This is a genomic window from Streptomyces sp. NPDC085931 (genome assembly GCF_044540565.1).
Taxonomy (GTDB): Bacteria; Actinomycetota; Actinomycetes; order Streptomycetales; family Streptomycetaceae; genus Streptomyces.
Genome location: NZ_JBITSK010000012.1, coordinates 227,883 through 273,174 on the forward strand (window position 1 = coordinate 227,883; position 45,292 = coordinate 273,174).

Consider the following 45,292-nt stretch of genomic DNA (forward strand, 5'->3'; position numbering starts at 1 on the left):
GAGAACACTGCTCAGGAGGCGAAGAACATGGCGGGGAACGGGGCGCTCAGCGGTGCGGTGATCGCGGTGGCCGGTGCGGGCGGGCCCGCGGGCCGGGCGGCGCTGCTCAGGCTGGCCGAGGCGGGAGCGACCGTCATCGGCTCGGACAACGACCCGGAGCGGCTGGCGGAGGCGGTGGACGCGGCGAGCTACGCGACCGGCGGCGCCACCGTCACCGGCGACACGGTCGACCTGCTCGACCTGCAGGCCACCCGTGACTGGGCCGACCGCATCGAGAAGGACTTCGGCCGCGTCGACGGCCTGGTCCACCTCGTCGGCGGCTGGCGCGGCAGCGAGACGTTCACCAGGACCAGCCTGGACGACTGGGACTTCCTGGAGATGCTGCTCGTGCGCACGGTGCAGCACACCTCCCTCGCCTTCCACGAGGCGCTGCAGCGCAGCGACCGCGGCCGGTACGTGCTGATCAGCGCCGCCGGCGCCACCAAGCCCACCGCGGGCAACGCCGCCTACGCGGCGGGCAAGGCGGCGGCCGAGGCGTGGACGCTGGCCATGGCCGATTACTTCCGCAAGGCCGGGGGCCCCGAGGGCCCCACCTCGGCGGCTGCGATCCTGGTGGTGAAGGCACTGGTGCACGACGCGATGCGCGCCGACCGCCCCAACGCGAAGTTCGCGGGCTTCACCGACGTCAAGGACCTGGCCGAGGCCATCACCGAAGTCTGGGAGAAGCCCGCCGCCGAAGTGAACGGAAACCGTCTGTGGCTCACCGAGAAGCCGTGAACCCGCCGAAGACCGACGCCCGCCGCCATCACGACCCCGACGTCCGCGGTTTCGCCAGCGACAACTACGCCGGCGCCCACCCGGAGGTGCTCGCCGCCCTGGCCCTGGCCAACGGCGGGCACCAGGTCGCCTATGGCGAGGACGCCTACACCGAGAACCTGCAGAGCGTCGTCCGCAGCCACTTCGGTGCCTCGGCCGAGGCGTTCCCGGTCTTCAACGGCACCGGCGCCAACGTCGTCGCGCTTCAGGCGGTCACCGACCGCTGGGGCGCGGTGATCTGCGCCGAGAGCGCGCACATCAACGTCGACGAGTGCGGCGCGCCCGAGCGGGTCGGCGGGCTGAAGCTGCTCACCGTCCCGACGCCCGACGGCAAGCTCACGCCCGAGCTGATCGACCGGCAGGCGTACGGCTGGGACGACGAGCACCGGGCGATGCCGCAGGTCGTGTCGATCACCCAGGCCACGGAGCTGGGCACGGTGTACACACCGGACGAGATACGCGCCCTGTGCGAGCACGCCCACGCGCACGGCATGAAGGTGCACCTGGACGGTTCCCGGCTGGCCAACGCCGCCGCGACCCTGAACGTCCCGATGCGCACGCTCACCGACGTCGCCGGCGTCGACATCCTGTCCCTGGGCGGCACGAAGAACGGCGCCCTCTTCGGCGAGGCTGTCGTCGTCCTCAACCAGGACGCCGTCAGCCACATGAAGCATCTGCGCAAGCTGTCCATGCAGCTCGCCTCCAAGATGCGGTTCGTGTCGGTGCAGTTGGAGGCCTTGCTCGCCCGGGACCTGTGGCTGCGCAACGCCCGGCACGCCAACGAGATGGCCCAGCGCCTGGCCGAGGGCGTGCGGTCCGTGCACGGCGTGGAGATCCTCTACCCGGTGCAGGCCAACGCGGTCTTCGCCCGCCTGCCCCACGACGTGAGCGAGCGCCTGCAGAAGCGGTTCCGCTTCTACTTCTGGGACGAGGCCGCGGGCGACGTCCGCTGGATGTGCGCGTTCGACACGACCGAGGAGGACGTGGACGCGTTCCTCGCGGCGCTGAAGGAGGAGATGGCCCGGTAGGGCCTCCCACCGGCGGGGACGCCCGCGCTGTGCACGGAGTCATCCGGTCGTGCGCGCCACGGCCGCAATAAGCCGGGCGTCGACGCGCGGTTCTCCCTCGACGGTGAGCGGCTCGCCTTCGTGGTGGATCCGTCGTCCAATGAAGTGGACTATCCAGTCCTGTATGCTGCACCGAACCCGGCCGTGCTGGACGCCTTGCGCGCATCACCCGACCGGTCGCACCTGTGGCAGACGCTCCCCACCGCACTCTGAGGCCCGACCATGACGCTCACGCTCACCGTCTCCGACGACGTCCGCGCTCTCGCGCCCGGTTTCACCCATGTCGCGATCGAGGCGCACGGCCTGGTCAACGGGCCGAGCACGGACGCCGGCGCCCAACTGCTGGACGACGCCGCCCGCCGCCTCGCGGCCCGGCTGGACGGCCGCGCCCCGCACGAGGACCCGCACATGGCGGCCTGGCGCGCGGTCTACACGGCCTTCGGCGCCAAGCCGTCGCGCACCCGCAACTCCGCGGAGGCCCTGGCCAAGCGGGCTCTGACGGACGCCGGGCTGCCCCGCATCAACCTGCTCGTCGACCTCTACAACGCCGTCAGCGTCGCCCATCTGATCCCGGTCGGCGGCGAGGATCTCGACCTGATCCAGGGCGGCATGCGCCTGGTGCGGGCCACGGGCGCGGAGGACTTCGTGACCGTCGCGGGCGGCGAGGAGACCCTGGAGCACCCCGACGCGGGTGAAGTGGTGTGGTGCGACGACGCGGGCGTGACCTGCCGCCGCTGGAACTGGCGCCAGGGCCCGCGCACCCGGCTCACCGAGCGGACGACCTCGGGCGTCTTCCTGCTGGAGGCCATGGCCCCGATGCGGGTCGAGGACGTGACGGCGGCCGCGGCGGAACTCGCCGAACTGCTGGAGAAGTTCAGTCCGGGCGCGGACATCGAGATCCGCGCTCCGTGGTCCGCCGAGCGCGCCGCCTGAGCTGCTCGCGCTGCACGAGCGACTCGCGCCGCCCGAGCCGCCGCAGCGACCGCGTCGCCTGAGCTGCTCGCGCCCCCGCAACCGCCTCAGTCACTCACCCCGCCGGAGCCGCGGACGTCCCGGCGTCAGTGCGCCTCGGCCGCCCGCACCTGCTCCGGCGTCGGGGCCGTACCGCCGAGGTGGGCCGGCATCCACCAGGTGTCGTCCGGGTCCTTCGGGCGCACGGGGTAGGCGCGCTGGGCGGCCTCCAGGAGTTCCTGGACCCGGTCGCGCAGCTGTCGCGTGATCGCGCCGGCGTACTTGTCGCGGGAGGCCTCGATCGCCTCACCCACCCGGATGGTGATGGGGATGTGGCTGCGCTTGAAGTTGCGCGGGTGCCCCTTGGTCCACAGCCGCTGCGTGCCCCACACCGCCATCGGGATCAGCGGGACTCCGGCCTCCTGAGCCAGGCGCGCGGCGCCCGACTTGAAGCTCTTGAGCGTGAAGGACGGCGAGATCGTCGCCTCCGGGAAGACCCCGACGATCTCGCCCGACCGCAGCGAGTCCAGGGCGTGCGCGTAGGCCGCCTCACCCTGCTTGCGGTCCACGGGGATGTGCTTCATGCCGCGCATCAGCGGACCGGAGATCCGGTGCCGGAAGACCGACTCCTTCGCCATGAAACGCACGAGCCGCTTCTGCGGCAGCGCCGCCAGGCCGTTGAAGACGAAGTCCAGGTAGCTGATGTGGTTGCTCACCAGCACGGCGCCGCCCGAGCGCGGGATGTTCTCCGAACCCTGGCAGTCGATCTTGAGATCCCACACCTTGAACAGCGTGCGGGCGAAACCGACGACGGGACGGTAGACGAGCTCTGCCATGGGCGGTTCGGACCCTTCCTGCTCTGCCTGGGAAGGGATTCCCAGCGGACAAGTTACGCAGCCGTAGGTTTACGGCTTGTCGCAGATGGTGCCCCAAGAACGGCCGGGTAGCCAGTCCTCGTGCCCGCGGCCGGAGAGATTCTCGTCACGTCGCCGCCGATCCCCACCTCGTGCTTTTACGTCCGCATTACTCCGCGCGCACCGTCGCCCGCCGCACGAGCAGGTACAACTCGCAGCCCAGGCAGTACCCGAACGCCGCATTCAGAAAAGCGGCGGCGAGCGCCGCGCCGGTCGCCGCGAGTCCCAGCCACTCGGGGCCCAGGGTGAAGCCCACGAGGCCGAGCCCGGCGAAGAGCAGCCCCACCGCCTGGGCGAAACGCGGCGGTTCGGGGGCCTCGAAGGCGGTGGGCGGCCCGAGCCGGGGCCGCACGGCACGGGCGAACAGCCATCCGTACGGCGACCGGCGCACCCCGCCCGCCGCGCCCAGCAGGAACGCCAGCGTCTGCCACGCCAGCAGCCACACGCTCCCCGTGACCAGCACCACCGCCAGCACGACGGTCGTGACGACCGCGCCGAAACGCGGCCCTCTTGCATCGATGTCCATGGGAACCAAGCATTCCGCAGCAACGCGCGGTTGCGGTGGCGGGAATCTTTGCGGTCTCGTGAACGCTTGCAGCAGATGATGACCGGACTGGTGGTGTGCGTGGCGGTGCTCGCGGCGGCGAGCGCCTTCGGAGTGCTGCACAAGCGGCGGAGCGGGAGAGTGCGGGTGCGCGGGCGGGACGAGGACAGGCGGCTGGGCGCGGCGGACCTGGGCGCGCAGCTCGGCGAGCGGGCCACGCTCGTGCAGTTCTCCAGCGCGTTCTGCGCGCCCTGCCGGGCCACCCGGCGGGTCCTCGGCGAGGTCGCCGGCCTGGTGCCGGGCGTGGCCCACGTCGAGATCGACGCCGAGGCGCACCTGGACCTCGTGCGGCGGCTGGACATCCTGAAGACCCCGACCGTGCTGGTGCTGGACGCCGACGGCAGGGTGGTGCGGCGGGCCGTGGGGCAGCCGCGCAAGGCCGACGTGATCGCCGCGCTGGGGGAGGCGGTGTGAGGGACGCGACGTCGCCGGTGGGTCATCTCCCGGATCACGGAACGCACTTGACTGCGCCGACCATTTATCGTCAGTCTGACCCCATGCCAGCGGACCTCCTGACCACGACGACCGACCTCCTGCGCTCGGTCTTCCGGCGGCACGCGGCGGGCGTCGCCGTCATCACCGCCCGTGGCGAAGCCGGTCCGGTGGGCTTCACGGCCACGTCCCTCACCTCCGTCTCCGCCGAGCCGCCCCTGCTCTCCTTCGGCATCGGCACCAACGCCTCCAGCTGGCCCGCGATGGCGGAGGCCGGCCACGTCGGCGTCCACCTCCTCGGCGAACACCAGCAGGAGCTGGCCGCCACCTTCGCCCGCAGCGGAGCCGACCGCTTCGGCGCGCCCACCGCCTGGCGGGAGGGGCCCGAGGGCGTCCCCGTGCTGGACGGCGTGCTCGCCTGGCTGGTCGGCCGGGTGGTGGCGCGCGTGCCGGCCGGGGACCACCGCATCGTGATCGCCGAGGTCGTGCACGGCGACCCCACCGGCACCGGCCGCCCCCTCCTCTACCACCAGGGACGTTTCCGGCGCCTGGGCGACTGAATCCGGGCGTTCCGCCGGGCTGCGTGACCGTCGAGTTCCGGTTACGCTGCGTTGCGAAGGTCACAGTTCAAAGCGCTTGCTTAGCGGGAACGAACTCTGTGTACTGACGAGTAATATTTCGCTCGGAGCGTGGGTCGCCCCGACCGGGATCGGCCGCTTGAGGCGCCTATGCTGCCTGCAAGAGGCAGCCGAGAAATGACGATGCAGTAGGAGAGCCGGCGTGAGCTTGAGGATCGTTGTCACTGTGAAGTACGTGCCCGACGCCACTGGCGACCGGCACTTCGCCGATGACCTGACCGTCGACCGGGACGACGTGGACGGTCTGCTCTCCGAGCTCGACGAGTACGCGGTCGAGCAGGCGCTGCAGATCTCCGAGAACTCCGACGACGTGGAGATCACCGTCCTGACGGTGGGTCCCGAGGACGCCAAGGACGCCCTGCGCAAGGCGCTGTCCATGGGCGCCGACAAGGCGATCCACGTCGAGGACGACGACATCCACGGCACCGACGCCATCGGCACCTCCCTGATCCTGGCCAAGGCGATCGAGAAGGCCGGCTACGACCTGGTCATCTCCGGCATGGCCTCCACCGACGGCACCATGGGCGTCGTCCCCGCGCTGCTCGCCGAGCGTCTGGGCGTCCCGCAGGTCACCCTGCTCTCCGAGGTCTCGGTCGAGGACGGCACGGTCAAGGGCCGCCGCGACGGCGACGCCGCCTCCGAGACCCTGGAGGCCTCCCTGCCGGCGGTCGTGTCCGTGACCGACCAGTCGGGCGAGGCGCGCTACCCGTCCTTCAAGGGCATCATGGCGGCCAAGAAGAAGCCGGTGGAGTCCTGGGACCTGTCCGACCTCGACATCGAGGCGGAGGAGGTCGGTCTGGAGGGCGCCTACACGGTGGTCGACGGCGCGGCCGAGCGTCCGGCCCGTACCGCGGGCACGATCGTCAAGGACGAGGGCGAGGGCGGCAAGCAGCTCGCTGAGTTCCTCGCGGGCCAGAAGTTCATCTGAGCCCCGCATTCGCTGACCGCCCCTCATCTTTCGCAAGCAGGAGAGAAGAAGTCCCATGGCTGAAGTTCTCGTCTACGTCGACCACGTGGACGGCGCCGTCCGCAAGCCCACCCTGGAGCTGCTGACCCTGGCCCGCCGCATCGGCGAGCCGGTCGCCGTCGCGCTGGGCAACGGCGCCGGTGACACCGCCGCCGCGCTCGCCGAGCACGGCGCGGTCAAGGTCCTCACGCACGAGGCCGCCGAGTACGCCGACTACCTGGTCGTGCCGAAGGTGGACGCCCTCCAGGCCGCCCACGAGGCCGTCTCCCCGGCCGCCGTGCTGGTGCCGTCCTCCGCCGAGGGCAAGGAGATCGCCGCCCGCCTGGCGCTGCGCCTGGGTTCCGGCATCATCACCGACGCCGTCGACCTGGAGGCCGGCGACGAGGGCCCGGTGGCCACCCAGTCGGTGTTCGCCGCGTCCTTCACCACCAAGTCCCGTGTCTCCAAGGGCACCCCGGTCATCACGGTGAAGCCCAACAGCGCCGCCGTGGAGGCCGCCCCGGCCGCCGGCGCGGTCGAGGCGCTGAACGTGTCCTTCTCCGCCCAGGCCACCGGCACCAAGGTCACCGGCCGCACGCCGCGTGAGTCCACGGGCCGCCCGGAGCTGACCGAGGCCGCGATCGTCGTCTCCGGCGGCCGTGGCGTCAACGGCGCGGAGAACTTCGCGATCATCGAGGCCCTCGCCGACTCCCTCGGCGCGGCCGTCGGCGCCTCGCGCGCCGCGGTGGACGCCGGCTGGTACCCGCACACCAACCAGGTCGGCCAGACCGGCAAGAGCGTGTCGCCGCAGCTGTACATCGCCTCCGGCATCTCCGGCGCGATCCAGCACCGCGCCGGCATGCAGACCTCGAAGACGATCGTGGCGATCAACAAGGACGCCGAGGCCCCGATCTTCGACCTCGTCGACTACGGCGTCGTCGGCGACCTCTTCGACGTCGTCCCCGCCCTGACCGAGGAGATCAAGGCCCGCAAGGGCTGATCGGCACCGGCCGCAGGAGGCCCCCGTGACCGGCGAACGGTCGCGGGGGCCTCGTGTCATCCCAGCGTCATCGAGGCCTGCACCGGCAGATGGTCGCTCGGGTACGTCCCGTTACTGCTGAAGGTGTTCATCCGGGCCCAGTGCGTGGTCACCCCGGGCGTGGTGAGGATCCAGTCGATGCGCCGCCCGCCGGGCCGGGGCCGCCGGTAGCCGTGGTGCGTCCCGTACGCCGGGCCGCGCGAGGCCGCCGCGTCCCAGGCGTCCACCAGCCCGATGCCGAGCATGAGGTCGTACACCCGGTTGTCGTGGGCGGCCGCGTTGAAGTCGCCGGTGACCACGACCGGCAACGACCGGTCCCACCCGGCGATCGTCTCGCCGATGAGTTCCGCCGACCGTTCCCGGGCGTACTGGCTGACGCTGTCCAGGTGGGTGTTGAGGACGTAGAACTCCCGTCCCCCGCGGGCGAGATCGGCGAAGCGGACCCAGGTCACCATGCGCAGCCAGTCCGCGCCCCAGGTGTTCGAGGCGATCACGTACGGGGTGTCGGACAGCCAGAAGTGATCGAACTCGACCGGGGCGAGTCTGCGCGTGTCGTAGAAGACCGCCATGAACTCATCCTTGCTGCCGCCGCCGCGTCCGACGCCGATCCAGTCGTAGGGCTCGCCCAGATCCGTGCGGATCGCGCGCACCTGCCCGTAGAGCCCTTCCTGGGTGCCGATGACGTGCGGTCGCTCGCGGCGCAGCAGCTCCCGCATCACCGGGCGGCGCTCGGACCAGCGCGGTGTGTCGTCGACGACGGTCCCGAAGCGCACGTTGAACGTCATGACGTCCAGGGCGCCCGCGTGCTCGCCGGCGGTGGCGGGCCGCGCGGGGCCCGCGGTGGTGAGCAGCGGTCCGGCGACGGCGGCGGCCGCCGCCGCCTTGAGTCCGCGGCGGCGCGTCACTCCGACCTCGTTCGGCACATGATCTCCCTCCCCTTGCACGGCAGGATGAAGCCTGCCCGGTGAATACGGAAGAGGAGGCGGAGTCCGCGGGGCACGCGCGCGAAGAGGGGGAACTCCACGGCACGACATGGTTGACCAGCCCGAAGGTCGGCCGATAACTTCGCTCTACGGATTGTTGATTCCGTACAGCGGAAAACAGGAGGGTCTGGGAATGGGTCACGGCCAGCAGGAGAAGGTGGCGACGAGCCTCGCGGGCGCCGTCAGCAAGGAGATCAGCGCCTCCCTCGCCCCGGTCGACGCCGAACTGGAACGCCGCTACCCCGGAGACCCCGGCACCCGCCAGCCCGTCCACACCGTCTACGTGCCCGGCGACGTCTTCGCCGCCGACACCGTCCGCTCCTGGGGCGACCGGGCCCTGGCCGCCCTGGACGAACACGCCCCGGACGCCGCCTCCTTCGCCGCGGTCCTCGGCCTGGCCGAGGAACTCGCCGAACCCGTGCACGCGCGCGTGCGGGCCAAGCTGGAGCGCGAGCCGGTCGAGGACCTGCGCGTCGACTTCGAGGACGGCTACGGCAACCGCCCCGACGCCGAGGAGGACGAGGCCGCCGCCCGCGCCGCCCGGATCATCACCGAGGCGTACGCCGACGGCACCGCCGCCCCCTGCATGGGCATCCGCATGAAGTGCATGGAAGCGCCCGTGCGCGCCCGGGGCATCCGCACCCTCGACATCTTCCTCACCGGTCTGATGGAGGCCGGCGGCCTGCCCCCGGGGCTGGTCCTCACCCTGCCCAAGGTGACCTACGCCGAGCAGGTCACCGCCATGGCCCGGCTGCTGGACGCCTTCGAGCAGACCCACGGCCTCGAACCCGGCCGGATCGGCTTCGAGATCCAGATCGAGACCAGCCAGTCCATCCTCGCCGCCGACGGCACCGCCACCGTCGCCCGCATGATCCAGGCCGCCGAGGGCCGCGCCACCGGACTGCACTACGGCACCTTCGACTACAGCGCCTGCCTCGGCGTCTCCGCCGCCCACCAGGCCAGCGACCACCCCGCCGCCGACCACGCCAAGGCCGTCATGCAGGTCGCCGCCGCAGGCACGGGCGTCCGGGTCTGCGACGGCTCCACCAACGTCCTGCCCGTCGGACCCACGGAGAAGGTCCACGCCGCCTGGCGCCTGCACTACGGCCTCACCCGCCGCGCCCTGGCCCGCGCCTACTACCAGGGCTGGGACATGCACCCCGGACACCTCCCCACCCGGTACGCGGCCGTCTTCGCCTTCTACCGGGAGGGTTTCGAACAGGCCGCCGCCCGCCTCGCCCGCTACGCCGGCCGCACCGCCGGCGACGTCATGGACGAACCCGCCACCGCCAAGGCCCTCAGCGGCTACCTGCTGCGCGGCCTGGACTGCGGCGCCCTCGACATCGGCGAGGTCGCCCGGCTCACCGGCCTGACCCGGAGCGGCCTGGAGAGCTTCGCGATGCCCCGGCGAGGAGACCTCACCGCGTCCGCCTGAGGACCCCGCCGGCCGGCACGTACCGGCCCGGTCACAGCCCTCGGCACAACGCCGCCGCCGTCACCGCGGGCCCGTAGTCTGTACGCCACATACGGACGGGCCACCGGAATCCGGTGGGTTCGAGGGAACGGGGCAGCGGTGTCGACGGGGGAGTACGGGCAGGCGGACGGGACCGGCCGGCTGCTGGCGGGCAGGTACCGCGTCACTGCCCGGCTGGGACGCGGCGGCATGGGCGTCGTCTGGAAGGCCGTGGACGAGGTCCTCGGCCGTGAGGTCGCCGTCAAGGAACTGCGCACCTACACCGACGCGGCCGGACCCGAACTGGCCGGTCTGCAGCTGCGGATGCAGCGCGAGGCGCGTGCCGCGGCCCGGGTCCGCCATCCCGGTGTCATCGCCGTGCACGACATCGCCGAGGTCGACGGACGCCCGATCATCGTCATGGAGCTGGTCGACGGACCGTCCCTGGACGACGTCCTGCGCGACCGCGGCCCACTGGACCCGCACGAGGCCGCCGGGATCGGCGCGAAGGTCATGGAGGCGCTGGCCGCCGCCCACCGGGTGGGCGTCCTGCACCGGGACGTCAAGCCCGGCAACATCCTGCTCGACCGCTCCGGCCGGGTCGTCCTCACGGACTTCGGCATCGCCACCATGGACGACCCGGGCGACGGTTCGGCCACGCACCTGACCCGCAGCGGCGAACTCGTCGGCTCCCTCGACTACCTGGCCCCCGAGCGGGCCCAGGGCGCCGAACCGGGCCCCGCCTCCGACATCTGGGCCCTGGGCGCCACGCTGTACGCGGCCGTCGAGGGCGCCTCGCCCTTCCGCCGCACCTCCACGTTCTCCACGCTCACCGCGATCGTGAGCGAGCCGCTGCCCGACCCCCGCCGCGCCGGCCCGCTCGGCCCGGTGCTGCGGCGCCTGATGGACAAGCGCCCCGAGGCCCGCCCCGAGGCCGACCAGGCCCGCGACCTGCTCCGGGCGGTGGCGGAGCCGGGCGGCGCGGACACGCCCACCTCGACCCTGCGCGGCCCGGTGGCCCCGAACCCGCGCCAGGAGACCGAGCGCAGCGTGCCGGCGGTGCCGCCGGGATTCGGACCTCCGCTCCAGGGCGCCGCCGCGCCGCAGCAGAGTCCGGGCACGCCCGGATGCGGCCCGGCCGCGGCCTTCGGAACGCCAGGCTCCGGCGCCACGCCAGGCAGGGACGCCCCCGGCAGCGCCCCACAGACAGCCGACGCCGGCTTTCCGGGCGTCTCCGGTACCGGCGCGCAGCCGTCGGGTCCGCACGGCCCGCAGGGTCCGCACGGCCCGGGTGCGGGCACGCAGGGCTTCGGTCCGGGCGAGGTGAGCGGCACCGCGCCCACCGGCCCGGTGAGTCCTCACCCCACCGCCCGCCGCAAGAAGACGCGCACGCTCCTCGCCGCCGCGGCCGTGCTCGTCGTCCTCGCGGCCGCCGGCACCACCGTCGCCCTGCTCGGGAAGGGGGACGGCTCGGCACCGGACGCCCGGCCCGGCGTCGCCGGAGCCGCGGCCTCCGAACCCGGTCGCACCGACGACGGCTCGAACGCCCCGAGGCCCACCCGGCAGGGGGACGAACGGGGCGGCAAGGGGGACGGCAAAGGCGAGGACCCGTCCGCGAAGCCCGGGGAGGACAAGCCCGGGCCCTCCGGCCGGCCCTCCACCTCGGCCCCCGCCACGTCCTCCGGGGGCGCCACGACCGGCGGCGGGAACGGGGGTACCGACGGCGGTTCGACCGGCGGCGGCGCCACGACCGGCGGCACCAGCACCGTGGCCCCGGCCTGCCACGCCATCGGCGGCGGCAAGTACAACTGCCAGGTCTGGAGGACCGCCGACTCCTACACGGCCTCCGGCACCAAGGTCGGCATCCTCAACGCGGGCACCAACTACTTCTACTGCCAGCAGAACCTGGGCCGCCGCGAGACGTACGGGGAGTGGACCAACGTGTGGTGGGCGAAGACCGACGACGACAGCGGCAACACCGACGTCTGGGTCAGCGACGTCTACGTCAAGGGCGGTGACAACGACGGGCCCGTCCCCGGGCTCCCGCTCTGCTGACGGCGCACCGCGGCCGCCACGTACCGCTCCAGCCCGGACGCCGTCACCAGCTTCTCCTCGACGAACAGCCGCGTGCCCCGCTCGCACAGCCGCCGGTCGGCGCGGGCCCGTGCGCAGAACTCCTCGGGCACCACGCCGAACAGCTCCCGCAGCCGCGGCAGCGCCACGAGCAACTCGGTGAGCAGCTCGCGCTGACCGGGGTGGGTGCGCGGCACGCCCGTGCCGTCGTGCAGGACGCCGTGCCGGTTGACGTAGGCGTACACGCCGGGCAGCCGCGTGCCGTCCGCGAGGTCGACCCGTACGGCGGGCGCGGGCAGCCAGGCCCGGTCGAAGTTGCCGCCCGGCACCGGCACACCCTCGCTCGCGTCGATCACCGCGAGCTGCTCGGCGTCCGGCCAGAGCACGAACAACGCGCGCACGGTGTCCGGGGCGCCGACCGGTGACGCCGACACGTATCCCATGCGGCTCACATGCGCGGAGACCCCGGCGTCGACGCCGGTCACCCGGGCCTTCACCATCGGCAGCGGCGTGCTGATCCCGAACTCCCGCATCTTGTGCCGCAACTGGCCGGGGGAGCCGTTGGAGCCGATGGCGAGGACGGGCGTGCGGTCGGCGTACACCAGCCGCTCGGGCGGCAGGAAGCGGTCTCCGTCGAGGATCCCCGAGTCGGCGGGCCAGGCGCCCGGATACAGCAGGGGATGCTCGCGCGGCGCGTCGGCGAGGCCGAGGGCTCGCAGCGTCCGTTCCACGGGGCGGGGCATGGGCCGCTCAGTCCGCCGGGGGGATCTCACCCGAGCCGCGGGTGATCAGACGGGTCGGCAGTTCGATGCGCTCGGGGGAGAGCAGGCTGCCGTCCAACTGCCGGAAGAGACGTTCCGCAGCGGTGCGGCCGATGTCCGCCGCGTCCTGGGCGACGACCGTGACCCCCGGCTGCAGCAGGTCGGCCAGCTCGATGTCGTCGAAGCCGACGAGGGCGACCGGTCGGGTCTGCTCGGCGAGCACCCGGATCACCGTGACCGTCACCCGGTTGTTGCCCGCGAAGATCGCGGTGACCGGGTCCGGGCCCGACAGCATCTCCTCGGCGGCCCTGCGCACCCGCTCGGGGTCGGTGACCCCGAGGGACATCCAGGAGTCCGCCACCGGTATGCCCGCGTCCTCCATCGCGGTCCGGTAGCCGCGCAGCCGCTCGGCGGCGGTGTGGATACGGGGCATGTCGCCGACGAAGCCGATCCGGCGGTGCCCGTGCGCGATGAGGTGGGCCACGCCGTCACGGGCGCCGCCGAAGTTGTCCGACAGCACCACGTCGGCGTCGATGTGCCCGGCCGGCCGGTCCACGAACACCGTGGCCACGCCCGCCTTGAGCTCCGGCTCCAGATACCGGTGGTCGTCCCCGGCCGGGATGACCACGAGACCGTCCACCCGCCGCGCGCACAGGGCCAGCACCAGTTCCTGCTCGCGCTCGGGGTCCTCCGCGCTGGAGCCGTTGATGAGCAGGGCGCCGTGCGCCCGGGCCACCTCCTCGACCGCCCGGCTCAGTGGACCGTAGAACGGGTCCGCGAGGTCCTCCAGGACCAGGCCGATGCTCGCCGTGCGGCCCTTGCGCAGCACGCGCGCGCTGTCGTTGCGGCGGAAACCGAGCGCGTTGATCGCCTCCTGCACCCGCCGCTCCGTCTCCGGCGTGACGCCCGGCTCCCCGTTCACGACCCGCGAGACGGTCTTGAGGCCGACCCCGGCACGGGCGGCGACGTCCTTCATCGTCGGACGGTTGCCGTAGCGCGTAGCGGATCGGAGGTGCGTCTGGGGCACGGTGCGGTGTCCTGTCCTGTCGTCCACGGGGATGCGTCGGTCCTGGGTTTGTATGAGGATGTGGCGTCGAGCATAGAGCCTGGACAACGTTGTCAGGCTCGGGGGAGACTGTCCACCGTGAACTCCGGACCGGCGCACCGCCGCAGGGCCGGTCCGCGTTCGCCGTGCCCGATGGCTTCTCACGGCGTTTCACTCATGGTTGACGGGGAGATCCGACACTGATGCACACCGACCTCGTGGCCGCGCTCGACATCGGCGGCACCAAGATCGCCGGCGCGCTGGTGGACGACCACGGCCGGATCCTGGCACGCGCCCAGCGGCCGACGCCCGCCCGGGAGGACGGCGACACCGTGATGCGGGCGGTGGAGCAGGTGCTCGGCGAACTCGGCACGTCGCCGCTGTGGCCGCGCGCCACGGCCGTCGGGATCGGCAGCGCCGGGCCCGTGGACGCCTCTGCGGGGACGGTCAGCCCGGTGAACGTGCCCGGCTGGCGCGACTACCCGCTCGTCGCCCGGGTCCGTGCCGCGACCGGAGACCTGCCCGTGGAACTGATCGGCGACGGTGTGGCGATCACGGCGGCGGAGCACTGGCAGGGCGCCGCCCGCGGCCATGACAACGCCCTGTGCATGGTGGTCTCCACCGGCGTCGGCGGCGGCCTGGTGCTCGGCGGGCGGCTGCACCCCGGACCCACCGGCAACGCCGGGCACATCGGCCACATCAGCGTCGACCTGGACGGCGACCCGTGCCCCTGCGGGTCGCGCGGTTGCGTGGAGCGCATCGCCAGCGGCCCCAACATCGCCCGGCGCGCCCTGGACGGCGGCTGGCGGCCCGGCCCGGACGGGGACACCTCCGCCGCCGCGGTGGCCGCCGCCGCCCGGTCCGGCGACCCGGTGGCCGTCGCCTCCTTCGAGCGGGCGGCCCAGGCCCTGGCCGCCGGGATCGCCGCCACCGCCACCCTCGTGGAGATCGACATCGTCGTGATCGGCGGGGGAGTGGGCAAGGCGGGCGACATCCTCTTCACGCCCCTGCGCACGGCCCTGCGCTCCTACGCGACCCTGTCCTTCGTCCAGCACCTCGCCGTGGCACCGGCCCAGATGGGCACGGACGCGGGGCTGGTGGGCGCGGCGGCGGCCGTGCTGACCCGGCGGACGGACCCGGCGGCCGCGGGGGTGTGAGTCCCGGCAGGAACGTTCAGCCGTCGAGGGCTGGGATGCGCGGGCAGCGCGCGGGCGGGGACGTCCGGGCGGCGAGGGCGGGCGCCGTCCGGCGGGGGTGGGCCCTGACCCGGAAACGGTCCGCGTGTCAGTGCGGTGTGGCACGATCGGCCGTGTGAGCAGCAGCAGACCCGTCTCGGCTCGGCGGCTGAGCGATCTCGCCCGGCTGCGCCGGGTGAAGGACCGGATCGACCGGGAGTACGCGCAGCCGCTGGACGTCGAGGCGCTGGCCCGGGGGGTGCACATGTCGGCCGGTCATCTCAGCCGCGCGTTCCGTCAGGCGTACGGCGAGTCGCCCTACAGCTACCTCATGACGCGCCGGATCGAGCGCGCGATGGCGCTGCTGCGCCGCGGCGACCTCAGCGTCACCGAGGTGTGCTTCGAGGTCGGCTGCTCGTCGCTGGGCACCTTCAGCACGCGCTTCACCGAGCTGGTCGGCATGCCTCCCAGCGCCTACCGGCGGGAGGCGGCGCGTGCGACCGCCGGGATCCCGTCGTGCGTCGCCAAGCAGGTCACCAGACCGGTCAGGAATCGAGAAGCGCCCGCCGCGGGCCGAAACTAGCGTGAGGGCCATGGACCTCACCATTCACGCCAGCTTCCTGCCGCACGACGACCCGGACGCCGCCCTGGCGTTCTACCGCGACACCCTCGGCTTCGAAGTACGCAACGACGTCGGGTACGAGGGCATGCGCTGGATCACGGTCGGCCCCGCCGGCCAGCCCGGCACCAGCATCGTGCTGCACCCGCCGGCCGCCGATCCCGGCGTCACCGACGACGAGCGCCGCACCATCACGGAGATGATGGCCAAGGGCACCTACGCCGGCATCGTCCTGTCCACCGCCGACGTCGACGGCGTCTTCGAGCGGCTCCAGGCGGGCGATGCCGAGGTGGTGCAGGAGCCGGTGGACCAGCCCTACGGCGTCCGCGACTGTGCCTTCCGCGACCCCGCGGGCAACATGGTCCGCATCCAGCAGCTCAAGGGGCGGTAGCAGCCCCGCAGCACCCATCCCCGCGCCGCGCCCCGGGGCCCGGCGCGGGGACGAGATCGTCCGAACGCGGCAGCCCCGCCCGACAGATGGAGCCACCATGAGCAAGGCCACGACCACGGACAGACGGTCGTCCGGGCCGCACATCGCCGACAGCCATGACGTGATCCGCGTGCACGGCGCGCGCGAGAACAACCTCAAGGACGTCAGCATCGAGATCCCCAAGCGCCGGCTGACGGTCTTCACCGGTGTCTCCGGCTCGGGCAAGAGCTCACTGGTGTTCGACACGATCGCGGCGGAGTCGCAGCGGCTCATCAACGAGACCTACAGCGCCTTCCTGCAGGGTTTCATGCCCAACCGGGCCAGGCCCGAGGTCGACGTGCTGGACGGTTTGACCACCGCGATCGCCGTCGACCAGCAGCGCATGGGCGGCGACCCCCGCTCCACGGTCGGCACCGCCACCGACGCCAACGCGATGCTGCGCATCCTCTTCAGCCGGCTCGCCGAGCCGCACATCGGCCCGCCCAGCGCCTACTCCTTCAACACCGCCTCCGTCAGCGCGTCCGGCGGCATCCGCGTCGACCGCGGCGCCGAGAAGACCAGGACGGTGAAGGCGACCTTCTCCCGCACCGGCGGCATGTGCACCCGCTGCGAGGGCCGCGGCAAGGTCTCCGACATCGACCTCACCCAGCTCTACGACGACTCCAAGTCGATCGCCGAGGGCGCGTTCACCATCCCCGGCTGGAAGTCCGACAGCGTCTGGACCGTCGGCCTCTACGCCCAGTCCGGCTTCCTCGACCCGAACAAGCCGATCCGCCGGTTCACCAAGAAGGAGATGCAGGCCTTCCTCTACGGCGAGCCCACCAAGGTCAAGGTCAACGGCGTCAACCTCACCTACGAGGGCTTGATCCCCAAGATCCAGAAATCGTTCCTGTCCAAGGACAAGGAGGCGATGCAGCCGCACATCCGGGCGTTCGTGGAACGGGCGGTCACCTTCACCACCTGCCCCGAGTGCGACGGCACGCGGCTGACCGAGGCGGCCCGCTCGTCCCGGATCGGCAAGGTCAGCATCGCCGACGCCTGCGCCATGGAGATCCGGGACCTGGCGGAGTGGGTGCGGAGCCTGGCGGAACCGTCGGTGGCGCCGCTGCTCACCGCGTTGCAGGGCACCCTCGACTCCTTCGTGGAGATCGGCCTCGGCTATCTCTCGCTCGACCGCCCGGCGGGCACGCTCTCTGGCGGTGAGGCGCAGCGCGTGAAGATGATCCGCCACCTCGGATCGTCCCTCACGGACGTCACCTACGTCTTCGACGAGCCCACCATCGGCCTGCACCCGCACGACATCCAGCGGATGAACGACCTGCTGCTGCGACTGCGGGACAAGGGCAACACGGTCCTCGTCGTCGAGCACAAGCCGGAGACGATCGCGATCGCCGACCATGTCGTCGACCTGGGCCCCGGCGCCGGGACGGCCGGCGGCACCGTCTGCTTCGAGGGCACGGTCGAAGGGCTGCGTGCGGCCGACACGGTCACCGGCCGGCACCTCGACGACCGGGCCAGGCTCAAGGAGACGGTCCGCGAGCCCACCGGCGCGCTGGAGATCCGGGGCGCCTCGGCCAACAACCTCCAGGACGTCGACGTCGACATCCCGCTCGGAGTGCTCACCGTGGTCACGGGCGTGGCCGGCTCGGGCAAGAGCTCGCTGCTGCACGGCTCGATCCCCGCCGACGCGGGCGTGATCTCCGTGGACCAGAGCCCGATCAAGGGCTCGCGCCGCAGCAACCCGGCGACGTACACCGGGCTCGCCGACCCGATCCGCAAGGCCTTCGCCAAGGCCAACGGCGTGAAGCCGGCCCTGTTCAGCGCCAACTCCGAGGGCGCCTGCCCCACCTGCAACGGCGCCGGGGTCGTCTACGTCGACCTCGGCATGATGGCCGGCGTCGACACCCCCTGCGAGGACTGCGAGGGCAAGCGGTTCCAGGCCTCGGTGCTGGAGTACCGGCTCGGCGGCCGGGACATCAGCGAGGTGCTCGCGATGTCGGTGACCGAGGCGGAGGAGTTCTTCGGCGCCGGCGAGGCCCGTACGCCGGCCGCGCACCGGATCCTGGAGCGGCTCGCCGACGTCGGGCTCGGCTACCTCACCCTCGGCCAGCCGCTCACGACGCTGTCCGGCGGCGAGCGGCAGCGGCTGAAGCTGGCCACGCACATGGCCGACAAGGGCGGCGTCTACGTGCTCGACGAGCCGACCACCGGTCTGCACCTCGCGGACGTGGAGCAGCTGCTCGGCCTGCTGGACCGGCTCGTCGACGCCGGCAAGTCGGTGATCGTGATCGAGCACCACCAGGCGGTCATGGCCCACGCCGACTGGATCATCGACCTCGGCCCCGGCGCCGGTCACGACGGGGGCCGCATCGTCTTCGAGGGCACCCCGGCCGCCCTGATCGCCGACCGCTCCACCCTGACGGGGCAGCACCTGGCGGCGTACGTGGGCGCCTGACGGGACGCCTTCTTCCGCGCCACAGCGGCCTGGCACCGCCGAGTCGCCGCGGCGCGGGGGCCGGGCCCGGCGGGCCGGGGTGGTCTCGCGGTGTCCGGTCCGGGGCGCCGGGTCGGCCGAACGGACGTGTCCGGGGGGCGGCCCGGGCCGCCCCCGCGCAGGCTGGTCGCATGGCGTCCGTGAAACCCGTCGTGGTCTACCCGCCCGCCGCGGACGGCGGCCGGCGGGTCCGTGTGGACGACCAGTTCCTCGGCATCGCCTACGGGCTGCTCGACATCGCCGAGTTCCTGCGGCGCGCGGGCATCGAGGACGCGGACGAGACGTACGTGGCGGCGTCGGGGCTGATCGAGTGGCGCGGCGGCGGCCCGGACAGCTGGGGCGCCGGCACCGCGGACGACCTCGCCTGAGCGTGCGGTTCGCCCGGTCGTACGCGCCCGCGTGACCCCGGAGCGGGTCCGGGCGTTGTGCCGGGCATGAAGAAGCGCAGCATGCTCGCCATCGCCTCCCTCGCCACCGGCTTCGTCGTCGCGGCGGTCACCCCGTCCCACGCCCTGACGGAGAACCTGGGCACCCTCAGCGTGGACGACACCCTCAAGACGCTCGACGAGACCGTCGCCAAGGACAGCCTGTCCCTGGACCGGGAGGACGGCAGCGAGAAGAACGAGAAGGGCTGACGAACCGCCCCGCCCCGGCCACGGCGCCGGCGCTCCCGCACACGGGGGCGCCGGCGCCGTCGTCATGCGCCCTCAACTGGGGCTGGTTTCCGTGGCAGGGTGGAGCGGGCAAGCCTCAGGGGGCCAACAGAAGAGGGGGACCTGTGACCGTCGTCTGGATCAACGGCGCGTTCGGTGCGGGGAAGACAACCACCGCACAGGAACTGATCGAACTGATCCCGAACAGCGCGCTCTTCGACCCCGAGGTCATCGGCGGAGCGCTGCGGTACCTGCTGCCGCCGAAACACCTCGCCGAGGTCGGCGACTTCCAGGACCTGCCGATCTGGCGCCGGCTCGTGATCGACACCGCCGCCGCGATGCTCGCCGAGCTCGGCGGGACCCTCGTGGTCCCCATGACCCTGCTGCGCCAGGAGTACCGGGACGAGATCTTCGGCGGACTCGCCGCGCGCAGGATCGCCGTCAGCCACATCCTGCTCACCCCGGCCGAAACGATACTGCGGGAGCGCATAGCGGGCCGTGAGATACCGCCCGACCTGCCCGACGGCGAACTGCGCATACGCCAGTGGTCCTTCGACCACATCGAGCCCTACCGCGCCGCCCTCGCCTCCTGGCTCACCGCCGACGCCCACCCCGTCGACACCAGCCACCTCACCCCGTACCAGGCCGCCGCCCGCATCGCCGAGGCCCTGAACAGCGGCTCCGTGCCCGTCTGTGACATCGTCCAGACGCCCGAGCCCACCGCCGAGACGCTCGCCGCCGGTGTGCTCCTCTTCGACGAACAGGACCGCGTGCTCCTCGTCGACCCGACCTACAAGGCCGGCTGGGAGTTCCCCGGCGGCGTGGTCGAACCCGGTGAGGCGCCCGCCCGCGCCGGGATGCGCGAGGTCGCCGAGGAGACCGGCATCCGCCTCGACGAGGTGCCCGGCCTGCTCGTCGTCGACTGGGAACGCCCCGTGCCCCCCGGCTTCGGCGGACTGCGCCTGCTCTTCGACGGCGGCCGGCTCGACTCCGCGGCGGCCGGCGAGATGCTGCTGCCCGGACCGGAGCTGCGCGACTGGCGGTTCGTGACGGAGGAGGAAGCCGCCGAACTGCTGCCGCCCGTGCGCTACGAGCGACTGCGCTGGGCCCTGCGGGCCCGCGAGCGCGGCGCGGCCATCTACCTGGAAGCCGGAACCCCGGTCGGCTGACCCGCATCCCGAGCCCACGCCCTTTACCCGGCCCGGGGGATTCCGAGGGAAAAGCACAAGGAAACATCGCCGGAGCCCCTCCTAAGCGATTCCCAAGGAATCTCCCGCATCCCGTCACGCTGCGGGTAATCACTTTCCCCGCTCTCGTCAACACTTTTCCAGGACCGCAAACAATCCCTTTTCCGGCCCCTGCGCGCCTTGACCGGACTCGCGCCGCATTGCGAAAGTCCGCAGAGTCTCACGGCGGAAGCAACGACCGCCGTTCAATTTTCTTGCCCCAGGGGCAGATCCGGGATGTCCGTACGATGACCACGCAACACCAGCCGGTCGACACCGGCGGCGGCACCGCGCTGCTGACCGAGCCGTCGACGCAGGACCCCAGACCCGGCGGCACGGTCGTCGCCGGCCGCTCACCGGCCCGGATGGCCTGGAAGCGCATCAGGCGGGACAAGGTCACACTGGCCGCCCTGGTGGCCGCCCTGCTGTTCATCGCCGTCGCCCTGCTCGCGCCGGTCCTCACCGCCGTGACCGGCTGGGGACCGATCACCCCCGACAACAAGGCGATCAACCCCGACACGGGCAATTTCCCCTACGGTTCCCTGGGCGGCATCGGCCCACAGCACCTGCTCGGGGTCGAACCGGGCACGGGCTACGACCTGTTCGCCCGGGTCGTCTACGGCCTGCGCACCTCCCTCTACGTGGGATTCGCCTCCGCCGTGCTGTCCACCGCCGTCGGCGTCGTGGCCGGTCTCGCGGCCGGCTATTTCGGCGGCTGGGTCGACTCGCTGCTGTCGCGGGTCATGGACGTCATGCTGGCGTTCCCGCAGCTGCTGTTCATCATCGCGCTCACCCCGGTGATCCAGAACGCGCTGCAGACCGACAGCCACGGCGGCACCGACGAGAACCTGCGTCTGCTCGTGCTGGTCCTCAACATCGCGGTGTTCGCCTGGGCGTACACCGCCCGGCTGGTGCGCGGACAGGTGCTGTCGCTGCGCGAGCGGGAGTTCGTGGACGCGGCGCGGCTGATGAGCGCCGGACGGCGGCACATCCTGTTCCGGCAGCTGCTGCCCAACCTGTGGGCGCCGATCCTGATCTCCTTCGCGCTGGCCGTCCCGCAGAACATCACCACCGAGGCGGCCCTGTCGTACCTGGGCGTCGGTGTCATCCCGCCCAACCCCGACTGGGGATCCCTGCTGTCGGACGCCTCCCAGTTCTTCCTCCAGGACCCGATGTACCTCTTCGTGCCCGGCGTCCTGCTCCTGCTGCTGGTCCTGGCGCTCAACCTCCTCGGGGACGGCGTCCGGGACGCCCTGGATCCCCGCGCCCGCCGCGGCTGAACGAGCCACCCCCCGAGTACCGGCCCGGCGGTCCCACGCACGGCTGCCGCGCCCATGGCAAGAACGGAGTTTCCTCAATGACGCGCAACACGCGCAACACGCGCAGCACGCGCAGATCGCGCACGGTCGCTCTCACGGCCTCCGCCGTGCTGATCGCCCTGGGAGCCACCGCATGCGGAGGGTCCTCCGGCAGCGGCAGCGGCAGCAGCGGGGCCCCCGGCAAGGGCGGCACCCTGACCGTCCTGGACAAGGCGGACTTCGACCACCTCGACCCCCAGCGCGTCTACACCACCGAGGGTTCGAGCATGGACGAGGAGATCGTCCGCACCCTCACCGGCTGGGACGAGACGGGCTCGGCCCCCAAGCTCGTCGGCGACCTGGCCACCGACATCGGAACGCCCAGCAAGGGCGCCACCGTGTGGACCTTCCACCTCCGGCACGGCGTCAAGTACCAGGACGGCACCGAGGTCACCGCGGCCGACGTCAAGTACGGCGTCGAGCGGTTCTTCTCCTCCGACATCAACGGCGGACCGCCCTACGCCGCCCAGTGGCTCGTCGGCGGCGCCGGCTACAAGGGCCCCTACCAGGGCAAGCAGCTCGACTCCATTCAGACGCCGGACAAGTACACGATCGTCTTCCATCTCAACCAGCCGGTGGCCGACTTCAACGAGACCACGGCGATGACCGGCTGGGCGGCCGTGCCCAAGGCCCACGACACCGGCTCGACGTACGACACCAAGGTCTGGGCCGACGGCCCCTACATGATCAAGTCGTACACCAAGAACAAGGAACTCGTCCTCACCCGGAACACGCACTGGTCGGCGGCGACCGACCCGATCCGGCAGCAGAACGTCGACGAGATGGACGTGAAGTTCGGCCAGGACGAGTCGGCCATCGACCAGCAGATCAAGGCCGACGCCGGTACCGCCCGGACGTCGATCCAGCAGTGGCCGATCGCCGGATCCGACCTGGCCCAGCTCGCCGGCGACCCGGCCCTGAAGAGCCGCTACTACAAGATCCCCGCGCCGGGCATCAACTACCTCGCCATCAACACCACCCGCGTGAAGGATCTGAGGGTCCGTCAGGCGATCGAGTACGCCATCGACAAGACGACGGTCCGCGGCGCCTTCGGCGGCGCGGCCTACGGCGACTACGCCACCACCATGCTGAGTCCCGGCATCGGCGGCTACCGGAAGTTCAACCTGTACAGCGCCAACCCGGCCGGCAACCTCGCCAAGGCCAGGGAGCTGATGAGGCAGGCGGGCGACCCCGAGCCCACGATGTCGATCGCCGTGGAGAACACCCCCACCCAGGAGCACTTCGCCGACGCGGTGAAGACGGCGCTGGAGCGCATCGGCATCCACGTCAACATCTCCCCGATCGACGCGTCCAGCTACTTCAGCACCGTCGACAACACCAAGAACCAGTACGACCTGACCTGGGGCGACTGGATCGCCGACTGGCCGAACGCCTCCACGGTGCTCCCCACCCTCTTCGACGGCCGGCTGATCAGGAAGAACCCGCAGGCCAACCAGGACCTGTCCTACCTGAACGACCCGAAGGTCAACGCGCTGATCGACCAGGCCGCCAAGATGACCGACGTCGAGCGGCGCAACGCCACCTACGGGCGGATGGACCAGCAGATCCTGAAGGACGCCGCCGTGGTGCCGCTGACGTACATGAACTTCAGCGACATGTCCGGCTCCGGAGTCGGCGGAGTCATCCCCGACACGATCCTGGCCGAGCCGAGCCTGGTCCACGTCTACGTCAAGCACTGACGGACGCCACTCCCTCGCACCCCGCCGGCGGTCCCGGCCGCCGGCGGGCCCCTCCCCCTCACGTCAGGTCCCGGCACCCCATGTTTCGTTACCTCATCAGACGCCTCCTGGCAGCGGCCCTGATCATGCTGGTGATCACCACGATCACCTTCTTCATCTTCTTCGCGCTGCCGTCCGACCCCGCGCTCCTGGCCTGCGGGAAGACCTGCTCGCCCTCCCGGCTCGCGGAGATCAGACACTCCCTGGGCCTGGACCGGAGCTACCTGACCCAGTACTGGGAGTTCCTCAAGGGACTGGTCGCCGGGCGCGACTTCGGCGACCAGAGCGTGCGCATCCACTGCCAAGCGCCCTGCCTCGGCGTCTCCTTCCAGACCGACACCCCCGTCCTGACCACCCTGCTGTCGGACTTCCCCGCCGACCTCTCCCTCGGACTCGGCGCCGCCGTGGCGTTCCTGGTCCTCGGAGTCGGCCTCGGCACCGTCGCGGCGGTGCGCCGGGGCAGGGCGGCGGACAAGGCGGCGGTCGGACTGGCCCTGTTCGGCGTGTCCGTGCAGATCTACTTCATCGGCCTGCTCCTGCTGTACGTCTTCGTCGACACGTTCCAGATCCTGCCGACCTCCGGATACACGCCGATCACCGAGGATCCGGCCGGCTGGTTCCAGGGGCTGATCCTGCCGTGGACCACCCTGGTGGTCGTCTATCTCGCGATGTACACCCGGCTGACCCGTTCCTCCATGCTGGAGGTCTTCGCCGAGGACTACATGCGCACCGCCCGCGCCAAGGGCCTGCCCGCGGCCACCGTCGTCCTCAAGCACGGGCTGCGGGCCGCCGTCACCCCCATCATCACCATCTTCGGCATGGACGTCGGCTCCCTGATCGGCGGCTCCGCCGTCATCACCGAGTCGGTGTTCGGCATCAACGGCATCGGCAAGCTCGCGGTGGACTCCGTGCAGAACTCCGATCTGCCCGTCATCCTCGGCACCACGCTCTTCGCCGCGACGTTCGTCGTCCTCGCCAACGTGGTCGTCGACCTGGTGTACGGCCTCGTCGACCCACGCGTACGCCTCGCCTGAGCCCCTCTTCGTCCGTAGGAACACCCGTGTCCGTTCAGACCTCACCACGGCGCGCGGACCGCGCGCCCGGCCCCGCGCCCTTCCTCGACGTACGCGACCTGAAGGTGCACTTCCCGACCGAGGACGGCCTCGTCAGGTCCGTCGACGGCGTCTCCTTCACCCTGGAGAAGGGCCGCACCCTCGGCATCGTCGGCGAGTCCGGCTCCGGCAAGTCGGTGACCTCACTGGCCCTGCTCGGACTGCACAAGGGCACCCGTGCCCGGGTCGGCGGCGAGATCTGGCTGGAGGGCAGGGAACTCGTCGGCCTGCCCGAGGCCGAGATGCGCGCCCTGCGCGGCCGCACCGTCTCCATGATCTTCCAGGACCCGCTGTCCGCGCTGCACCCCTTCTTCACCGTCGGCTCCCAGATCGCCGAGGCCTACCGCGTCCACCACAAGGTCTCCAAGAAGGAGGCCAGGGACCGCGCGGTGGAGATGCTGAAGCGGGTCGGCATCCCGCAGCCCGAACGCCGGGCCGGGGACTACCCCCACCAGTTCTCCGGCGGCATGCGCCAGCGCGCCATGATCGCCATGTCCCTGGTCTGCGACCCCGCCCTGCTCATCGCCGACGAACCCACCACCGCCCTCGACGTCACCGTCCAGGCGCAGATCCTCGATCTCATCGGCGATCTCCAGGAGGAGTTCGGCTCCGCCGTCGTCATCATCACCCACGACCTCGGGGTGGTCTCCGACGTCGCCGACGACATCCTGGTCATGTACGGCGGCCGCCGCATCGAGTACGGCACCACCCGCGATGTCCTCAAGAATCCTCAACACCCTTACACCTGGGGCCTGTTGCGGTCGATGCCGCACCTCACCGGCGACGTCGGCCAACGGCTCGACCCGATCCCCGGCACCCCGCCGAGCCTGATCCACCTGCCCGGCGGCTGCGCCTTCCACCCGCGCTGCGCCTACAAGGGCTGGGTCCCGGACGGCCGGTGCACCGTGGAGCGGCCCGAACTGCGCCTCCTCACCGGCAGCGAGGGACACCTCGCCGCCTGCCACCTCACCGACGCGGCCAAGCAGGAGATCCGCGGCGGCGGAACCGGCCCGGACGACCACGCCGCACCCGCACGGACCGCGCCGTGACGGCGGCGGACGAAGCGATGGCGGTGGCGGACGAAGCGATGCCTGTGGCGGACGAAGGGATGCCGGTGGCGGACGAAGGAGTGGCGGCGGACGCCGCACTGTCGGCGCGGACGAAAGGGAGCACGCCGTGAGCACCACCCAGCCCGTGACCGGGCGGCCCATCGACCACCCCGCCGGGGAGAGCCTCCTGGAAGTGCGGGGGCTGCAGAAGCACTTCCCGCTGCGGCAGGGCATCGTCTTCCAGCGGCAGATCGGGGCCGTGCGCGCCGTCGACGGCATCGACTTCTCCGTCGGGCCCGGCGAGTCGCTCGGCCTGGTCGGCGAGTCCGGATGCGGCAAGTCCACCACGGGACGCCTCGTCACCCGCCTGCTCGAACCGACCGGCGGCTCCGTCGTGTTCGACGGCGAGGACATCACGCACCGGTCGCCCGCACGGATGCGCGAAGCCCGCCGCAACCTCCAGATGATCTTCCAGGACCCCTACTCCTCGCTGAACCCGCGGCACACCGTCGGCACGATCGTCGAGACGCCGATGCGGCTCAACGGCATCAACCCGCCCCAGGGGCACAAGAAGCGCACCCAGGAACTGCTGGAGACGGTCGGCCTCAACCCGGAGCACTGCAACCGCTACCCCGACGAGTTCTCCGGCGGCCAGCGCCAGCGCATCGGCATCGCCCGCGCGCTGGCGCTGCGACCCAAGCTGATCGTCGCCGACGAACCCGTCTCCGCGCTGGACGTCTCCATCCAGGCCCAGGTCGTCAACCTCCTCCAGGACCTGCAGCGGGAGTTCGGCATCGCCTTCGTCTTCATCGCCCACGACCTCGCCGTCGTACGGCACTTCTCCGAACGCGTCGCCGTGATGTACCTCGGCAAGATCGTCGAGGTCGCCGACCGGGAGTCCCTCTACACCCGCCCCCGGCACCCCTACACCCACGCCCTGCTGTCCGCCGTGCCCGACGCCGACCCGGACGCCACCGAACGGCGCGAGCGCATCCGGCTGGCCGGGGACGTGCCCTCGCCCATCGACCCGCCCTCCGGGTGCCGCTTCCGCACCCGCTGCTGGAAGGCCCGGGACACGTGCGCCACCGAGGAACCGCCACTGGTGCGCGTGGAGGGCAGCCCCGCCGGCCATCTCACCGCCTGCCACTTCCCCGAGGAGCCGACGGTCGCGGCCCGGGCGCGGGACATCGTCCTGGACCCGGCGCTCGGGTAGCGGCGGCTATCCCCGGGCCGCGTGCCGCAGCGCGCGGGACGCCCGTGCCGTCACCGGGTCCCCGTGGCCGAAGCAGGCGACGTCCGGGTCCAGGTCCGCCAAGTGTCCGCAGGCGGCCAGGACCCGGTCACGGTCGAGATTGAACACGCCGGGGATCACCGAGCCGTCCACGGGTGACGCCGCGACCGTGTCACCCGTGAACAGCACCCCGTGCTGCGGCAGATGCAGCGCCACACTGCCCTCCGTGTGCCCCGGCACGTGCACGACCCGTGCCCCGCCGCCGATGTCCAGTACCTCGCCGCCGGCCAGCTCCGTGACCTCGGCGGGCCGGGCGACGTCACCGGTGGGCAGCAGCCGAACCGCCCGTTCGTGCAGCGGCCGCTCCCAGTCCTCGAACACCGGCTCCGGGCCCGGGGCGTCCCCCCGTACGAACGGCGCGTCCAGCCGGTGCGCCAGCACCTCGGCACCGCTGAGCGCCGCGAACTCGGCCGCCCCGCCCGCGTGGTCCTCGTGGAAGTGCGTGAGCACGATCCGCCGCACGGCCCGGGGATCCGAACCCAGCGCGGTCACCGCCTCGGCGATCAGGGCCCCGGAACCCGCCGGGCCCGCGTCGACCAGCGTCCACTCCTCTCCGTCGCGCCACAGATAGGCCTGGCCGACCGGGAAACGCAGCAGACGCAGGCGGGGGAGCAGCTCGATGACGTCCATGGCACGACCGTAGAGAAGGCCCCCGTCCGCGGACGAGGGCCTTCTGCCGACGGCAGAGCCGTCAGCTCGCCGCGTAGTTGCGCAGGAACAGCGCCTCCGCCACCGACAGCCGCTCCAGCTCCTCGGGCGACACGCTCTCGTTCACCGCGTGGATCTGCGCCTCCGGCTCACTCAGCCCGATGAGCAGGATCTCCGCCCGCGGGTAGAGCGCCGCGAGCGTGTTGCACAGCGGGATGGAGCCGCCCTGGCCGGCGTACTGCATCTCCTGACCCGGGTACGCCACCGCCATCGCGTCCGCCATGGCCTGGTAGGCCGGGCTGGTGGTGTCGGCGCGGAACGCCTGGCCCTGGCCGATCTGCTCGGTGCTCACCCGGGCGCCCCACGGCGTGTGCGCCTCCAGGTGCGCCTGGAGCAGCTTGGTCGCCTCGGCCGCGTCCACGCCCGGCGGCACCCGCAGGCTGACCAGCGCACGGGCGCTCGCCTGCACCGACGGGGTGGCGCCGACCACGGGCGGGCAGTCGATGCCGAGCACCGTCACGGCCGGCCGCGCCCAGATGCGGTCGGCGACCGTCCCCGACCCGATCAGCTCCACGCCGTCCAGCACCTTGGCGTCCCGGCGGAACTGCTCCTCGTCGTAACTCAGCCCGTCCCAGGACGCGTCCGACGTCAGCCCGTCGACCGTCGTCGAGCCGTCCTCGGCGCGCAGCGAGTCCAGCGCGCGGATCAGCGCGGCCAGCGCGTCGGGCGCGGCCCCGCCGAACTGGCCCGAGTGCAGATTCCCCGCGAGCGTGTCCACGCTCACCCGCACCAGCGTCATGCCCCGCAGGGTGGAGGTGACGGTCGGCAGGCCCACCCGGAAGTTGCCCGCGTCGCCGATGACGATCGTGTCGGCCTCCAGCAGCTCCGGGTGCTCCTCGGCGTACCGCTCCAGGCCGCCCGTGCCCATCTCCTCCGAGCCCTCGGCGATCACCTTCACGTGCACCGGGACGCCGCCGTTCGCCTTCAGCGCGCGCAGCGCCAGCAGGTGCATGATCACACCGCCCTTGCAGTCGGCGGCGCCCCGCCCGTACCAGCGCCCGTCCCGCTCGGTCAGCTCGAACGGCGGGGTCGTCCAGCCTGCCTCGTCCAGCGGCGGCTGCACGTCGTAGTGCGCGTACAGCAGGACCGTCTTCGCTCCGGGCGGGCCGGGCAGGTAGCCGTAGACCGACTGCGTGCCGTCCGGGGTGTCGAGCAGCGCCACGTCCTGGAAGCCCTCGGCGGTCAGCGCCTCCGCGACCCAGCGCGCGGCCCCCTCGCTCTCGCTCCGCGGGAACTGCTCGAAGTCCGCCACCGACCGGAAGGCCACCAGCTCGGCGAGCTCCTGCTTCGCCCGGGGCATCAGTGAGGCGACGGTCCCGGCGACCGGATGCGACGACATGGGCACGCTCCTTGTGGGTGCGACGTTGTAGCGGTGAGTGCTGTAGATCCTCCCACAGCGGCCTGTGACCAGGTCGGCCGTAGGATGCGGGAGACAGCAGCAGCGGGCGGCTTGATCGGGAGCAGTAGACCATCGTGAGCAGCGAGAACTCTTCGGCGGACGACGTGCGGCAGGTGTGGGACGTCGTCGTGGTGGGCGCGGGACCCGCGGGCGCTTCGGCCGCGTACGCGGCGGCGGTCGCCGGGAGACGTGTGCTGTTGCTGGAGAAGGCCGAGCTGCCGCGGTACAAGACGTGCGGCGGCGGCATCATCGGCCCCTCGCGCGACGCGCTGCCGCCCGGCTTCGAGCTGCCCCTGAAGGACCGGGTGCACGCGGTGACCTTCTCGAACAACGGCCGCTTCACGCGCACGCGCCGCTCCCGGCAGATGCTGTTCGGGCTGATCAACCGGCCCGAGTTCGACCAGCAGCTGGTCGAGCACGCCCAGAAGGCCGGCGCCGAGCTGCGCACGGGCGTCACGGTCCAGCGGGTCGAGCAGCACGGCTCGGCGGTGCCGGACCGGCGCACGGTCGCGGTCGTGCTGCAGGGCGGCGAGGTCGTGCTGGCCCGGGCCGTGGTCGGGGCGGACGGCAGCGCCAGCCGCATAGGGGCCCACGTCGGGGTCAAGGTGGAGCAGGTGGATCTCGGCCTGGAGGCGGAGATCCCGGTGCCGGACACGGTCGCCGAGGACTGGAAGGGCCGGGTGCTCATCGACTGGGGGCCGATGCCCGGCAGTTACGGCTGGGTCTTCCCCAAGGGCGACACCCTGACGGTCGGGGTGATCTCGGCGCGCGGCGAAGGAGCCGCGACCAAGCGGTATCTGGAGGAGTTCATCGGACGGCTCGGCCTGGCCGGCTTCGAACCGAGCATCTCCTCCGGGCACTTGACCCGCTGCCGGGCCGAGGACTCGCCGCTGTCCCGCGGACGGGTGCTGGTCTGCGGCGACGCGGCGGGGCTGCTGGAGCCGTGGACCCGCGAGGGCATCTCCTTCGCGCTGCGCTCCGGCCGCCTGGCGGGGGAGTGGGCGGTGCGCATCGCCGAGGCGCACGACGCCGTGGACACCCGCCGGCAGGCCCTGAACTACGCCTTCGCGGTCAAGGCCGGGCTCGGTGTGGAGATGAGCGTCGGCAAGCGGCTGCTGACGGTCTTCGAGCGCCGCCCCGGACTCTTCCACGCGGTGCTGACGGGCTTCCGCCCGGCCTGGAAGGCGTTCAAGGAGATCACGCAGGGGTCGACGTCCCTGGGCGAGATCGTCCGCACGCATCCGCTGGCGCAGCGGGCCCTCACCGCGATGGACCGCCGCCCCGCGACGGGCGGCGGCGAGGTCAGCGCGCCGGAGTGATCTCGAAGACCGGGTGATCGGGGGCGATGCGGCGCAGCTCGGCCTCCGGGGAGCCGGGGCCGACGCCGTCGAAGAAGACCCCGACCTCAGCCTTCCAGCGCTCGAGGTAGGCGCGCAGGATCGGCGCCTTGCCGGCGTCGGGCACCTCGGTCGCGGTGAACGGGTCCACGTTCTTGCCGAGGCGCAGTTCGCCGCCGCCCGCCGCGCGCATGTTGTGCGTCCACTGGACGTGGCCGCGGGGCGCGACGAGGTACCGCCGGCCGTCCAGGGTCAGCACATTGACCGGGGTGGTGCGCCACTGTCCGCTCTTGCGTCCGCGCACGGCCAGGATGCGGGAGCCCCAGACGCTGACGCCGCGGCGGGTCAGCCAGGCGACCAGGCGGTTGAGGACGTTTCTGGTGAACCAGCCGGGCTTCTTGACGTGTGCGGACACGGATCCCCCTGAGGTGATGGCGGCGGAGCGGTGATCTCTTTTGTGAGCACTGCTCTCTCTTTCGTCGGGATCAGTCTGCCCGAGAGCGGTGCTCCGCGGCAAGAGCAGTGCTCTCGTTTGTGTGCACCGCTCTCTGTTCGTGGCACACTGCCCCGCATGAGCACCGCACACGGCGCCCGTGCCCGGGCCAGGATCGAAGTCACCGCGGCCATCAAGGACGAGGCCCGCAGACAGCTCGCGGCCGAGGGCGCCGCACGGCTCTCCCTGCGGGCCGTGGCCCGCGAGCTGGGCATGGCCTCCTCCGCGCTGTACCGCTACTTCCCCAGCCGGGACGAGTTGCTGACCGCCCTCATCATCGACGCCTACGACTCCCTCGGCGAGAGGGCGGAGGCGGCCCACGCGGCGGTCGCCGCCGCCGGTCCCGCGCAGCGCTGGACCACCGTGTGCGAGGCGGTGCGGGACTGGGCCCTCGACCATCCGCACGAGTACGCGCTCATCTACGGCACGCCCGTCCCCGGCTACACCGCCCCCCGGACCACCGTCCCCGCGGCCGCCCGCGTCGGCCTGCTGCTCATCGGCATCGCCCGCGACGCCTACCGCGGTCTCGGCCTGGCCCGGCCCTCCCTGCCGGCCGACCTGCGCCCGGAGGCCGAGCGCATGGCCGCCGACCTCGCCCCTGACCTCCCGCCGGAGACCGTGACCGCCCTCGTCGCGGCCTGGGCCCAGCTGTTCGGACTCGTCGGCTTCGAGCTGTTCGGCCAGTTCAACCGGCTGGTGGAGGACCGCGCGGCGTTCTTCCGGCACGCGGCGGGGCAACTCGCCCAGGGGGTGGGGCTGGTGTACCCGCAGCGCGGCCCGGCCTCGTAGCGCGCCGGGCCCGGGCCTTGTGGCGCGCCGGGCCCGGGCCTTGTGGCGCGCCGGCCCCCGAACTCGTAGCGCGCAGGGCCCCGGCCTTGGCGCGCCGGCCCCCGAACTCGTAGCGCGCAGGGCCCCGGCCTTGCGGCGCCCCGGACCCGGGCCGAGTAGCGCGCCCCGCCCCGGCCCCGTAGCGCGCCGCGTCCCGGCGCTCCCGGTGCCTCGGGGCGGTGGGGCCCGTACTTCCCCGGGAGTACGTGTGATCACCACGTGCGGGGGACGCCGCCCGGGGCGGTGGCGTCTAGCGTGGCCGGTATGGACGAGCAGCGTGCGCGGGGCGGTCCGCCGCGGTGGTGGCGGCACGGGCCTCCCTGGTGGGACCGGTGGGCCGACGGGGAGCGCGCGCCGCGCCTGCCCTGGCGGTCCACCGCCGTCCTCACCGTCTTCGTGCTGGCCGGTTCCGCCTTCGCGGCGCAGGGGCAGGAGGGCGAGCGGGCCGCCCTGGATCCCTTCGCGCGGGTGCTGCTGGTGGTCGCCGCGGGCCTGCTGCTGTGGCGCGAGCGGCATCCGGTGGCCGTGGTGTTCGGCACGGCCGGTGCCGTCATGGTCTACCTCGGCGCCGGTTACCCCTACGGCCCGGTGCTCCTGACCGTCGCGCTCGCGTGCTTCAGCGCGATCGTCGCCGGGCACCGCCGGGCGGCCTGGGCGGCGATGGGAACGCTGTGGGCCGGGCACGTGCTCGTGGCGCACTGGCTGTACCAGTGGCTGCCGCCGTCGGGTGACCCCGCCGCCTCCTGGAGCGCGGAGGCCGTCGTCGCCACGTGGGTGGTGGCGATCACGGCGGTGGCGGAGCTGTTCCGGGTGCGGCGGGAGCAGTGGGCCCGCGAACGGGCCGAGCGCGCCGAGGCCGCGCGGCGGCGGGCCGACGAGGAGCGGCTGCGGATCGCTCGGGAACTGCACGACGTACTGGCGCACAGCATCTCCGTCATCAACGTGCAGGCGGGTGTCGGTCTGGCGCTCCTGGACACCGACCCGGAGCAGGCCCGCTCGGCGCTCACCACGATCAAGGCCAAGAGCAAGGAGGCGCTCGGGGAGGTGCGCCAGGTGCTCGACACACTGCGTGCCCCCGGTGCCGCGCCGCGCGCTCCGGCGCCCGGCCTGGACCGGCTGCCCGAGCTGGTGGAGCAGGCGGCGAGCGCGGGACTCACCGTCGAGGTCGAGGGCCGGCCGCCGCAGCTCGCCCCCGGCACCGATCTGGCCGCGTTCCGCATCCTCCAGGAGGCCCTGACGAACGTCGTGCGGCACTCGGGCTCGCGGCAGGCGCGGGTGTGTCTCGCGCACGACGGGGACGCGCTGCGCCTGCGGGTGGACGACGACGGGCCCGCGACCGGCGCCGAGGCGGGCGGCAGCGGCAACGGCCTGGCCGGCATGCGGGAACGGGCCGCCGCGCTGGGGGGCACCATCGAGGCGGGACCCCGTCCGGACGGCGGATTCCGGGTGCTCGCCGTTCTTCCGCTCGGGCCTCCGCCGGCCGTCGACGGCGCACCCGGCACCATGTCAGGAGGACGAGGGTGATCCGCGTACTGCTCGCCGACGACCAGTCACTGGTCAGGGCCGGCTTCCGGGCGCTGCTGGACGCGCAGCCGGACATCGAGGTGGCCGCGGAGGCGGCCGACGGCGAGGAGGCCGTGCGGCGGATCCGTGAACTGCGGCCGGACGTGGTCCTGATGGACATCCGCATGCCCGCGCTCGACGGCCTGGCCGCGACCCGGCGGGTGACCGGCGACCCGGCGCTGCGGGACGTGAAGGTCGTCATGCTGACCACGTTCGAGCTCGACGAGTACGTCTTCGAGGCGATCCGCTCGGGCGCCTCGGGCTTCCTGGTCAAGGACACCGAGCCGGACGAACTCCTGCGCGCCGTCAGGGCCGTGGTGGCGGGTGACGCGCTGCTCTCGCCGGGGGTGACGCGCCGGCTGATCGCCGAGTTCGCGGCCCGTTCCAAGGAACCCGCGGCGGCCGGCGCGCTGGCCCGGCTCACCGAGCGGGAACGCGAGGTGATGGCCTTGGTCGGGATCGGTCTGTCCAACGAGGAGATCGCCCGCCGGCTGGTCGTGAGCCCGCTCACCGCCAAGACCCACGTCAGTCGCACGATGGTGAAGCTCGGCGCCCGCGACCGGGCCCAACTGGTCGTCCTGGCCTACGAGTCGGGGCTGGTGCGGCCGGGCTGGCTGGGCTGATCCGCCGCGCGGAACCGCAGCAGCACACTCGCGACCCGGGCGGCGAAGAGCAGCGGCGCCAGTACGAGTCCGGCGCGCACCAGCAGCAGCTCCACCGTGTCCGGAAGGCCGAAGAGGAGGGCGGGCCCGGCCACGGCCCCGAAGACGACCGCGGCGGCGAAGGCGGCACTGCACAGCGCGTATCCGATCTCGACGGTGATCGCATCGCGCTCGGCCTGCGTCCGCCGTCCCCCGTGACTGGTCATACGGCGAGTCAAACAGGCGGGTGCCCGGCGGGCAAGGCAGCCCGCCGGGCACCCGCTGCGAGGCGGCCCCCGGATCGCGCTAGTCGCGTACGGCGACGCGCTCCGCCTCCTTCGGGGTGGACACGGCGACCACGACGGACGGCTGCTTCCGGCGGGTGCGCAGTCCGGTGAGGGTGATCAGCAGACCGGCGAGGGCGATGAGCGTGACGACCACCAGGCCGGGCCGGTAGCTGTCGAGGACGGCCTGCGCGGAGGCGCCTTCGCCGTCGGGGGAGTTCGCGGTCACCACCGCCGTAACGACGGCCAGGAAGATCGCCCCGCCCACCTGCACCGAGGTGTTGAGCAGCCCGGAGACCATGCCCTGCTCACGGTCGTCGACGCCGTTGGTGGCCTGGATGTTCAGGGACGGGAAGACCAGGGCGCAGGCGGCGCCGATGAGCAGCATGCTCGGCAGGATCACCGCGGCGTACACCGGGTCGAGGTCGACGCGCAGGAACAGCGCGTAGCCGACGACCATGAGCGCGAAGCCGGCCGCGATCAGCCGCTGGGTGCCGAACCGGTCCACGATCGCGCCGACCTTCGTCGAGGAGGCCGCCACCAGGGCGCCCGCGGGCAGGAAGGCGAGCGCGGTGTGCAGTGCGGACCAGCCGAGCAGGGACTGCATGTAGAGCGTCGCGAGGAACTGGAAGCCGACGTAGGAGCCGAAGAAGGTCATCGCGCCGAGCTGGGCGCGGATCTGGTTGCCGGAGCGCAGCACGCCGAGCCGGATCAGCGGGCCCGCCGAGCGCCGCTCGACCAGGACGAACGCGGTCAGCAGCACGGCCACGGCGAGGAAGGACAGCAGGGTGCGGGCGGAGGCCCAGCCGGTCTCCGGTGCCTGGACGACGGTGAAGACCAGCAGCAGCATGGACGCGGTGCCGAGGACGGCGCCGGGGATGTCGTAGCCGTCGTGGTCCTTCTCGCGTTCGCTGCGCGGCAGCAGTTTCAGGCCGGCGGCGAGCGCGATCAGGGCGATGGGCGCGGGCAGCAGCATGGTCAGGCGCCAGCTGGCCTCGGTGAGCAGGCCGGACAGGACCAGGCCCATGGAGAAGCCGGTGGCCGCGCAGGTGGTGTAGATGGCCAGGGCCCGGTTGCGCAGCGGGCCCTCGGGGAACGTCGTGGTGATGATGGACAGGCCGGCGGGGGCCGTGAAGGCCGCGCTCAGGCCCTTGATGAAGCGGCTGGCGATGAGCAGCGGGCCGGAGTCGACGAGACCGCCGAGCAGCGAGGCCAGCGCGAAGACGCCCAGCGCCACCAGGAAGACCTGGCGCCGGCCCAGCAGGTCGGCGGTGCGTCCGCCGAGGAGCAGCAGACCGCCGTAGCCGAGGATGTAGCCGCTGACGATCCATTGCAGCGCGGAGGTCGACAGGCCGAGGTCGGCGCCGATGGACGGCAGCGCGACGCCGACCATCGACACGTCGAGGGCGTCCAGGAACATCGCGGCGCAGAGCACGAGCAGGGTGCCCAAGAGCCGGGGGGTCCAACGTCCGCCGGACGTCGGGGTGGTGAGCGGAGAGGTCATGCCCGAGACACTACATGCGTATGCATGAGATGCAAGCGCATTTAATTCGCATGCAACAATCTCGGTTCTCTGTTACCGTGCCGCGCATGACGGCGAAGCAGGCCGAACAGGCGCTGGTGGAGCGGTGGCGCGACATGCTGGCGCTGCACGCGCGCACCCAGTGCGCACTCGACCGCGCGCTCCACGGCCACGGCCTGTGCGCCAGCGACTTCGAGGTGCTCGACGTCCTCGCCCGCCGCCGGACACCCAAGGGCACCCCGGCCTATCGCGTGCAGGAGATCGCCGAGCGGGTCCACCTGAGCCAGAGCGCGCTCTCGCGGCTGATCGCACGGCTGGAGAGGGAAGGGCTCGTCGAACGCTGCATGTGCCCCGAGGACCGGCGGGGCGTCCGCGTCTCCCTCACGGCCGCGGGGCGCGCGCTGCACGACGAGCTGCTGCCCGTCCAGCGCGCCGTGCTGGCCCGGATGCTCGCCGACGGCTGAGCCGGACGGGCGGACCGCCGGGGCCCGTCAGATCGCTGACGTCCGCCGCCACAGCTCGGCGAGCGCCCGGTCGCCGGTGACCGACGGCAGGGGAAGCCGGTTCCACAGCGCCAGGTACAGCCGGCCGGCGGGACCCGACAGTTCGCAGTCCGCCTCTCCGGTGGCTCCCCGCTCGGTCACGGGCGGCTCGGGGGACAGCCGTACGGTCCACACCGCTTGGGTGTCGTCCGTGCGCACGCGCAGCACGCGCGGTTCGGGGGTGCGCACCCGGCTGCGCGCACGGGCGTGGAAGCCGCGCAGCAGTTCGTCGATGCCGTCGGTCGCGAACCGCGGGGTGACGGCGGTGGGTTCGCCGCCGCGGGCCGACTCCGCGTCGAACCGGTGCACGGTCGTCTCGTGCGCCTGCCGCCGGGTCCAGAAGGCCAGCGGGGACGGGGCGGGCAGGAAGGCCCAGCACTCCAGGGAGGGCGGGGCGCCGGCCAGGGCGCCGACCAGCCGCCGGTGGCCTTCGCGGTACCACACCAGCAGCTCCGCCCCGTCCGGGCCGGTGGGTTCGGTCAGGGGGCGGCGCTCGGTGTGCCGCTCGGTGATGTACGAAGCGGCCCAGCGATGCACCGCCCCCGTGTGCCGCAGCAGATCGCGCACCTGCCACCGCGGGCAGGTCGGCACCCTCGCGTCCGTCCCGGCCTGCTCGGCGGCCGCGGCCAGCAGCCTGCCCTCGGTCTCCAGCGCGCGCAGGAACTCGGCGGTCTCCATGGCGCCGAGTCTGCCGCACGGGGCACGCGCCCCGCGCCGGGTTTTCTACGGCAGCGGCGTGCCGCCCGTGGCGTTGACGATCTCGGCGGTGATGTACGACGCCTCCTGCGAGGCCAGGAAGACGTACGCCGGCGCCATCTCGGCGGGCTGCGCGGGCCGTCCGATGGGCGCCTGCTTGCCGAACTCCTGCGTGTCGGGCATGGTCGCCGGGATCAGCGGCGTCCACACCGGGCCGGGCGCCACGGCGTTCACCCGGATGCCCCGGTCGATCACCATCTGCGCCAGGCCCTGCGTGAAGGTGACGATCGCGCCCTTGGTCGTCGCGTAGTCCAGCAGATGCGGGCTCGGCTTGTAGGCCTGCACCGAGGTCGAGTTGATGATGCTGCCGCCCTCCGGCATGTGCGCCAGGGCGAACTTGCACAGCCAGAACATGCCGTACAGGTTGGTGCGCAGCACGCGGTCGAACTGCTCGGTGGAGATCGCCTCGATGCCGTCGGGCTGCGACATCTGGTACGCCGCGTTGTTCACCAGGATGTCGATCCGGCCGAACTCGTCCACCGCGCGCTCGATCAGCGCCCGGCAGTTGTCCTCCTCGCGGATGTCGCAGGAGACGGCCACGGCGCGCCGGCCGGCCTCCTCCACCAGCCGGGTCGTCTCGGCGGCGTCGTCCTTCTCGTCGTCGAGGTGGGTGAAGAGCACGTCCGCTCCCTCACGGGCGAACGCCAGGGCCACCGCCCGGCCGATCCCGGAGTCACCGCCGGTGATCACGGCCTTGCGTCCGTCGAGCCGCCCGCTGCCGCGGTAGGACTCCTCACCGTGGTCCGGCGGCGGGTCCATGGGCCCCGTCCAGCCCGGGTGCGGCTGGTCCTGGGAGGGAAACTCCGGGTTCGGGTGCTGCTCGCCGGGGTGCTGCTGTTCGGTCACGGGTCTTCCTCCTGGTGATGACGTACGGCCCGGTGATCACATCGGGAGTGGCCAGATCACATCGGGTGTGGCCATGGGTACCCAGGATCACGACGGTGCCGACCTGTGAACCGGGGCGGATCGCGTTCCGGGGCCGCCGTTCACCCGGACGGCCGCCCGCCGGGTCAGTCCCCGGCCCGGCGGGCGGCCGGCGCCACCAGTGCGCCGACCGCCGCCGCCATCGCGGCCAGCAGCGCCACGCTGGTCAGCGCGGCCGGCAGCGTGAACCAGTCCGCCATGAAGCCGATCGCGGGCGGCCCGAGCAGCATGCCGCCGTAGCCCAGGGTCGAGGCCGTGGCGACGCCGCTCGGCCCGGCCAGGGCACCCGCCCGTTCCACCGCCACGGGGAAGAGGTTGGCGAGGCCGAGGCCCGTGACCGCGTAGCCGAGCAGGGCCGCCCACAAGGAGGGGGCGAGGGAGCCGAGGAGCATGCCGGCCGCCGCCGTGGTGCCGCCGGCGACGACGGTCCGGGTCCGCCCCAGGCGCTCCAGGAGGGTCGTGCCGGTCAGCCGGCCCACCGTCATGGCGAGCGCGAAGCACGAGTAGCCGGCGGCCGCGGCACCCGCGGAGGCGCCCAGGTCCTGTTCCAGGTGCAGGGCGCCCCAGTCGGCCAGCGCCCCCTCGCCGTAGGCGGTGCACCCGGCGATCAGCCCGAAGACCAGCACCAGGGCCCGGGTGCGGCCGTCCAGCCGGCGCGGGGCGTCCCGCCGCTCGCGCCGGGGCGGCGCCGGTGCCTCGTGCCGCAGCAGGGTGGGGCCGACCGCGGCCGTCACCACCAGCCCGACGGCCGTGAGCAGCAGCAGGTGCCGGGTGGGGGAGAGGGACCCCGCGACCAGCCCGCCCAGACCCGCGCCGGTCATGCCGCCCAGGCTGAACGCGGCGTGGAAGCTCGGCATGATCGGCCGCCGCAACGCGGCCACCAGTTCCACGGCGGCGCTGTTGAACGCGACGTTGATCCCGCCGTACGCGGCGCCGAAGAACAGCAGGACGAGGCCCAGCGCGAGGGCCGAGTGGGTGAGCGGCGGCAGGGCGACGCTGAGCGAGAGCAGCACCGCGCACACGACGGTGACCCGGTGGTTGCCGTAGCGGCGGCACAGCCGCCCGGTGAGGGTCATGGTGACGACGGCTCCCGCGGACACGCCCAGCAGGGCGAGGCCGAGCGCGCTGGCGGAGGCGTTCGTCTGCTCCTTGATCGCGGGGATCCGGACGACCCAGCCGGCGAAGACGAAGCCGTCCAGGGCGAAGAAGACGGTGAGGGCGGCGCGGAGCCGGTTGAGGGAGTTGCCGTTGCCCGGCACGGCACTGTGCGTTCGGGATTTGTTTATTTGCGGCACAAACTCAGGCTAGGTGGGTGCGGGGCCGGGGACAAGGTGCGAGGCTGGGACGGTACGCATCCGCCGAGCCAGCCCCGGAGGGCACGATGGGACGTGACGTGCCGGCCCTGGTGTTCACGCGCGAGGACCGCCGCCGCTACCGGGAGAAGATGCACACCGACCTGGAAGTGCTGGCGCACATGCTGCGCGAGTCCGGGTTCGAGAGCGAGCGCCCCCGGGTCGGGCTGGAGATCGAGCTCAACCTCGTCGACGACCACGGCCTGCCGGCGATGCGGAACACCGACGTGCTGCGGGCGATCGCCGACCCGGCCTGGTCCAGCGAGCTGGGCCGCTTCAACCTGGAGATCAACATCCCGCCCCGGGAGCTGACGACCGGCGGGCCCGGCGACTGGGAGCGGGCCATCCGCGACGCCCTCAACCACGCCGAGGACCGGGCCTCCGCCGTGGGCGCCCACCTGATCATGGTGGGCATCCTGCCGACGCTGGGGGAGCCGGACGTGAGCGGGGCCGCCCTCTCCGGCGACCCCCGCTACCGGCTGCTCAACGAGCAGATCTTCGCCGCGCGCGGCGAGGACCTGCGGATCACGGTCGACGGTGTGGAGCGCCTGGCGACGTACGCCGACACCATCACCCCCGAGGCGGCCTGCACCAGCACCCAGTTCCACCTCCAGGTCGCCCCCCGGGACTTCCCGCTGTACTGGAACGCCGCCCAGGCCATCGCGGGCGTGCAGATCGCCCTCGCGGCCAACTCGCCGTTCCTGTTCGGCAAGGAGCTGTGGCGCGAGACGCGCATCCCGCTGTTCGAGCAGGCCACCGACACCCGCCCCGAGGAGATCAAGGCGCAGGGCGTCCGGCCCCGGGTGTGGTTCGGGGAGCGCTGGATCACCAGCGTCTTCGACCTCTTCGAGGAGAACGTCCGCTACTTCCCGGCCCTGCTGCCGCTGTGCGAGGACGAGGACCCGCAACGGGAACTCGACAACGGCCGCGTCCCGCAGCTGGGCGAACTCACCCTGCACAACGGCACGATCTACCGCTGGAACCGCCCCGTCTACGCGGTCACCGACAGCGGCCCTCACCTGCGCATCGAGAACCGGGTCCTGCCCGCGGGACCCACCGTCGCCGACATCATCGCCAACGGCGCCTTCTACTACGGCCTGACCCGCGCCCTGGTCGACGAGGACCGGCCGGTGTGGACGCGGATGTCCTTCGCGGTCGCCGAGGAGAACCTGCACACCGCCGCCCGCGACGGCATCGACGCCCGCCTGTACTGGCCCGGCGTGGGCGAAGTGCCCGTCACGGAACTGGTGTTGCGCCGCCTGCTGCCCCTGGCCCACCGGGGCCTGGAACTGGCCGGCCTGGACGCCGCGTGGCGCGAACCGCTGCTGGGCATCATCGAGCAGCGCTGCGTCACCGGCCGCAACGGCGCGCTGTGGCAGGCGGAGACGGTGCACCACCTGGAGAAGGCCGGCGTCTCCGACCGGCGCGAGGCGCTGCGGCAGATGACCAGGACGTACACGGACTACATGCACATGAACGCGCCCGCGCACACCTGGCCGGTGGACTGACCGGTTCACACGGGGCTGGGGGCGGACCGGCCCTTCCAGTCCGCGGCCGCCGTCCGGGGCACGGGTGCGGGCACCGCCGCCGACGTCGTCAGCTCCACGCGCCGCCCCTCGGCCGCGGAGCGCAGCAGGGCGGTCATCGTCTCCAGGACGTGCAGGGCGAGTTCGCCGTTCGCGCGCCCTCCGCCGGGAGCGAGGAAGTCCAGCAGGCCGAGGCCGCGTGCCCCGTCCTCGTAGCCCGCCGCCACGGGCAGGGGGCGCCACTGCGTGTCGCCGAGGGCGTGCAGGCGCACCTCGCCGTCGAAACGATTGGGATCCGGCACGCAGAGGCTGCCCCGCTCACCGTGCACCTCGATCGGGGCCGCCGTGGTCGCCACCCCGTCGAAGCTCGTCGTCAGGGTCGTCAGCGTCCCGTCCACGTGCTCCAGGACACCCGAGACATGACTGTCCACCTCGACCGGTATCCGCTCGCCCGCGCGCGGCCCGGAACCGATCACCCGCTCGGCGCGCAGCCGGCCGGCCGCCCCGGTCACGGCCCGCACCGGGCCCAGCAGGTGCACCAGGGCCGAGAGGTAGTACGGGCCCATGTCCAGCAGCGGGCCGCCACCGGCCGTGTAGTAGAAGTCGGGGTGGGGGTGCCAGCGTTCGTGGCCCGGGGTGACCATCACGGCCGAGGCGAACTGGGGGCGGCCGACGGAGCCCGCCTCCACGGCCGCCCGGGCCGTCTGAACTCCCGTGCCCAGCACGGTGTCCGGCGCGCACCCCACCCGCACGCCCGCCCGCGCGGCGGCCGTCATGACGGTCCGGGCGTCCTCCAGGCCCGCCGCGAGGGGCTTCTCCCCGTAGACGTGCTTGCCGTGGGCGATCGCCCCGAGGGCGATCCCGGCGTGGGCCGCCGGCGTGGTGAGGTTCAGGACCGTGTCGACGTCCGGGCTGCTCAGCAACTCCTCGACGGTCAGCGCCCGGGCGTCCGGCAGCGCGGCGGCTGCCGCGGCCGCCCGGGCGGCGTCGAGATCGGCGACCGCGGTGACGCGCACGGCGGGATGGCCCGCGAGCGTGTCCAGATAGGCGCCGGAGATGACGCCAAGCCCTACGACGCCGACGCGGTGCGCGTCGCCCACAGCATGCCCCTCTCGATGATGGTGCGGACACAGGGGTGCTCCAGCACGTCGAGGCTGTGCCCCGGGGTGGTCACCACGATCCGCCCGGCTCCCCAGTGGCGCGTCCAGACCGCCGGCGAGGTGACCGGCCGGTGCCAGGGCTGCCACGGCCGGACCGGATGCGTGGTCGTCGCCAGGACGTCGACGAGGTCGTCGTGCAGTACCCAGTACTGCTCGGTGTGCAGGTCGAAGTCCTCGATGCCCGCCGTCACCGGATGGGTGCGGCCGGCCTCGGTGAGACGGATGGTGTGCGGCAGGAAGTTGTCCGCCGCCTCGCCCCGCCGCTCGCACGGCTCCTTGCCGGGATGGGTGGCGAACTGGCCGCCCACCAGGTGGAGATAGTCGGCCGAGGCACGGAACGAGTCGGCGATGCCGCCGTGCCAGCCGGTGAACCCGGTGCCGGCGACGACCGCCGCACTCAGTCCGGCGAGCTGCTCGGGCGTGATCTGCGACATCGTCACGCACTGCACGACGAGGTCGGTGCGGGCCATCTCGGCGGTGTCGGCGTAGACATCGGTCGATTCCTCGACCCGGACGGCGTATCCGTTGTCCCGGAGGAAGGGCAGGAACAGCTCCGTCGCCTTGACCGGCTCGTGGCCTTCCCAACCGCCTCGGACAACCAGCGCTCTCTTCTGCGTCATCGTGACCTCACTATGCGCAGGGCGCCCCGGCTCCGAAAAGGGGGCAGCGCCTCACGAAAGTTTCGCGGGGACGGCCCGGGCGCGGACCTCCCAGCAGGCCGCGGTGAAACGGACGTCCGGACCCTCGACGAACGGCTCGAACGCCGGGCGCACCGTGGCGACGACACGTGCCCGGGTCCGCTCGTCCGCCCCGGACAGGACCATGCCGAGGGGCCCGAGCCGGGTGACGTAGCGTTCGAGTTCGCTCTCGGGCAGGGTGCAGACGGCGTCGACCGGCCGGATCTCGATCCCGGCCCAGCCGGCGGCCGCCAGGAAGCGGCGGACCCGCTCCGGGTCGGCGAAGGCGAACTGGCCCGGCTGGTCGGGGCTGCGCGGCGCGAGCTCCGGCACGAAGGGCGCCGCGGCCCGCTCGGCCGTCGTCATGAACGGGTTCTCCTCGGGGCCGCGCCACACCACGAGCCGCAGGGCGCCACCGTCCTGGACGGCGCCGCGCAGATTCGTGAACGCGCGGACGGGATCGCGGAAGAACATGACACCGAAGCGTGAGACGACGGCGTCGAAGCCGGCCCGTCCGAACGCGTGCTCCTGCGCGTCGCCCCGCACGAACACCGCCGGTACGCCCTCCCGTTCGGCCTGTTCCCGGGCGGCGTCGATCATCGGCTCGGAGAGGTCGATGCCGACACAGTGACCGACGCGCCGCGCGACGGCCCGGGTGACTCCGCCCGTGCCGCACCCCACGTCGAGCACCCTGGCCGCACCCTGTGCCGCCACGGCCTCCACGAGCAGTTCCTCGAAGGGCCGGAACATCCCGTCCAGCACCTCCTGGAGATCCAGCCACGCCTGTCCCGCGGGCCCGTTCCAGCGGGCGGTCTGCTCGTCGTCGCTCCTGCGCGGGTCGTTCATGGCTGTGGCTCCTTCTGCTCGCCCCTGCTTGCCGCTGCTTGCCGTCATCGGACGGGAATGACAGCGTTCTACTTCAAGTCGACTTGAAGTCAAGGCAATGACGGAGCGGGACGGCAATGACGGAGCTGGACATCGCCGAGGTGGCGCAGCGCGCCGGGGTCCCGGCCTCGACCCTGCGGTACTACGAGGAGAAGGGGCTGATCGCCTCGACCGGCCGGCGGGGCTTGCGCCGCCAGTACGACCCGGGCGTGCTGGAGCGGCTGGCGCTGATCGCGCTGGGCCGCACGGCCGGGTTCTCGCTCGACGAGATCGGCCGCATGCTCGCGCCGGACGGCCGGCCGCACATCGACCGGCGGATGCTCACGGACAAGGCGGAGGAACTGGACCGCAGGATCCGCGAACTGGGCGCACTGCGCGACTCCCTGCGGCATGCCGCCGCGTGCCCGGCGCCCAGTCACCTGGAATGCCCCACCTTCCGCCGCCTCCTGGAGCAGGCGACCGCACCCGGACGGCACGCGCCCGGCCGCTGACGGACCGCCGCGCACCGGGGCCTCGCCTCGCCCCGGGGCACACCCTGATCCGCGCCCGGCGAAAAACGTTCCACGTTATACTTGCGGCGCCCGGAAAGGTCACCGTCGTGCCTGCTCGCACGGCCGCAACAGCGAGGGGGTGGACGCCATTCCGGCACGCCCCGCCCGCATCCAGGACGTCGCGGCCGCCGCCGGCGTCTCGGTGTCCACGGTGTCGAACGTGCTGAACCGGCCCGAGCGCGTCAACGCCCGCACCGCCGAGCGCGTCCGCGTCGCCGTCGCCGAACTCGACTACGTCCCCCACCCCGGAGCCGCCGGACTGCGCACCGGACGGGCCAGCGCGATCGGTCTGGTGCTGCCCGACGTCACCAACTCCTTCTACGCGCGCATCGCCCGGGGCGCGGCGGACGCGGCCTACGACCACGGCTACTCGCTCGTGCTGTGCCACAGCGGGGACGACCCGGAGCGCGAACAGGGCTACTTCGGCATGCTGGTCGGGCAACGGGCCGTCGGCGTGGTCGTCGTGCCGCTCGGCGCCGACCCGGGCCGGCTGGCCCGGCTGCGGGAACGGGGCATCCCGCTGGTCCTCGCCGACCGCGCCATGCCCGACCGGGACGGCTGCTCGGCCTCCGTCGACGACATCGCCGGCGGCCGCATCGCCGTCCAGCACCTCCTCGACAGCGGGGCGCGCGACATCCTCGTCGTCAACGGCGAGCGCGGCATACGCCAGTGCGCCGACCGCTACCAGGGCGCCCGGCAGGCCGTGCGCAGCCGGCGCGAGGCGCGGCTGGACCAGGTCGTCGCCGAGCGGATGACCGTCGCGTACGGCACGGAGATCGCCCGCGGCCTGAAGGAACTGCCCGACGGGGTGTTCTGCACCAACGACTTCCTCGCCGCCGGCCTGTGCCGGGGCCTGACCGAACGGGGCGTGCGCATCCCCGAGGACGTCCAGGTCGTCGGCTACGGCGACCTCGACATCGCCGACTTCGGGGCGACGACCCTGACGACGGTCCGGCAGCCGGTCGAGGATCTCGGCCGGGCGGCCGTGGAGATGCTGCTCGACGAGATCGAGGCCAGCGCGGACCACGTCCACGAGACCCGCGTCTTCGCCCCCGGCCTCGTCCTGCGCGACTCGACCCGCCCGCCCGGCGAACGGCCCTAGGGTCTGTCGTTTGGATCAGGTCGCAGATGTGCGTGCCGGACCGCGCGTCTGCGGCGTGATCCAAGCGACAGGCCCTAGGTGTATTGACCCGCAGCGTTGTTCACGCGGCTGATCGGTGGGTGGCCGCCGAGTGCGGTGTGGCAGCGGTGGTGGTTGTAGGTGTGCAGGAAGTCT

The 45,292-nt window shown here is 72.6% G+C and carries 45 protein-coding genes and 2 pseudogenes; 30 read left to right on the forward strand and 17 right to left on the reverse strand.

Features of this window, described 5'->3' with window-relative positions:
- The first annotated feature begins 27 nt into the window (after positions 1 to 27).
- The 4 genes and pseudogenes from ACIGAN_RS25400 (at position 28) to ACIGAN_RS25415 (ending at position 2,816) form a co-directional block, all read left to right on the forward strand.
- Positions 28 to 777, forward strand: coding sequence for an SDR family oxidoreductase (locus ACIGAN_RS25400; RefSeq protein WP_365095973.1), 750 nt, complete (start codon positions 28 to 30; stop codon positions 775 to 777).
- A complete protein-coding gene (locus ACIGAN_RS25405; protein WP_365095931.1) occupies positions 774 to 1,844 on the forward strand; it encodes a threonine aldolase family protein in 1,071 nt (356 codons plus the stop codon). The genes ACIGAN_RS25400 and ACIGAN_RS25405 overlap by 4 nt, the downstream gene beginning before the upstream one ends.
- 66 nt (positions 1,845 to 1,910) lie before the next feature.
- Positions 1,911 to 2,096: pseudogene (locus tag ACIGAN_RS25410) on the forward strand (transglutaminase); the annotation flags it as partial.
- A 9-nt stretch (positions 2,097 to 2,105) separates the two neighbouring features.
- Positions 2,106 to 2,816, forward strand: a complete 711-nt coding sequence (locus tag ACIGAN_RS25415) for a B3/4 domain-containing protein (RefSeq protein ID WP_399860797.1) — start codon at positions 2,106 to 2,108, stop codon at positions 2,814 to 2,816.
- Between the two features lie 125 nt (positions 2,817 to 2,941).
- Here the strand turns inward: ACIGAN_RS25415 and ACIGAN_RS25420 are convergent, their stop codons facing one another.
- Together ACIGAN_RS25420 and ACIGAN_RS25425 are read right to left on the reverse strand one after the other, a co-directional pair.
- Positions 2,942 to 3,670: a lysophospholipid acyltransferase family protein gene (locus tag ACIGAN_RS25420; RefSeq protein WP_365095925.1), complete on the reverse strand. Its 729-nt coding sequence runs from the start codon at positions 3,668 to 3,670 to the stop codon at positions 2,942 to 2,944.
- Positions 3,671 to 3,857: 187 nt separating this feature from the next.
- Complete coding sequence (locus ACIGAN_RS25425) at positions 3,858 to 4,274, reverse strand: DUF4395 domain-containing protein (RefSeq protein WP_365742324.1); 417 nt, start codon at positions 4,272 to 4,274, stop codon at positions 3,858 to 3,860.
- A 78-nt stretch (positions 4,275 to 4,352) separates the two neighbouring features.
- On the opposite strand from ACIGAN_RS25425, the gene ACIGAN_RS25430 reads away from it, so the two are divergent.
- The 4 genes from ACIGAN_RS25430 to ACIGAN_RS25445 all read left to right on the forward strand — a co-directional run bounded on the left by ACIGAN_RS25430 (position 4,353) and on the right by ACIGAN_RS25445 (position 7,368).
- Complete coding sequence (locus ACIGAN_RS25430) at positions 4,353 to 4,766, forward strand: thioredoxin family protein (protein ID WP_365742349.1); 414 nt, start codon at positions 4,353 to 4,355, stop codon at positions 4,764 to 4,766.
- Positions 4,767 to 4,849: 83 nt separating this feature from the next.
- Entirely contained in the window at positions 4,850 to 5,344 is a 495-nt protein-coding gene (locus ACIGAN_RS25435; protein WP_365742322.1) for a flavin reductase family protein, read from the forward strand.
- A 220-nt stretch (positions 5,345 to 5,564) separates the two neighbouring features.
- Complete coding sequence (locus ACIGAN_RS25440; RefSeq protein ID WP_399860801.1) at positions 5,565 to 6,350, forward strand: electron transfer flavoprotein subunit beta/FixA family protein; 786 nt, start codon at positions 5,565 to 5,567, stop codon at positions 6,348 to 6,350.
- Between the two features lie 55 nt (positions 6,351 to 6,405).
- Positions 6,406 to 7,368, forward strand: coding sequence for an electron transfer flavoprotein subunit alpha/FixB family protein (locus tag ACIGAN_RS25445; RefSeq protein WP_399860804.1), 963 nt, complete (start codon positions 6,406 to 6,408; stop codon positions 7,366 to 7,368).
- A gap of 56 nt (positions 7,369 to 7,424) precedes the next feature.
- Here ACIGAN_RS25445 and ACIGAN_RS25450 read toward each other — a convergent pair whose 3' ends face one another.
- Positions 7,425 to 8,330, reverse strand: coding sequence for an endonuclease/exonuclease/phosphatase family protein (locus ACIGAN_RS25450; RefSeq protein WP_365742315.1), 906 nt, complete (start codon positions 8,328 to 8,330; stop codon positions 7,425 to 7,427).
- 193 nt (positions 8,331 to 8,523) lie between these two features.
- Between ACIGAN_RS25450 and ACIGAN_RS25455 the strand changes: the two genes are divergently transcribed.
- A complete protein-coding gene (locus ACIGAN_RS25455; protein WP_399860808.1) occupies positions 8,524 to 9,825 on the forward strand; it encodes a DUF6986 family protein in 1,302 nt (433 codons plus the stop codon).
- A gap of 138 nt (positions 9,826 to 9,963) precedes the next feature.
- A complete protein-coding gene (locus ACIGAN_RS25460; RefSeq protein WP_399860811.1) occupies positions 9,964 to 11,898 on the forward strand; it encodes a serine/threonine-protein kinase in 1,935 nt (644 codons plus the stop codon).
- On the opposite strand, the gene ACIGAN_RS25465 is transcribed toward ACIGAN_RS25460, so the two are convergent.
- Both ACIGAN_RS25465 and ACIGAN_RS25470 read right to left on the reverse strand, forming a co-directional pair.
- Positions 11,844 to 12,659 carry a hypothetical protein gene (locus tag ACIGAN_RS25465; RefSeq protein WP_399860814.1) on the reverse strand — a complete coding sequence of 272 codons (816 nt, stop codon included), beginning with the start codon at positions 12,657 to 12,659 and terminating at the stop codon, positions 11,844 to 11,846. The two genes, ACIGAN_RS25460 and ACIGAN_RS25465, sit on opposite strands and share 55 nt — an antisense overlap.
- 7 nt (positions 12,660 to 12,666) lie before the next feature.
- Positions 12,667 to 13,731, reverse strand: coding sequence for a LacI family DNA-binding transcriptional regulator (locus ACIGAN_RS25470; RefSeq protein ID WP_399860817.1), 1,065 nt, complete (start codon positions 13,729 to 13,731; stop codon positions 12,667 to 12,669).
- Between the two features lie 194 nt (positions 13,732 to 13,925).
- Here ACIGAN_RS25470 and ACIGAN_RS25475 point away from each other — a divergent pair, with 194 nt between their 5' ends.
- The 12 genes from ACIGAN_RS25475 (at position 13,926) to ACIGAN_RS25530 (ending at position 26,790) form a co-directional block, all read left to right on the forward strand.
- On the forward strand, positions 13,926 to 14,879 hold the full coding sequence (locus ACIGAN_RS25475; protein WP_399860820.1) for an ROK family protein: 954 nt from the start codon (positions 13,926 to 13,928) through the stop codon (positions 14,877 to 14,879).
- 154 nt (positions 14,880 to 15,033) lie between these two features.
- A complete protein-coding gene (locus ACIGAN_RS25480) occupies positions 15,034 to 15,480 on the forward strand; it encodes a helix-turn-helix transcriptional regulator (RefSeq protein WP_365095894.1) in 447 nt (148 codons plus the stop codon).
- Between the two features lie 10 nt (positions 15,481 to 15,490).
- Complete coding sequence (locus ACIGAN_RS25485; RefSeq protein ID WP_365095892.1) at positions 15,491 to 15,907, forward strand: VOC family protein; 417 nt, start codon at positions 15,491 to 15,493, stop codon at positions 15,905 to 15,907.
- Between the two features lie 97 nt (positions 15,908 to 16,004).
- Positions 16,005 to 18,401, forward strand: coding sequence for an ATP-binding cassette domain-containing protein (locus ACIGAN_RS25490; protein ID WP_399860824.1), 2,397 nt, complete (start codon positions 16,005 to 16,007; stop codon positions 18,399 to 18,401).
- A gap of 170 nt (positions 18,402 to 18,571) precedes the next feature.
- Positions 18,572 to 18,808 (forward strand): hypothetical protein, encoded by a 237-nt coding sequence (locus ACIGAN_RS25495; protein WP_399860827.1) that lies wholly within the window; start codon positions 18,572 to 18,574, stop codon positions 18,806 to 18,808.
- A gap of 66 nt (positions 18,809 to 18,874) precedes the next feature.
- Complete coding sequence (locus tag ACIGAN_RS25500; protein ID WP_094052079.1) at positions 18,875 to 19,075, forward strand: hypothetical protein; 201 nt, start codon at positions 18,875 to 18,877, stop codon at positions 19,073 to 19,075.
- Positions 19,076 to 19,218: 143 nt separating this feature from the next.
- Positions 19,219 to 20,262 carry an NUDIX hydrolase gene (locus ACIGAN_RS25505; RefSeq protein WP_365742297.1) on the forward strand — a complete coding sequence of 348 codons (1,044 nt, stop codon included), beginning with the start codon at positions 19,219 to 19,221 and terminating at the stop codon, positions 20,260 to 20,262.
- Positions 20,263 to 20,567: 305 nt separating this feature from the next.
- Positions 20,568 to 21,599 (forward strand): ABC transporter permease, encoded by a 1,032-nt coding sequence (locus tag ACIGAN_RS25510; protein ID WP_365095881.1) that lies wholly within the window; start codon positions 20,568 to 20,570, stop codon positions 21,597 to 21,599.
- 77 nt (positions 21,600 to 21,676) lie between these two features.
- A complete protein-coding gene (locus ACIGAN_RS25515) occupies positions 21,677 to 23,377 on the forward strand; it encodes an ABC transporter substrate-binding protein (RefSeq protein ID WP_399860830.1) in 1,701 nt (566 codons plus the stop codon).
- 80 nt (positions 23,378 to 23,457) lie between these two features.
- Positions 23,458 to 24,450: an ABC transporter permease gene (locus ACIGAN_RS25520; protein ID WP_365095876.1), complete on the forward strand. Its 993-nt coding sequence runs from the start codon at positions 23,458 to 23,460 to the stop codon at positions 24,448 to 24,450.
- 26 nt (positions 24,451 to 24,476) lie between these two features.
- Positions 24,477 to 25,577 carry an ABC transporter ATP-binding protein gene (locus tag ACIGAN_RS25525; RefSeq protein ID WP_365095873.1) on the forward strand — a complete coding sequence of 367 codons (1,101 nt, stop codon included), beginning with the start codon at positions 24,477 to 24,479 and terminating at the stop codon, positions 25,575 to 25,577.
- 127 nt (positions 25,578 to 25,704) lie between these two features.
- Positions 25,705 to 26,790, forward strand: a complete 1,086-nt coding sequence (locus ACIGAN_RS25530; RefSeq protein WP_399860834.1) for an ABC transporter ATP-binding protein — start codon at positions 25,705 to 25,707, stop codon at positions 26,788 to 26,790.
- A gap of 6 nt (positions 26,791 to 26,796) precedes the next feature.
- Here the strand turns inward: ACIGAN_RS25530 and ACIGAN_RS25535 are convergent, their stop codons facing one another.
- Both ACIGAN_RS25535 and ACIGAN_RS25540 read right to left on the reverse strand, forming a co-directional pair.
- The gene (locus ACIGAN_RS25535; protein ID WP_399860837.1) at positions 26,797 to 27,498 is read right to left on the reverse strand and encodes an MBL fold metallo-hydrolase; all 702 of its coding nucleotides are present in this window, start codon (positions 27,496 to 27,498) and stop codon (positions 26,797 to 26,799) included.
- 61 nt (positions 27,499 to 27,559) lie between these two features.
- The gene (locus ACIGAN_RS25540) at positions 27,560 to 28,915 is read right to left on the reverse strand and encodes a dipeptidase (protein ID WP_399860839.1); all 1,356 of its coding nucleotides are present in this window, start codon (positions 28,913 to 28,915) and stop codon (positions 27,560 to 27,562) included.
- 134 nt (positions 28,916 to 29,049) lie between these two features.
- On the opposite strand from ACIGAN_RS25540, the gene ACIGAN_RS25545 reads away from it, so the two are divergent.
- The gene (locus tag ACIGAN_RS25545) at positions 29,050 to 30,294 is read left to right on the forward strand and encodes a geranylgeranyl reductase family protein (RefSeq protein ID WP_365095863.1); all 1,245 of its coding nucleotides are present in this window, start codon (positions 29,050 to 29,052) and stop codon (positions 30,292 to 30,294) included.
- Here ACIGAN_RS25545 and ACIGAN_RS25550 read toward each other — a convergent pair.
- Positions 30,278 to 30,727, reverse strand: coding sequence for a nitroreductase family deazaflavin-dependent oxidoreductase (locus ACIGAN_RS25550; RefSeq protein ID WP_399860842.1), 450 nt, complete (start codon positions 30,725 to 30,727; stop codon positions 30,278 to 30,280). The genes ACIGAN_RS25545 and ACIGAN_RS25550 overlap by 17 nt on opposite strands.
- Before the next feature lie 156 nt (positions 30,728 to 30,883).
- On the opposite strand from ACIGAN_RS25550, the gene ACIGAN_RS25555 reads away from it, so the two are divergent.
- The 3 genes from ACIGAN_RS25555 (at position 30,884) to ACIGAN_RS25565 (ending at position 33,819) form a co-directional block, all read left to right on the forward strand.
- On the forward strand, positions 30,884 to 31,594 hold the full coding sequence (locus tag ACIGAN_RS25555) for a TetR/AcrR family transcriptional regulator (protein ID WP_365742280.1): 711 nt from the start codon (positions 30,884 to 30,886) through the stop codon (positions 31,592 to 31,594).
- Between the two features lie 303 nt (positions 31,595 to 31,897).
- Positions 31,898 to 33,157, forward strand: coding sequence for a sensor histidine kinase (locus ACIGAN_RS25560; protein WP_399860845.1), 1,260 nt, complete (start codon positions 31,898 to 31,900; stop codon positions 33,155 to 33,157).
- Positions 33,154 to 33,819, forward strand: coding sequence for a response regulator transcription factor (locus ACIGAN_RS25565; RefSeq protein WP_365742276.1), 666 nt, complete (start codon positions 33,154 to 33,156; stop codon positions 33,817 to 33,819). Before ACIGAN_RS25560 ends, ACIGAN_RS25565 begins: the two co-directional genes overlap by 4 nt.
- On the opposite strand, the gene ACIGAN_RS25570 is transcribed toward ACIGAN_RS25565, so the two are convergent.
- Positions 33,780 to 34,064, reverse strand: coding sequence for a DUF6332 family protein (locus ACIGAN_RS25570; RefSeq protein WP_399860848.1), 285 nt, complete (start codon positions 34,062 to 34,064; stop codon positions 33,780 to 33,782). The two genes, ACIGAN_RS25565 and ACIGAN_RS25570, sit on opposite strands and share 40 nt — an antisense overlap.
- Before the next feature lie 79 nt (positions 34,065 to 34,143).
- Entirely contained in the window at positions 34,144 to 35,625 is a 1,482-nt protein-coding gene (locus ACIGAN_RS25575; protein ID WP_399860850.1) for an MFS transporter, read from the reverse strand.
- 86 nt (positions 35,626 to 35,711) lie between these two features.
- On the opposite strand from ACIGAN_RS25575, the gene ACIGAN_RS25580 reads away from it, so the two are divergent.
- The gene (locus ACIGAN_RS25580; RefSeq protein ID WP_399860852.1) at positions 35,712 to 36,107 is read left to right on the forward strand and encodes a MarR family winged helix-turn-helix transcriptional regulator; all 396 of its coding nucleotides are present in this window, start codon (positions 35,712 to 35,714) and stop codon (positions 36,105 to 36,107) included.
- A 27-nt stretch (positions 36,108 to 36,134) separates the two neighbouring features.
- On the opposite strand, the gene ACIGAN_RS25585 is transcribed toward ACIGAN_RS25580, so the two are convergent.
- The 3 genes from ACIGAN_RS25585 to ACIGAN_RS25595 all read right to left on the reverse strand — a co-directional run bounded on the left by ACIGAN_RS25585 (position 36,135) and on the right by ACIGAN_RS25595 (position 39,124).
- Complete coding sequence (locus tag ACIGAN_RS25585; RefSeq protein WP_399860855.1) at positions 36,135 to 36,863, reverse strand: maleylpyruvate isomerase family mycothiol-dependent enzyme; 729 nt, start codon at positions 36,861 to 36,863, stop codon at positions 36,135 to 36,137.
- Positions 36,864 to 36,908: 45 nt separating this feature from the next.
- Complete coding sequence (locus ACIGAN_RS25590; protein WP_399860857.1) at positions 36,909 to 37,787, reverse strand: SDR family oxidoreductase; 879 nt, start codon at positions 37,785 to 37,787, stop codon at positions 36,909 to 36,911.
- Positions 37,788 to 37,951: 164 nt separating this feature from the next.
- The gene (locus ACIGAN_RS25595) at positions 37,952 to 39,124 is read right to left on the reverse strand and encodes an MFS transporter (protein WP_399860859.1); all 1,173 of its coding nucleotides are present in this window, start codon (positions 39,122 to 39,124) and stop codon (positions 37,952 to 37,954) included.
- A 122-nt stretch (positions 39,125 to 39,246) separates the two neighbouring features.
- On the opposite strand from ACIGAN_RS25595, the gene ACIGAN_RS25600 reads away from it, so the two are divergent.
- Entirely contained in the window at positions 39,247 to 40,725 is a 1,479-nt protein-coding gene (locus ACIGAN_RS25600; RefSeq protein ID WP_399860861.1) for a glutamate--cysteine ligase, read from the forward strand.
- Positions 40,726 to 40,730: 5 nt separating this feature from the next.
- Here the strand turns inward: ACIGAN_RS25600 and ACIGAN_RS25605 are convergent, their stop codons facing one another.
- From ACIGAN_RS25605 to ACIGAN_RS25615, 3 genes are read right to left on the reverse strand one after another with little or no spacing between them, the layout of a single operon-like run.
- Positions 40,731 to 41,843 (reverse strand): Gfo/Idh/MocA family protein, encoded by a 1,113-nt coding sequence (locus tag ACIGAN_RS25605; protein ID WP_399860862.1) that lies wholly within the window; start codon positions 41,841 to 41,843, stop codon positions 40,731 to 40,733.
- Complete coding sequence (locus ACIGAN_RS25610) at positions 41,813 to 42,523, reverse strand: ThuA domain-containing protein (protein WP_365742259.1); 711 nt, start codon at positions 42,521 to 42,523, stop codon at positions 41,813 to 41,815. Before ACIGAN_RS25610 ends, ACIGAN_RS25605 begins: the two co-directional genes overlap by 31 nt.
- A gap of 51 nt (positions 42,524 to 42,574) precedes the next feature.
- Complete coding sequence (locus ACIGAN_RS25615; protein ID WP_399860864.1) at positions 42,575 to 43,426, reverse strand: class I SAM-dependent methyltransferase; 852 nt, start codon at positions 43,424 to 43,426, stop codon at positions 42,575 to 42,577.
- 116 nt (positions 43,427 to 43,542) lie between these two features.
- Between ACIGAN_RS25615 and ACIGAN_RS25620 the strand changes: the two genes are divergently transcribed.
- On the forward strand, positions 43,543 to 43,956 hold the full coding sequence (locus ACIGAN_RS25620; protein WP_365095822.1) for a helix-turn-helix domain-containing protein: 414 nt from the start codon (positions 43,543 to 43,545) through the stop codon (positions 43,954 to 43,956).
- Positions 43,957 to 44,095: 139 nt separating this feature from the next.
- Positions 44,096 to 45,118 carry a LacI family DNA-binding transcriptional regulator gene (locus ACIGAN_RS25625; protein WP_365742255.1) on the forward strand — a complete coding sequence of 341 codons (1,023 nt, stop codon included), beginning with the start codon at positions 44,096 to 44,098 and terminating at the stop codon, positions 45,116 to 45,118.
- Between the two features lie 74 nt (positions 45,119 to 45,192).
- On the opposite strand, the pseudogene ACIGAN_RS25630 reads toward ACIGAN_RS25625, so the two are convergent.
- Positions 45,193 to 45,292: pseudogene (locus tag ACIGAN_RS25630) on the reverse strand (IS481 family transposase); the annotation flags it as partial.

What these genes read in the sequence shown, in the direction of transcription:
- ACIGAN_RS25540 (WP_399860839.1), bottom strand. Translation starts at nt 28,915, where the DNA reads ATGTCGTCGCATCCGGTCGCCGGGACCGTCGCCTCACTGATGCCCCGG.
- ACIGAN_RS25500 (WP_094052079.1), top strand. Translation starts at nt 18,875, where the DNA reads ATGAAGAAGCGCAGCATGCTCGCCATCGCCTCCCTCGCCACCGGCTTC.
- ACIGAN_RS25575 (WP_399860850.1), bottom strand. Translation starts at nt 35,625, where the DNA reads ATGACCTCTCCGCTCACCACCCCGACGTCCGGCGGACGTTGGACCCCC.
- ACIGAN_RS25490 (WP_399860824.1), top strand. Translation starts at nt 16,005, where the DNA reads ATGAGCAAGGCCACGACCACGGACAGACGGTCGTCCGGGCCGCACATC.
- ACIGAN_RS25580 (WP_399860852.1), top strand. Translation starts at nt 35,712, where the DNA reads ATGACGGCGAAGCAGGCCGAACAGGCGCTGGTGGAGCGGTGGCGCGAC.
- ACIGAN_RS25560 (WP_399860845.1), top strand. Translation starts at nt 31,898, where the DNA reads ATGGACGAGCAGCGTGCGCGGGGCGGTCCGCCGCGGTGGTGGCGGCAC.
- ACIGAN_RS25435 (WP_365742322.1), top strand. Translation starts at nt 4,850, where the DNA reads ATGCCAGCGGACCTCCTGACCACGACGACCGACCTCCTGCGCTCGGTC.
- ACIGAN_RS25430 (WP_365742349.1), top strand. Translation starts at nt 4,353, where the DNA reads ATGACCGGACTGGTGGTGTGCGTGGCGGTGCTCGCGGCGGCGAGCGCC.
- ACIGAN_RS25445 (WP_399860804.1), top strand. Translation starts at nt 6,406, where the DNA reads ATGGCTGAAGTTCTCGTCTACGTCGACCACGTGGACGGCGCCGTCCGC.
- ACIGAN_RS25465 (WP_399860814.1), bottom strand. Translation starts at nt 12,659, where the DNA reads ATGCCCCGCCCCGTGGAACGGACGCTGCGAGCCCTCGGCCTCGCCGAC.
- ACIGAN_RS25520 (WP_365095876.1), top strand. Translation starts at nt 23,458, where the DNA reads ATGTTTCGTTACCTCATCAGACGCCTCCTGGCAGCGGCCCTGATCATG.
- ACIGAN_RS25420 (WP_365095925.1), bottom strand. Translation starts at nt 3,670, where the DNA reads ATGGCAGAGCTCGTCTACCGTCCCGTCGTCGGTTTCGCCCGCACGCTG.
- ACIGAN_RS25570 (WP_399860848.1), bottom strand. Translation starts at nt 34,064, where the DNA reads ATGACCAGTCACGGGGGACGGCGGACGCAGGCCGAGCGCGATGCGATC.
- ACIGAN_RS25455 (WP_399860808.1), top strand. Translation starts at nt 8,524, where the DNA reads ATGGGTCACGGCCAGCAGGAGAAGGTGGCGACGAGCCTCGCGGGCGCC.
- ACIGAN_RS25620 (WP_365095822.1), top strand. Translation starts at nt 43,543, where the DNA reads ATGACGGAGCTGGACATCGCCGAGGTGGCGCAGCGCGCCGGGGTCCCG.
- ACIGAN_RS25510 (WP_365095881.1), top strand. Translation starts at nt 20,568, where the DNA reads ATGACCACGCAACACCAGCCGGTCGACACCGGCGGCGGCACCGCGCTG.
- ACIGAN_RS25425 (WP_365742324.1), bottom strand. Translation starts at nt 4,274, where the DNA reads ATGGACATCGATGCAAGAGGGCCGCGTTTCGGCGCGGTCGTCACGACC.
- ACIGAN_RS25555 (WP_365742280.1), top strand. Translation starts at nt 30,884, where the DNA reads ATGAGCACCGCACACGGCGCCCGTGCCCGGGCCAGGATCGAAGTCACC.
- ACIGAN_RS25615 (WP_399860864.1), bottom strand. Translation starts at nt 43,426, where the DNA reads ATGAACGACCCGCGCAGGAGCGACGACGAGCAGACCGCCCGCTGGAAC.
- ACIGAN_RS25475 (WP_399860820.1), top strand. Translation starts at nt 13,926, where the DNA reads ATGCACACCGACCTCGTGGCCGCGCTCGACATCGGCGGCACCAAGATC.
- ACIGAN_RS25600 (WP_399860861.1), top strand. Translation starts at nt 39,247, where the DNA reads ATGGGACGTGACGTGCCGGCCCTGGTGTTCACGCGCGAGGACCGCCGC.
- ACIGAN_RS25415 (WP_399860797.1), top strand. Translation starts at nt 2,106, where the DNA reads ATGACGCTCACGCTCACCGTCTCCGACGACGTCCGCGCTCTCGCGCCC.
- ACIGAN_RS25400 (WP_365095973.1), top strand. Translation starts at nt 28, where the DNA reads ATGGCGGGGAACGGGGCGCTCAGCGGTGCGGTGATCGCGGTGGCCGGT.
- ACIGAN_RS25535 (WP_399860837.1), bottom strand. Translation starts at nt 27,498, where the DNA reads ATGGACGTCATCGAGCTGCTCCCCCGCCTGCGTCTGCTGCGTTTCCCG.
- ACIGAN_RS25515 (WP_399860830.1), top strand. Translation starts at nt 21,677, where the DNA reads ATGACGCGCAACACGCGCAACACGCGCAGCACGCGCAGATCGCGCACG.
- ACIGAN_RS25485 (WP_365095892.1), top strand. Translation starts at nt 15,491, where the DNA reads ATGGACCTCACCATTCACGCCAGCTTCCTGCCGCACGACGACCCGGAC.
- ACIGAN_RS25610 (WP_365742259.1), bottom strand. Translation starts at nt 42,523, where the DNA reads ATGACGCAGAAGAGAGCGCTGGTTGTCCGAGGCGGTTGGGAAGGCCAC.
- ACIGAN_RS25585 (WP_399860855.1), bottom strand. Translation starts at nt 36,863, where the DNA reads ATGGAGACCGCCGAGTTCCTGCGCGCGCTGGAGACCGAGGGCAGGCTG.
- ACIGAN_RS25495 (WP_399860827.1), top strand. Translation starts at nt 18,572, where the DNA reads ATGGCGTCCGTGAAACCCGTCGTGGTCTACCCGCCCGCCGCGGACGGC.